51 protein-coding genes and 2 tRNA genes (1 of these 53 running past the window's edge) are annotated in these 56907 nt (G+C 65.9%); 27 read left to right on the plus strand and 26 right to left on the minus strand.

Annotated elements, in window-relative coordinates; all coding sequences use genetic code 11:
• The 5 genes from C7I55_RS10955 to C7I55_RS10975 all read right to left on the minus strand — a co-directional run.
• A protein-coding gene (locus C7I55_RS10955) for a glycine-rich domain-containing protein (protein ID WP_106512950.1) crosses the window boundary here: on the minus strand, positions 1 to 599 show its 5' portion. It extends 118 nt beyond the left edge of the window; only the first 599 of its 717 coding nucleotides appear in the window; it begins with the start codon at positions 597 to 599; the stop codon falls past the left edge of the window.
• A 75-nt stretch (positions 600 to 674) separates the two neighbouring features.
• Positions 675 to 2657 carry an AAA family ATPase gene (locus C7I55_RS10960; RefSeq protein WP_106512951.1) on the minus strand — a complete coding sequence of 661 codons (1983 nt, stop codon included), beginning with the start codon at positions 2655 to 2657 and terminating at the stop codon, positions 675 to 677.
• A 669-nt stretch (positions 2658 to 3326) separates the two neighbouring features.
• A complete protein-coding gene (locus C7I55_RS10965) occupies positions 3327 to 3623 on the minus strand; it encodes a DUF3297 family protein (RefSeq protein ID WP_106512952.1) in 297 nt (98 codons plus the stop codon).
• 5 nt (positions 3624 to 3628) lie between these two features.
• A complete protein-coding gene (locus C7I55_RS10970) occupies positions 3629 to 5476 on the minus strand; it encodes a DUF885 domain-containing protein (protein ID WP_408640597.1) in 1848 nt (615 codons plus the stop codon).
• Between the two features lie 30 nt (positions 5477 to 5506).
• Positions 5507 to 6478, minus strand: a complete 972-nt coding sequence (locus C7I55_RS10975) for a LysR family transcriptional regulator (RefSeq protein ID WP_106513216.1) — start codon at positions 6476 to 6478, stop codon at positions 5507 to 5509.
• Between the two features lie 85 nt (positions 6479 to 6563).
• Here C7I55_RS10975 and C7I55_RS10980 point away from each other — a divergent pair, with 85 nt between their 5' ends.
• Both C7I55_RS10980 and C7I55_RS10985 read left to right on the plus strand, forming a co-directional pair.
• Positions 6564 to 7178 carry an FMN-dependent NADH-azoreductase gene (locus tag C7I55_RS10980; RefSeq protein WP_106512953.1) on the plus strand — a complete coding sequence of 205 codons (615 nt, stop codon included), beginning with the start codon at positions 6564 to 6566 and terminating at the stop codon, positions 7176 to 7178.
• 142 nt (positions 7179 to 7320) lie between these two features.
• Positions 7321 to 7566 carry a DUF6894 family protein gene (locus C7I55_RS10985; RefSeq protein WP_106512954.1) on the plus strand — a complete coding sequence of 82 codons (246 nt, stop codon included), beginning with the start codon at positions 7321 to 7323 and terminating at the stop codon, positions 7564 to 7566.
• Between the two features lie 39 nt (positions 7567 to 7605).
• Here C7I55_RS10985 and C7I55_RS10990 read toward each other — a convergent pair whose 3' ends face one another.
• The 6 genes from C7I55_RS10990 to C7I55_RS11015 form a co-directional block, all read right to left on the minus strand.
• Entirely contained in the window at positions 7606 to 7959 is a 354-nt protein-coding gene (locus C7I55_RS10990; protein WP_106512955.1) for a PilZ domain-containing protein, read from the minus strand.
• 352 nt (positions 7960 to 8311) lie between these two features.
• Positions 8312 to 8686 carry a response regulator gene (locus C7I55_RS10995; RefSeq protein WP_106512956.1) on the minus strand — a complete coding sequence of 125 codons (375 nt, stop codon included), beginning with the start codon at positions 8684 to 8686 and terminating at the stop codon, positions 8312 to 8314.
• A gap of 18 nt (positions 8687 to 8704) precedes the next feature.
• Complete coding sequence (locus tag C7I55_RS11000) at positions 8705 to 9037, minus strand: hypothetical protein (RefSeq protein WP_158266381.1); 333 nt, start codon at positions 9035 to 9037, stop codon at positions 8705 to 8707.
• Positions 9038 to 9215: 178 nt separating this feature from the next.
• On the minus strand, positions 9216 to 9458 hold the full coding sequence (locus tag C7I55_RS11005; protein ID WP_106512958.1) for a hypothetical protein: 243 nt from the start codon (positions 9456 to 9458) through the stop codon (positions 9216 to 9218).
• 77 nt (positions 9459 to 9535) lie between these two features.
• A complete protein-coding gene (locus tag C7I55_RS11010; RefSeq protein WP_106512959.1) occupies positions 9536 to 11137 on the minus strand; it encodes an amidohydrolase in 1602 nt (533 codons plus the stop codon).
• Positions 11138 to 11294: 157 nt separating this feature from the next.
• Entirely contained in the window at positions 11295 to 11936 is a 642-nt protein-coding gene (locus C7I55_RS11015) for a DNA-3-methyladenine glycosylase family protein (RefSeq protein WP_106512960.1), read from the minus strand.
• A gap of 92 nt (positions 11937 to 12028) precedes the next feature.
• On the opposite strand from C7I55_RS11015, the gene C7I55_RS11020 reads away from it, so the two are divergent.
• Positions 12029 to 12346, plus strand: a complete 318-nt coding sequence (locus C7I55_RS11020; protein ID WP_106512961.1) for a 2Fe-2S iron-sulfur cluster-binding protein — start codon at positions 12029 to 12031, stop codon at positions 12344 to 12346.
• Between the two features lie 26 nt (positions 12347 to 12372).
• Here the strand turns inward: C7I55_RS11020 and C7I55_RS11025 are convergent, their stop codons facing one another.
• Complete coding sequence (locus tag C7I55_RS11025; RefSeq protein ID WP_106512962.1) at positions 12373 to 13248, minus strand: hypothetical protein; 876 nt, start codon at positions 13246 to 13248, stop codon at positions 12373 to 12375.
• A 94-nt stretch (positions 13249 to 13342) separates the two neighbouring features.
• Positions 13343 to 14080 (minus strand): 23S rRNA (guanosine(2251)-2'-O)-methyltransferase RlmB, encoded by a 738-nt coding sequence (rlmB, locus tag C7I55_RS11030; protein ID WP_106512963.1) that lies wholly within the window; start codon positions 14078 to 14080, stop codon positions 13343 to 13345.
• A 111-nt stretch (positions 14081 to 14191) separates the two neighbouring features.
• Between rlmB and C7I55_RS11035 the strand changes: the two genes are divergently transcribed.
• Positions 14192 to 14398 (plus strand): hypothetical protein, encoded by a 207-nt coding sequence (locus tag C7I55_RS11035; protein WP_106512964.1) that lies wholly within the window; start codon positions 14192 to 14194, stop codon positions 14396 to 14398.
• 83 nt (positions 14399 to 14481) lie between these two features.
• Here the strand turns inward: C7I55_RS11035 and C7I55_RS11040 are convergent, their stop codons facing one another.
• Positions 14482 to 17496, minus strand: a complete 3015-nt coding sequence (locus C7I55_RS11040) for a TonB-dependent receptor (RefSeq protein WP_106512965.1) — start codon at positions 17494 to 17496, stop codon at positions 14482 to 14484.
• 335 nt (positions 17497 to 17831) lie between these two features.
• Between C7I55_RS11040 and C7I55_RS11045 the strand changes: the two genes are divergently transcribed.
• The 4 genes from C7I55_RS11045 (at position 17832) to C7I55_RS11060 (ending at position 21234) form a co-directional block, all read left to right on the plus strand.
• A complete protein-coding gene (locus C7I55_RS11045; protein ID WP_106512966.1) occupies positions 17832 to 18260 on the plus strand; it encodes a VOC family protein in 429 nt (142 codons plus the stop codon).
• Between the two features lie 103 nt (positions 18261 to 18363).
• The gene (locus tag C7I55_RS11050; protein ID WP_106512967.1) at positions 18364 to 19047 is read left to right on the plus strand and encodes a cyclase family protein; all 684 of its coding nucleotides are present in this window, start codon (positions 18364 to 18366) and stop codon (positions 19045 to 19047) included.
• A 56-nt stretch (positions 19048 to 19103) separates the two neighbouring features.
• Positions 19104 to 20342: an esterase-like activity of phytase family protein gene (locus C7I55_RS11055; protein ID WP_158266382.1), complete on the plus strand. Its 1239-nt coding sequence runs from the start codon at positions 19104 to 19106 to the stop codon at positions 20340 to 20342.
• A gap of 79 nt (positions 20343 to 20421) precedes the next feature.
• Positions 20422 to 21234: an ABC transporter ATP-binding protein gene (locus C7I55_RS11060; RefSeq protein ID WP_106512969.1), complete on the plus strand. Its 813-nt coding sequence runs from the start codon at positions 20422 to 20424 to the stop codon at positions 21232 to 21234.
• A 24-nt stretch (positions 21235 to 21258) separates the two neighbouring features.
• Here C7I55_RS11060 and C7I55_RS11065 read toward each other — a convergent pair whose 3' ends face one another.
• The 7 genes from C7I55_RS11065 to C7I55_RS11095 form a co-directional block, all read right to left on the minus strand.
• Positions 21259 to 21609, minus strand: a complete 351-nt coding sequence (locus C7I55_RS11065; protein ID WP_106513217.1) for a GFA family protein — start codon at positions 21607 to 21609, stop codon at positions 21259 to 21261.
• 133 nt (positions 21610 to 21742) lie between these two features.
• Positions 21743 to 22765 (minus strand): acyltransferase family protein, encoded by a 1023-nt coding sequence (locus C7I55_RS11070; protein WP_106512970.1) that lies wholly within the window; start codon positions 22763 to 22765, stop codon positions 21743 to 21745.
• A 126-nt stretch (positions 22766 to 22891) separates the two neighbouring features.
• Positions 22892 to 22965, minus strand: a tRNA-Gly gene (locus tag C7I55_RS11075).
• A gap of 19 nt (positions 22966 to 22984) precedes the next feature.
• Positions 22985 to 23071, minus strand: a tRNA-Tyr gene (locus C7I55_RS11080).
• Between the two features lie 51 nt (positions 23072 to 23122).
• A complete protein-coding gene (locus tag C7I55_RS11085) occupies positions 23123 to 23977 on the minus strand; it encodes a glycoside hydrolase family 16 protein (protein ID WP_106512971.1) in 855 nt (284 codons plus the stop codon).
• Complete coding sequence (locus tag C7I55_RS11090) at positions 23974 to 24927, minus strand: hypothetical protein (RefSeq protein ID WP_106512972.1); 954 nt, start codon at positions 24925 to 24927, stop codon at positions 23974 to 23976. The genes C7I55_RS11085 and C7I55_RS11090 overlap by 4 nt, the downstream gene beginning before the upstream one ends.
• 91 nt (positions 24928 to 25018) lie before the next feature.
• A complete protein-coding gene (locus tag C7I55_RS11095; RefSeq protein WP_158266383.1) occupies positions 25019 to 25657 on the minus strand; it encodes a PilZ domain-containing protein in 639 nt (212 codons plus the stop codon).
• 200 nt (positions 25658 to 25857) lie between these two features.
• On the opposite strand from C7I55_RS11095, the gene C7I55_RS11100 reads away from it, so the two are divergent.
• On the plus strand, positions 25858 to 27180 hold the full coding sequence (locus C7I55_RS11100) for a methyltransferase family protein (RefSeq protein ID WP_106512974.1): 1323 nt from the start codon (positions 25858 to 25860) through the stop codon (positions 27178 to 27180).
• A gap of 3 nt (positions 27181 to 27183) precedes the next feature.
• Here the strand turns inward: C7I55_RS11100 and C7I55_RS11105 are convergent, their stop codons facing one another.
• The gene (locus C7I55_RS11105) at positions 27184 to 29097 is read right to left on the minus strand and encodes a hybrid sensor histidine kinase/response regulator (protein ID WP_106512975.1); all 1914 of its coding nucleotides are present in this window, start codon (positions 29095 to 29097) and stop codon (positions 27184 to 27186) included.
• Between the two features lie 90 nt (positions 29098 to 29187).
• Positions 29188 to 30363 carry an LL-diaminopimelate aminotransferase gene (locus tag C7I55_RS11110; protein ID WP_106512976.1) on the minus strand — a complete coding sequence of 392 codons (1176 nt, stop codon included), beginning with the start codon at positions 30361 to 30363 and terminating at the stop codon, positions 29188 to 29190.
• Positions 30364 to 30551: 188 nt separating this feature from the next.
• Here C7I55_RS11110 and C7I55_RS11115 point away from each other — a divergent pair, with 188 nt between their 5' ends.
• Positions 30552 to 32393: a DUF885 domain-containing protein gene (locus C7I55_RS11115; RefSeq protein WP_106512977.1), complete on the plus strand. Its 1842-nt coding sequence runs from the start codon at positions 30552 to 30554 to the stop codon at positions 32391 to 32393.
• A 4-nt stretch (positions 32394 to 32397) separates the two neighbouring features.
• Here C7I55_RS11115 and C7I55_RS11120 read toward each other — a convergent pair whose 3' ends face one another.
• The gene (locus C7I55_RS11120) at positions 32398 to 32580 is read right to left on the minus strand and encodes a DUF4169 family protein (RefSeq protein WP_408640598.1); all 183 of its coding nucleotides are present in this window, start codon (positions 32578 to 32580) and stop codon (positions 32398 to 32400) included.
• A gap of 128 nt (positions 32581 to 32708) precedes the next feature.
• Here C7I55_RS11120 and C7I55_RS11125 point away from each other — a divergent pair, with 128 nt between their 5' ends.
• Positions 32709 to 33155, plus strand: a complete 447-nt coding sequence (locus C7I55_RS11125; RefSeq protein ID WP_408640604.1) for a pyridoxamine 5'-phosphate oxidase family protein — start codon at positions 32709 to 32711, stop codon at positions 33153 to 33155.
• Positions 33156 to 33171: 16 nt separating this feature from the next.
• Positions 33172 to 33585, plus strand: a complete 414-nt coding sequence (locus C7I55_RS11130) for an NUDIX hydrolase (RefSeq protein ID WP_106512979.1) — start codon at positions 33172 to 33174, stop codon at positions 33583 to 33585.
• 125 nt (positions 33586 to 33710) lie between these two features.
• On the opposite strand, the gene C7I55_RS11135 is transcribed toward C7I55_RS11130, so the two are convergent.
• Complete coding sequence (locus C7I55_RS11135) at positions 33711 to 34139, minus strand: DUF6491 family protein (RefSeq protein WP_146150994.1); 429 nt, start codon at positions 34137 to 34139, stop codon at positions 33711 to 33713.
• A 155-nt stretch (positions 34140 to 34294) separates the two neighbouring features.
• Here C7I55_RS11135 and C7I55_RS11140 point away from each other — a divergent pair, with 155 nt between their 5' ends.
• Entirely contained in the window at positions 34295 to 36514 is a 2220-nt protein-coding gene (locus tag C7I55_RS11140) for a penicillin acylase family protein (protein ID WP_106512981.1), read from the plus strand.
• Between the two features lie 6 nt (positions 36515 to 36520).
• On the opposite strand, the gene C7I55_RS11145 is transcribed toward C7I55_RS11140, so the two are convergent.
• Positions 36521 to 37402 carry an AraC family transcriptional regulator gene (locus tag C7I55_RS11145; protein ID WP_158266384.1) on the minus strand — a complete coding sequence of 294 codons (882 nt, stop codon included), beginning with the start codon at positions 37400 to 37402 and terminating at the stop codon, positions 36521 to 36523.
• Positions 37403 to 37543: 141 nt separating this feature from the next.
• On the opposite strand from C7I55_RS11145, the gene C7I55_RS11150 reads away from it, so the two are divergent.
• The 14 genes from C7I55_RS11150 to C7I55_RS11215 all read left to right on the plus strand — a co-directional run bounded on the left by C7I55_RS11150 (position 37544) and on the right by C7I55_RS11215 (position 56762).
• Positions 37544 to 38317 carry an exodeoxyribonuclease III gene (locus C7I55_RS11150; protein WP_106513219.1) on the plus strand — a complete coding sequence of 258 codons (774 nt, stop codon included), beginning with the start codon at positions 37544 to 37546 and terminating at the stop codon, positions 38315 to 38317.
• A gap of 667 nt (positions 38318 to 38984) precedes the next feature.
• On the plus strand, positions 38985 to 39923 hold the full coding sequence (locus C7I55_RS11155; protein ID WP_106513220.1) for a sigma-54 interaction domain-containing protein: 939 nt from the start codon (positions 38985 to 38987) through the stop codon (positions 39921 to 39923).
• A gap of 146 nt (positions 39924 to 40069) precedes the next feature.
• Positions 40070 to 40483 carry a DUF3467 domain-containing protein gene (locus C7I55_RS11160; protein ID WP_106512983.1) on the plus strand — a complete coding sequence of 138 codons (414 nt, stop codon included), beginning with the start codon at positions 40070 to 40072 and terminating at the stop codon, positions 40481 to 40483.
• Positions 40484 to 40487: 4 nt separating this feature from the next.
• The gene (locus C7I55_RS11165) at positions 40488 to 44984 is read left to right on the plus strand and encodes a papain-like cysteine protease family protein (RefSeq protein ID WP_158266385.1); all 4497 of its coding nucleotides are present in this window, start codon (positions 40488 to 40490) and stop codon (positions 44982 to 44984) included.
• A 21-nt stretch (positions 44985 to 45005) separates the two neighbouring features.
• Positions 45006 to 46082 (plus strand): hypothetical protein, encoded by a 1077-nt coding sequence (locus tag C7I55_RS11170; protein ID WP_146150996.1) that lies wholly within the window; start codon positions 45006 to 45008, stop codon positions 46080 to 46082.
• The gene (locus C7I55_RS11175) at positions 46079 to 46333 is read left to right on the plus strand and encodes a hypothetical protein (protein ID WP_106512986.1); all 255 of its coding nucleotides are present in this window, start codon (positions 46079 to 46081) and stop codon (positions 46331 to 46333) included. The genes C7I55_RS11170 and C7I55_RS11175 overlap by 4 nt, the downstream gene beginning before the upstream one ends.
• Positions 46330 to 47148 (plus strand): hypothetical protein, encoded by an 819-nt coding sequence (locus C7I55_RS11180; RefSeq protein WP_106512987.1) that lies wholly within the window; start codon positions 46330 to 46332, stop codon positions 47146 to 47148. The genes C7I55_RS11175 and C7I55_RS11180 overlap by 4 nt, the downstream gene beginning before the upstream one ends.
• On the plus strand, positions 47145 to 48596 hold the full coding sequence (locus C7I55_RS11185; protein WP_106512988.1) for a S8 family peptidase: 1452 nt from the start codon (positions 47145 to 47147) through the stop codon (positions 48594 to 48596). Before C7I55_RS11180 ends, C7I55_RS11185 begins: the two co-directional genes overlap by 4 nt.
• Positions 48597 to 48651: 55 nt before the next feature.
• Complete coding sequence (locus C7I55_RS11190; RefSeq protein ID WP_106512989.1) at positions 48652 to 50502, plus strand: hypothetical protein; 1851 nt, start codon at positions 48652 to 48654, stop codon at positions 50500 to 50502.
• 39 nt (positions 50503 to 50541) lie between these two features.
• A complete protein-coding gene (locus C7I55_RS11195; RefSeq protein WP_106512990.1) occupies positions 50542 to 51591 on the plus strand; it encodes a hypothetical protein in 1050 nt (349 codons plus the stop codon).
• Positions 51592 to 51630: 39 nt separating this feature from the next.
• Positions 51631 to 52950 carry a hypothetical protein gene (locus tag C7I55_RS11200; RefSeq protein WP_106512991.1) on the plus strand — a complete coding sequence of 440 codons (1320 nt, stop codon included), beginning with the start codon at positions 51631 to 51633 and terminating at the stop codon, positions 52948 to 52950.
• A gap of 13 nt (positions 52951 to 52963) precedes the next feature.
• On the plus strand, positions 52964 to 54226 hold the full coding sequence (locus C7I55_RS11205; RefSeq protein ID WP_106512992.1) for a hypothetical protein: 1263 nt from the start codon (positions 52964 to 52966) through the stop codon (positions 54224 to 54226).
• A gap of 3 nt (positions 54227 to 54229) precedes the next feature.
• On the plus strand, positions 54230 to 55201 hold the full coding sequence (locus C7I55_RS11210; RefSeq protein ID WP_106512993.1) for a hypothetical protein: 972 nt from the start codon (positions 54230 to 54232) through the stop codon (positions 55199 to 55201).
• A gap of 58 nt (positions 55202 to 55259) precedes the next feature.
• Positions 55260 to 56762, plus strand: coding sequence for a hypothetical protein (locus C7I55_RS11215; RefSeq protein ID WP_146150997.1), 1503 nt, complete (start codon positions 55260 to 55262; stop codon positions 56760 to 56762).
• Positions 56763 to 56907: the final 145 nt, after the last annotated feature.

Raw genomic sequence — 56907 nt, forward strand, 5'->3', positions numbered from 1 at the left:
TGCTCGCCGTGCTCGGTGCGTTGCATTGCAAGGACGGCGAGAGAGACTGCAACGATGCCGCCGATGAACAGGAAGGTGGGGCCGGCGAGCAGCGCCAGGAAGGTCCCGGCCAGGGCTGCGCACAGGGCGCCAAGCCACAGGCGTATGCTCTCGGCCTCTGTGCGATCGTCTTCGATCGACGGAATGGGCCAGATATCGCTCGGCGCCGGACCGAAGATGCTTTCGTAGAGCCGCAAGGTCTCGCGATACTGCGCGCGGAACCGCTCTTCCTCAAGCGGCTCGCCGGACCCGGGCAGATGCTGGAGGAGCTTGCCGAGCACCTGCCCACACAGGACGCCCCGATAATGGTCGTCGTCTTCGAGGTGGAGGTGCCAGGCCGCATCGACCGGCTTCGACGGAGTGACTTCGAAGTCTGCGATCGCGGCGAGATAGAGGAACCGCCGATATTCGGCGATCACCCGCGCCGCATGGGCATCCGGCCAGCCATTTGCGTCCGCAAGGCGGCGTTCGAATTGGGAGGGGCTCGATCCGATCCTGAAATCGGAGAGGGTGGGCCAGAGGCCCGTCGGATCCGCAGCAGCGCGCAGGTCACCGGTCATCTGCTGAAGAGAATAAGGCTCCCGCATTACGGATTTGTGACGATGCGGGGCGAATACGCCGCCCCGCATCGTCGATCAGAAGCCGAGACGCACCGGTCGCTCGGGCTTGGCCTGAACCTCGGCGCGCAGCAGGGCCGCGATGTCTGCCGCCGAAGCCTCGGGGCGATAACGCAGCTGCCGTTTCACGACGGCGAAGTCGCCCGGGGTCAGCCCGCTGATGTCGCGGAGGGCATGCGGTGGCGAAAGTCCGAAGAAGCGATAAAAGGCTTTCTCCGCGGTCTCGTGCGACATCACTTTCAAGTCGATCTTGAAGACAAAACGCCGCAGCGCCGCCGGATCGAGCCGCTGCGCAAAGTTGGTTGCGGCAATGAACGGCAGCGGGTGCGAATCCATCCAGGTGAGCAATTCGTTGACCTGCGTCACCTCCCAGGATTGGCGGGCATCCTGGCGATCACGCAACAGCGAATCGACTTCGTCGAACAGCAGGACGGAACCTTCGTCGCGGGCAGTGGCGAACGCCTCGGCGATGTTCGCTTCGGTGCCGCCGACCCATTTGGACAGCAAATCCGATCCGCGCTTGACGGCAAGCGGCCGATCGAGCCGCTCGGCGAGATGCGCCGCAAGCGCAGTCTTGCCGGTTCCCGGCGGTCCGGTGAGGAGCAGTGAGAAATCGAACGGCGCGTCCGCGGCCGAGAGCCGGGCGACGAGCGCCCGGATCCCTTCATCCGCTTCGTAGAGATCGAGGTCCAGCGCGCTCCCCGAAAGCTGTGGCGGCAGGCAGCGTCCGCCGCGAAGGCCAAGGAGCAGCGAACCGGCCGCCGCGGCGACGCCGGTGCCCCCGGCCAGCGCGGCCGAACGCAGTGCAACGCGGGCGATTGCAGCCGTTTCCGGTTCGCGCGCGACGAGCGTGTCGAGCGATCCGGCGTCGACGCCCTCCGCCCTGGCGATCCGGGTTACGATCCGGGCCCGTGCACGGGGCCCGGGATAGTCCATTCGCAGCACGTAGCTCATCCGCCGCAAATGTGCCGGATCGACGTCGCCGATCGCGTTCGACGTCCACAGGATCGGAACCGGATTGCTCTCCAGAAGCCGGTTGACGAAGATCTTGGAGCCGAGCTTCTGGCCGGATGCGATCCCGTCGGCGAACAGATCCTCCATTTCGTCGAACAGGATCAGGCTGCCTCCACGCCGGGCGAGCAGCCGCTGCGCACGGGTGAGCGCGTGCACGCGATAGCGGCGGTTGGGCTCGTCGCCATCGGGATCGCTTTCCCCGACCGCATGGAGGGCGTGGCCTGCCTCCGCCGCAAGGGTGCGCGCGAGCTCGGTCTTGCCCGTCCCCGGCGGACCGTGGATCAGCACGTTGACGCCGGAGGCGCCGCGCGTGACCGCGCCGCGGACCAGGCGGACAAGGAATTCGAGATCCTTCGCATGCTCGGCAAAGTCGTCGGGTGAAAGCGCTGCGGGCTGACGGGCTCCGGCAAGGACGGTGACCAGCCGATCCTCATCAGTGAAGCCGCCGTCGAGGATGTCGGCGAGGCGCCAGTCGAGCGTGAGATCGACTCCGCCCGAATAGCTGTCCGCCGAAGCCTCGATCAGTCCAAGCTTGATCAGAGGAGACCGGCGCACGCGCAACGCCCCTCCGGACGGCTCGCCGCCGGCGAGCATCGCGATCAGTGCCGGGATATCCTCGCCTGCGGACACCAAGCGGTCCCGCAACACCGCCAGATGCGGCAGACGATCCAGTGCTGCGGTGACGGAGAGCACATCGCGATCGAAGCCGTGAAGATCGAGCAGGTCGGCGATCGCCGCAATGCCTGCGGACAGACCGTTATCCTCCCCGTCAACGACGATCTCGCCGGCGAGCCGGGACAGGCTGTCCCAGTCGAATCTGTCTCCCCTTGCCTTCTTCTTCCCGGGGTCGCGCCAGACGTGGCCCGGCCAAAGCCAGTCACGCTGATCATCGGCCCAATCGAGGGTTGCCGAGGCGGCCTTGCCGCCACGGCTCTTGGTGGCGCGCAGCAGGCAAAGAATGCGCTGCGCCAAAAGCTTCTCGCCCATGATTCATCCATCGCGGCGGGCAGGCGCGCATGATCTTGCGCGCGGCCGCAACCGCGTTCCAGAGATGTTGAAATCATTGATGTGCCATTCGCCGGGTCCGTACCCGGCCGGCGCGTCAGCGCTGGGGCGGGATCCGGACGGAGGCGGAGACAAGATTTCCATTGTCCATGCGATTCAGCATCGCTCGCTCCATCTGACCAGCTGCGGCACGATTGCCGCAGGGCGGTGGCGATTAGGCGTACCCGTAACGATTGTCAACCGGGCCAGCGGCGCAGGACACGCGGCCCCCGATCTCCGGATCGGGCGTGGGTTCGGCATCTCGCCCCCCGTCGCAGGCGCGGAGGGCGGCGAGCGCCGTTCGGCTCGGTCGACGATCGAGCCGCGCGCAGGGAGGATCACAAAACGATGCACGAGTGCCTACCACCCGCGCGAATCACCCGTTCCGGGTGGCCCAGTCTTCGAAGATCGCGCTCAACACCATCGTGAGCGAAAGCACGGTAACCACGGCAGCAAACATCTAATTCCCCCTGATCCACGGCAGGCCGGCACATTCCCACTCTCTTGCCGCGCCGTCCCAAAGGTCCAACGCAGCCGTGCCGGGCAAGCTTCACCAATCCTTGTGACAGTCTGACGTCGCCGCCGGTGCGAACCCGCAGCGGCCACGACGGATCAGTCTTGCTGCGTTTCGCCCGAGGCGTCGTCCGCAGTCTCTTCGCCGCCGACGCTCTGGGCATCCTGGAAGAAGGGCTCGACCTCGCCCTTGAGTTTCACCGTCATCGGCTGCCCGAAGCGATCGAGGCTGCGTCCCGCCGCGACCCGGATCCAGCCTTCGGAGACGCTATATTCCTCGACGTCGGTCCGCTCCTTGCCCTTGAAGCGTATGCCGACACCGCGGCGGAGCAGGCTGGCGTCGAAATACTGGCTCTTCGGATTGAGCGAGAGCCGATCGGGGGGCGTGTCTGCCATGATGTTCAACCTTCTTGCGTCTTGGCGGCGATGTAGGCCGCAACCTGTTGTTCGAGGATGTCGAGCGGCAGCGCTCCATTTTCGAGCACCGCCGCATGGAAATCGCGTACGTCGAACCGGGGTCCGAGTTCGCGCTCGGCGCGCTGGCGCAGTTCGACGATCTTCAGCTGGCCGATCTTGTAGCTCGTCGCTTGCCCCGGCCAATTGAAATAGCGTTCCACCTCCTTGACGATATCGCGCTCCGAGAGCAGCGAATTGTCCTGGAAATAGCGGATCGCCTGCTCGCGCGTCCAGCGTTTGCCATGAATCCCGGTGTCGGTCACAAGCCGCACGGCCCGCCACAATTCGAGCGAAAGATGGCCGAACTCGGAATAGGGATCCTGGTAGAAGCCCATTTCGCGGCCGAGCCGCTCGGCATAAAGGCCCCAGCCTTCGACATAGGCACCGTAGAAACCAAAGCGTCTGAACTTTGGAATTCCAGTCAGTTCCTGCTGGAGTGCGATCTGGAAATGGTGGCCCGGCGCGCCTTCGTGATAGCTGATGCTTTCGATCTGCGGCTTCAGAACCTGGTTCATGTCGGCCAGGTTCACGTAATAGATCCCCGGCCGTGAGCCGTCGGGGGTCGGCGGATTGTAGAAGGCCACCGACGCCGTTTCCTGCCGCCAGGTTTCGACCGCGCGCACTTCGAGCGGTGCCTTCGGCAAGCGTCGGAACAGGGTGGGCGCCTTCGCCATCACCTGCGCGATCAAGGCCTTGGCTTCGGTCAGATAGGCTTGCCGGCCGGCGTCACTGTTCGGATATTTGAACTGGCTGCCGTTCTTGATGTGCTGGAAGAATGCCTGGAGGTTGCCCCTGAAGCCGACGCGCTCCTTGATCGCCTCCATCTCCTTCTGGATCCGCGCCACCTCGGAAAGGCCGATCTCGTGAATCCGGTCGGCGGACAGGTTGGTCGTGGTCGAGGCGCGAAGCCGGGCGGCATAGTAGTCCGCGCCGTCGGGCAGGCTCCAGGCGCCCTGGTTGCCCGTCGCCTTTGGTTCGATCGTGTCGAGCGTCCGGAGCATGGTTTGGATGCCGCGGCGGAAGGGTCCCGAAAGTGCCGCGTTCGCCTCGCCGATCAGCCGAACCTTAACCTCCGCCGGCGCGTCGAGCGCATTGACCTTCTTGCGGAAATCGGCGAGCAAAGTGCTGTCGGCGCCCTGATCGAACGGCGCGCCGGTGATCACTCGCTTGGCGTCGGCCCGCACCGGCGCGAAGTTGAACTTCGGCGGCACGATGCCTTTCTCAGCCTGGCGCAGTGCCCGGTCCGAAATCTCGCGCATCACCCGCTCGCTGTCGCGGAGACGAGCGACATAGGCCTTGGCATCGGCGACGCTGTCGACCCGGTGCTGGTTGATCAGAAAGACGGGGATGTCGCCGGCCGGGCTGCCGTTGGTCGAGAAAGGAAAGCCATAGTCGCGCCAGCGATGCTGCTCGCGGCCCTGCATGACCGAATATTCGAACAATCGGTAGCTGAGCTGTGCCGCAGGGCTCAGGCGCGCGACATCGAACTTCGCCTTCATCTCGGCGAGCTTCGCCTCCGACAGGGCACGTTGCCGTTCGGCCTCCGCGTCGGTATAATCGTCGAGCCGGTCGTAATGCGTCTTGATGCCGAGGCCGGTCAGCGTTTCGGGCGACCGCGCCGCCGCCTCGTCGAAGGCCGCGTCGAGGAAGGCGAGAAATCGCGCATCGTCCGTCTCGCCGGCCGGGAGCTGGGGCGGCGGCGCCGGCAATTCGCTCACCGACGCCGGGGCGTGGGGTGCGGCCGTGCAGGCGCCAATGAGGAGCAGTGCGATGAGAGGCAGAGTGCGCGTCACAACATCCCTTTCTTGTCGGACCGGCCGTCTCTAGCGCTTGGGATTGTCCCGTCCAGCGTTTGACTGGATCTCAAGGTGCTTCCGGTCCGCTTCGAAGCAGGGATTCCAGATCGGCTCCGGCCCGAATCGCCCGACGAGGAAGTCCACGAGGGCGCGAACGCGCGCCGTGCTGGCGCGGCCGGGCGGCATCACCGCGTGAAGCCCGCTTTCCTGCAGCGCGAAATCGATCAGGAGCGGCTCGAGCGCTCTGCTTGCGAGCGCCTGAGACGCGATGAAGGTGGGTAGCAGGCAGAGGCCGAGCCCTTTTTCCGCAGCGACGCGGAGCATCTCGCCATTGTCGGCGCGCAGGCGCGGCTGAACCCGAATCGTCTCCCAGCGTGAGCCGATGCGGAAACGCCATTGTTCGTTGCCGTAGACGAGGATGTCGTGCGCGGTAAGATCGCGTGGATGGGCGGGCCGCCCGCGTCGCTCCAGATAGTCCGGGCTGCCGACCAGGATTCGATGCACCGGCGCGATCTTGCGCGCGATCAGCGCGGAATCTTCGAGCCGGCCGATGCGCACTGCAAGATCGAAACCGCCTGCGATCAGATCAACATTGCGATCGTCGAGGGAGATGTCGAGCTCGACCCGCGGATTGGCCGCGGCGAATTCGGCGAGCGCAGGCGCGAGATAGGAAATGCCGAAGGAAAGGGGAGCGGAGAGGCGGATAGCGCCGGCGACCTGGGTCATCGCGTCGGCCACGACCTCCTGCGCCGCCTCGAGTTCGGCGAGCACGTTGGATGCGCGTTCAAAATAGGCCTGGCCGGGGTCGGTCGGCTGCGCCCCGGCGGCGCTGCGGGTCAGCAGGCGCGCGCCGAGCTGATCCTCCAAGCGTGCGACACGGCGGCTCACGATCGATTTGGACATCCCCATCCGCTCTGCGGCACGCGAGAAAGCGCCGGTCTCGACCACCCGGACGAAGGCGAGGACATCCAGGAGATCGACCGCAGAGCGTTCCAGCATATGCAACACCAAGATGCGTTTGACAGGGCTACTCGCAACGCCGCTACGCCCATAGATGCTGTCGTGCAAGCAATTGGAGGCATTCATGACCAAGGTTCTCGTTCTCGACAGCGCCGCGACCGGCGATGCATCCGTCTCCCGCAAGCTGACTCGCGAGCTGGTCGACAGTCTCGGCGCCCGCGAGGGCGCGCTCACCATTGTCCAGCGTGACATCGGCGCCGATCCGATCCCGCATCTCACGGCCGAAACCGTTACGGCGATCCGCGGCGGCCCGGTCGAAAGCGATGCCGCCAGGGCAGCGCTGGCGCTCTCCGATCGATTGGTCGCCGAGTTGCGCGAGGCGGATCTCGTCGTGATCGGCGCGCCGATGTACAATTTCGGCATTCCATCGACGCTCAAGGCATGGTTCGACCACGTGCTGCGTGCCCGCGTCACTTTTCAGTATAGCGAGGCGGGCCCAGAAGGCCTGATGACCGGCAAGCGCGCCATCGTCGTCGAAAGCCGCGCCGGCCTGTACAGCGAGGGTCCTGCCGCCGCGATGGACAGCCAGGAACCGCATCTGCGCAACCTGCTCGGCTTCATGGGGATCACCGACGTGACGTTCGTGCGCGTCGAGAAGCTGGCCTTCGGTCCCGAAGCGGCCGAGGCGTCGCTCGCCCAGGCAAGCGAGCAGCTGCGCGAGCTCGCGCTCGCCGCCTGAGTGACGTCAGCCGGGCCAGGATCAAAGAAGCATGACCGCGACGGCGAGATCTGCCGCGACCGGTGCTCCCAAGAATCTATGGTTAAGAGCGACTTAACTCTCTTTATGCGGCACTGCTTACGGCCCTGTGCGTTTCCCAGGCATGCCGCTTTTCTACTTTCATTTCGAACATCAGGGCGTCCAGGTGAAGGACGAACAGGGCCTGTCCCTGCCCGATCACGAGGCCGCCTGGTATCAGGCGGTGCGCAGCGCCCGCGATCTGATCCGAGCCGAGCAGACGCTCGGCTGCGGGTGGGCAGGGCAGTGGGTGCAGATCGAGGATGAAGGGGGCATACCGGTGGACCGGATCCCCCTTGAGGAAATCGCGCGCTACGCCGGCGGGGTCTGACGCATTAGAGGGAGCGCGCCTGCCGCTCTCCTTCTCGCGTCAGTGCCGGCGAAAGATGCCTCTGACGACCTTGCGCGGCTCCGGCCGCACGACCAGCTCGAGGTCGCTTTCATGCAACGGGCTTTCGAACTCGCAGCCGGCGAGATTCTCGCGCCGCCAGACGACCCGGCTGCGCTTTGCCTCGAAACCCGACAATTTGAGCCACACTTCCGCGCCTTCGAGCACGTCGTCACCCACCTCGGCCTTGAAGCCGCCCGTCGAGATGTCGAGCAGGACCACCGGAGCGGTCTTGACGCCGGCCTCCCGCAGGGCCGCGGCGATGTTCACGATCCGCCGCACCGCCTTCCGGCCATCGCCGGTTGGAAGTTGAGACAGTTCTGCGTTGATGAACATTCGGGTCCTCCGGGGCGCACTCCAACCCGCGCTAGCGTCCGGACCGCTAAAATTCGGTTAGGAACGAAGCCCGTATCGCCCTCAATGCGGGCCGGAGCCGGGGCGCCGGCCCGCTCGAACCCGATAGGAGGGACCGCCGAGACGGCCTGCCATCTCTCGCGCCGAACCGGGCAAGAGAAGCCTGACGAACAAGGTTGACGCGTTGCCGACGCGGGTTCCCGGCGGGCGGCCTTAGATCCGTGCCGCTGGATTGCGCGACGCTCAAGGCGGAGCCGGCGGGAACTGTCTCCGCCCCTCGTTCGCGCCACGGAGTCGACGCTAATCCCGGCAGGGCACCGAAGCGTTTACGCGATCAGCCGCCGTTCCGCAGGCGCGGTGCGGCGCCGAGCGTCCGGGCAATCAACGCGTCCAGCTCGGCCAGGGTGAACGGCTTCTCGAGCACGGACGCTTCCGCACCCGCGGATTCGCGGAGTGCCCGGAGTGGCCCGTGGCCGGTCGAGAAGACGATCGGAAGATTGGCGTGGAGGTCGCCGATCTGGCGCGCCACTTCGGCTCCGTCCATGCCCGGCATGACGTAATCGAGGATCACCAGTTGGGGCGGCGCTTCACGAATGAGGGTGAGCGCCTGTTCGCCGGTCTCGGCCTCGCGCACCGGATAGCCAAGCTCCGCCAGCGCGCGGCTGATCGTTGCGCGGACCGGCGCTTCGTCGTCAACGACCAGAATCATCGCCGCAACGCCCGACGCTCACTCCGCGGCTTCGTAGAGGGCTCCGCGTCCGAGCAGACGATCGAACGCATCCGGGTAATTGCCGTATTCGGCAACGCTCCGGCGGCGATAGGTCGGCGCTGCCGGGGGCTTGCGGGCGGGAGCTTCGATGCTCGGCAGCGAGCGCGGCCGTGCGGTCGGCCGGTCGACCACCATCTGGTGAAACCATTCACCCGCATAAGAGCCGTCGAAGCGATGCACGCGCGGTCCGACGATGCGCCCGAGCGGCGCTCCGTCCATCCCGTAGATCGTCGTCTCGAAGACGAATCCGCGCGCCTCCCCATCGGTGCTGTAGACATACATCGTCATCACGCTGCCCCTCGTTCTTTGTTCCCCCGGAAACCTCCGGCACATCGCCATGACCAGCGTGTCCCGGCTGTACGGAAAATGAACATGCGCGATTTGTGCGGATGGATCAGTCGCTTAGGCGATGGGCCGTGCCGATGTGCGGGCGAGATGAAGCACGGGAACAGCCGCCCTACGATCGCCCTCAGGTGGTCATGACGGCGTAAAGCGTGGTGAAGCCGAACAGGATGATCCCGAAGGCGAGGATCATCATCCCGAAGATCAGCAGCGCATAATGAACGGGGTCCTCGTCTTCGCTGCTGGTCCTCGGCCTGGCGGCGGCTCCGCCGATCAAGCGGCGGACAAGGCGCTGGCGGAATGCCATGTGGAAGCCGACCACCGCGAAAAGCAAAGCGACCAGATCGACGGCGATAACATGCGCGGACATGAAGAATCTCCTGATGCCAGCTTCAAGCCTCAGGGACGGTGGTGGTTCCGCTCGCACGCGCCGTCGAATGAAGTCGATCAGTCGCTCGCCGGCGCGGCGCCCGGCTTTTCCAGGGTCGGGAATTTGATGCCGAGCTGATCCAGATAGGTGGGATATCGCGCAGGATCGTAGTAATATTTTCTGAGCTCGGGCTTGTAGCGGGCCATGGTCTCGCGGTTGAGGTCAATCGGCGGCGTGTCGGTGGCCGACAGCATGGGCTCGTATTTCTGGTCCTTGGTCTGGACGTTGGCGAAATAGTCCTTCGCCGCCTGCCGGAGCTTGGGCTTGGTGAGCAAATCGATGACCGTCATCGCGACGACCTTGGATCCGGCGACCACGCCCTTGTGGGCGATCGGAGTCGCCATTGCGATCGCGTTCGACCAATTGTGGCCGGGCAATTCCGGGATGTTGGAGGGATATCCGATGGTGATGGTCGGCACGACCCAGCTGACGTCGCCGATATCGTCCGAGCCGCCGCTCTTGGGCTCGGCGAGCGGCGGCTCGAACTTGTCGAGCTCCTTGGCCAGGCCCTCCTGCTTTTCCGCCGCGACGCTCTTCTGGACGGCCCTGGCGAACGCCTGCTCGTCATCGGTCCAGGCGGGCAGGCCGACCGCCTTGATGTTGGCATAGGCAGCTTCAGCCATCGGCTTGTTGAAGTGGCGCGGGGCGGCGGTGCCGAGGATGCGGCGCGTGACTTTCGTGTCGGTCATGGCGGCGGCCGCATCGGCGATCGTGTTGCCGATGGCGAAGTTCCTGGCGATGCCCTTGAAGTCTTGCTCGCGGAAATAGTACCAGACGGAGGCGCGCGACGGCACGACATTGGGCTGATCGCCGCCGTCGGTAATCACGTAGTGCGATCGCTGCTCCGCGCGGAGGTGCTCGCGCCGCATGTTCCATGCGACGTTCATCAGCTCGACCGCGTCGAGCGCCGATTTGCCGCGCCACGGGGCTCCGGCGGAATGGGCGGATTCACCGGCGAACGTATATTCTACCGAGACGAGGCCGGTTCCGGACGGGGCGCCCCAAGCGGTGCCCAGATTGTTGCTGACATGGGTGAAGATCACTTCGTCGACGTCCTTGAAGACGCCGTCGCGGACCATGAAGGCCTTGCCGCTGACCAGCTCCTCGGCAACCCCCGGCCACAGCACCAAAGTGCCCGCGATATTCTCCCGCTCCATCAGATCCTTAACTGCGAGCGCGGCGACCACGTTCACGGCCTGGCCGCTATTATGGCCCTCGCCATGCCCGGGCGCGCCTTCGACCATCGGCTCGCGCCAGGGAATTCCGGGCTTCTGCGACGCCTTCGGAATTCCGTCGATGTCGCTGCCGAGCGCAATCACCGGACCGCCGCTGCCATGGCTCCAGCGGGCCACCCACCCGGTCGGAAGGCCGGACGTGCCGCGCTCGACGGTGAAGCCGTTCTTTTCCAGCAGATCGGTGAGATAGCGCGAGGTTTCGACTTCCTGGAAGCCGAGCTCGCTGAAGCTGAAGATCGAATCGTTGATCTCCTGCGCAAGCTTGGTTCGAGCCTCGACACCGGCGATTGCCCGTCCCTTGAGCCCGCCTGGGCCCGCTGCTGCGCCCGGTGCAGCGAGGGTGAGTGCGGACCCGAGCAGAAGCGAAGCCACCATCTTGATCATCGAAAGCCCCCGAGCAGAATGTGGCCGGATCTGCCCGGTCCAAGGGCGGAGGGTGGAGGGTGCCGGGTCGCCGCGTCAATGGGCTATCGGTATGCATGCACGGTTCGACGGCCGTGGGGCAGGGAAGGCAGCGACATTCCGCCGAAAGAATTGAACCTCACACCGGCGCCTGATCCGCCTTGGATGTCATGCCGGCGCGGCGATGATGCCAGGACAGGATCGCGAACGCGCCGCGATGGGGACGCCACGCCTCGGAGAGTTCGCGCAGGCGTTTCTCGCTCGGACGTTCGGCAAGGCCGAGGATCACCCCCGCTTCGATCTGGACGGCGAGATCGCCGGCCGGCCAGACGTCGGTCCGTCCTTCGGCGAACAGAAGATAAACTTCGGCGGTCCACCGCCCGATGCCCTTGATGCGGACGAGCTCGGCAATTGCCTGCTCATCGTCCGTAGGCAGATGGTCGAAATCGATCCGGCCGGAGACCACCTCTTCGGCGAGGCTGCGGGCGTAGGCCATCTTCTGGCGGGACAGGCCGGCACCCCGCAGATCCTCGTCGCTCGCGGCTAGCAGTCGAACCGGCTCCGGCGGGTCGCCGACGACGGAGGTCAGCTTCGTCCACATCGACGTCGCCGACGCGACCGAGACCTGCTGGCCGACGATCGCGCGAAGCAGGGTATGGTAGCCGCGGTCGCTGATCCGAGGCTCGGGATAGCCGACGCGGGCGATCGCCGCCGCGATCTTCGGGTCGCGCGCTGCCAGCGCATCGAGCGCCGCTGCCAGATCCTCGGCCGATATCCCCATCCCTTACTCCCGTCTTGCCAATCCGGCGGTGGCCTAGCATAGCCCCGAGCCCGGCACTTCCCGCTTTTCCATCGAAGGACAGCAGAACAGACATGGCGCAGCTTACCATCGTCGGCCGCGACGGCACCGAGAAGACGGTCGAGGGCAAGAACGGCTGGAGCGTGATGGAGAACATCCGCGATGCCGGCTTCGACGATCTGCTCGCCCTGTGCGGCGGATGCTGCAGCTGCGCGACCTGCCACGTCCATGTCGATGCCGACTGGACCGATCAGCTTCCGAAGATGAGCGGGGACGAAGACGATCTGCTCGACAGCTCCAGCCATCGCGATGCCAGCAGCCGGCTTTCATGCCAGATCGAATTCGGTCCGGCGCTCGATGGCCTGCGGGTCACCATCGCGCCCGAAGATTGAGCTCGCGGCCGGGGTGAGTCTCCGGCTCAGAGCTGGAGCAGCGCTTCCGGTCGATTGGTGTCGAGCGGCCCCACCGTCCACTTGAGGGTCTTGCCAGTCGTCGAACGGGCCGGCCCGTCGCGCGTGTTGTTGGTCAGAATCTCGCTGTCGGTGGTGAGGGTGAATGTCCCCTCCGGCTTCTTGAGAGCCGCGTCGGCGCCGCCTGCCTGGCCCTGCATTGCCGCGCCGAGCGCCTTGAGCCCCCCGTCCGACGATTGCACGAACGCGGGCGCGACGATCCGGACGCGATTGCCGGAGGGGCGGCCGACCTTCACGAACGGGATCACCATGTCGACTTCGGGGAAGACCGGAAACACGAAGTCGTGGTCCAGCCGGCCGCTCAGCTCATATTGAACGTCGAACACGCCATTGCCCTTGTGGCGGACGCTCTTCCAGCCGGCATTGCCTTGCAGCCGGCGCGCGAACTCCTCCATCGTCTTGGGATCCGAAGGATCCATGCCGCCAAACATCTGCTTGGCGACCTCGGCTTCCTGCTTCTTCTTGGCGGCGCGCTCGGCGGCGCCGGCCTCATATTCCTTGCGCTTCTCGGCCAGCTCGGCTGGGGTGCAATCGCGCGGCTCGTCGCTTGCCGCGTCGGCCTCGGCATCGGCCTCCGCCTCCAAGCTATCATCTGCTGCGGCTCCGGTACAGATCTGGCCCTCCGGGTCGAACGGTTCCTCCTCGGTTGCCGCGGCGGCCGCCGCCGAGCCCGGCGAGACGAAGACCAGCTCGCCCGCATATTTGTAGGTGAAGCTGCCGTCCTTGCGGACATCGAGCGACGCATCGAAGCGGCCTGGAGTCAGCAGGCATGCAGCAGCGAGCAAGGCCAGCGCACCGGCCGCGACGATCCGAAACAGCTTCATGGTCTTCCCCCCTCAGTGACCGTCTGGTCGTTACCGCACCAGCTGGCGATCATCCGGCCGCCGCATTGCTCCATGCAAGCGGCACTCGCCTTCGTCAGGCCGTGCGCGCCGCGTAAAGTGCAATAGCGGCCGCGTTCGACACGTTCAGGCTCTCGATCCTGTCGCTGATCGGCAGCTTCGCCAGGGAGTCGCAATGGAGTTGCGTGTTGTGGCGCATGCCTTCGCCCTCGGCGCCAAGCACCAGCGCGACTCGCTGCGGGCCCAGAGCCTCCTTCAAGGTCGTTTCCGCTTCGCCGGTGAGGCCGATCCGCCAGAAGCCCGCTTCCGCCATTTCATCCAGCCCGCGCGCCAGGTTGACGACCCGCACCCACGGCACCGTCTCGAGCGCACCGCTCGCCGCCTTGGCGAGGGCGCCCGATTCCGGCGGAGCGTGGCGATCCTGGGTGATGACCCCGAGCGCGTCGAACGCCGCCGCGGTGCGGAGAATGGCGCCGACATTGTGCGGATCGGTGACCTGATCGAGCACGATCAGCGGCCGGCCGTCCTCTGCCTGATCGAGCAACTCGGCAAGGAGGATGTCTTCCAGACGTTCGACCTCGGCGACGATGCCCTGGTGCGGCGCATCCTTGGGCACGAGCCGGCCGAGATCGGCGGCATCGGCATAGGTGACCGGGATCGACGGATCGAAATCGAAATCGGCCGCGGCTTCGCGCGTGACCGAGATCCGCACGATCCGGCGCTCGGGATTTGCGAGCGCGGCGGCGACGGCGTGGCGTCCCCAGAAGCGGGGGCGGTTTTCGGGTTTGCTCTGCTGGCGGGCTTTACGGCGCATGTCCCCCCAATGGCGAGGCGCGCCGGTGCTGGCAAGGGCCCGGCGGAGGCGGCACCCATGGACCCGCCATGCGTTTTCTTGGTAAAAGACGAGCAAGGCGAGGAGCCCGCGATGAACAACGCAGTGGATCAGGTCGTCACCGGATTGGCCCTGCTGATGATGCCCTTCATCGGCCTCGCCGCCGCCGCGCACGAGGCGGAGGATGGATCGAGCGGCGAGTCGGCGCTGATCGCCATCGCTTCGGCCGTGATCATGATCCAGCTCGCGCGGCACTTCTGGCACGTCCACCGCGCCTGGCGCCTCCACCGAGCCCGCTGATCGATCTTGTCTCCTCGATCCTCGGCCTCTTCCCCGTGCGGGAAAGAGGCAGGAACGGCGGGCGTTCTCGGTCGTGCGCGTCGTTAGAACTGGAAGTTCGCCCCGAAGGTGAACGTCCGCCCGATCCGGGTCTCGAACAGTGTGTCGGTACGGACGCTGTCGATGAACAGGCTGTTGCGCTCGTCGGTGAGGTTCTGAGCCTCGAGGATGAGCTTGAACTTCTTGGTGATGTTGTACGAAGCGGAAGCGTCGACGAAGGTGTTTCCGCGATTGCCCTGATAATCGTTGCCGTTCGCGCCGATGATCCCACGGATATAGGGGCCGCGATAGCTCGCCGTCGCACGGATGCTGAACTTGTCGTCCTCATAATAAAGCGTGCCGCTCGCCGCGTCCTTCGACAGGCCGACGAGATCGGCATTGTAGGTGCCGCCCGACTGCAGGATATAGTCGATCTTCGAGGTGACGTGGGTGTAATTGGCCAGCAGGCCCAGATTGGAGAGGAAGCCCGGCAGAAAGTCGAGCTGCACCTGCGCATTGACCTCGAAGCCCTTGAGCGGTCCGCCGGGCGTGTTGAGCGGCTGGCGGATGGTGAAGATGTCGGTCGGAACCGAGTTGGTTCCGTTGAGCAATTCGTCGGGCAGTCCGAGCTGGTTGAACGGGATCTGGTTCGACGCCGTCTGGATGAACGATTTGATGTCCTTGTGGAAATAGGCGACGGACAGCAACGATCCCGGTCGGAAATAATATTCGAGCGCGACGTCGAACGTGGTTGCACGGATTGGATTGAGGAACGGGTTGTTTGCGGTGCCGTTGCGCGTCGTCGCGGTGATCGAAGCCGAGCTCGGAGTAAGCGGGCCATATTCCGGCCGCGACATGACATCGGCGAAGGAGAGGCGGCCGAGCAGGGTCGGCGTGAATTCGAACACCAGATTGACGGACGGCAGCCAGTCTTCATAGGAGCGGTTCACTTCGTTGGCGATCGCCGTCACGCCTGTCGGACTGCTCGCGAGAGACTGGGAGAGGTAGCCGACCGAACGCTGACCGGTATGGACGTAGCGCACGCCGAGATCGCCGCGGATCGGGAACGGCAGGAAGTCGCGCGTGTCGAAATTCACCATCACGTAGGCGCTCTTGACGCGCTCGCGGATCTGGGAGGTGCCGCTGCCGCAATCGGCCGTGGTGCAGAAATCGAAGCTGTCCGGGAATCCGAAGGTCTGGCGCCACTTGTCGGGATCGATCGCGGCCCAGCTCGCCGGCGCACCCATTCCGAACAGATTGTCGACGCCCTCGATCTGCCGGGTGAGGCTGGCGAGGGTGGTTCCCGACGGAAGCGCACGCGTGACGTTCTGGCCCAGATACAAAGCGGCCGTGCGCGCCCGGCTGTCGCCTTCCCGCCACTGCCCGCCCATCTTGATCGAGAAATTGTCAGCGATCTCGTAGGTGCCGTTCAGTTCGAACGTCTTGTTGTCGATGACGTTGCGGGACGGTTTGCCCTGGGTGCTGAAGCCGCCGAGCACGGTGCCGTCGGCAAGCGGCGGCGCGTAGGCGAAATTGCCGGGATTGGAGACGTCGAAGCCGAAGCCGATGGTCGGAACGGTCTTGCCGTCGCGATAATCGATCACGAAATTGTCGGTGTCGATCGCATCGATGAAGGTCTGGAGGCGCTCCTTGCCGTCCCAGAGCGAGCGCGAGATACCGAACATGCCGTCGATCACGAACGCGTTGGTAAAGCGGTGCTTGAAGTTCAAATTGACCTGCTTGAACGTGGAGACGAAATGGTCCTCCAGACCTTCCGAGCGGACGTCCACGCCGTCGAACAGCCCGTAGACCAAAGATCCATTCTCGTCGAATTCGATGTCGCGCACCGACACCATCGGCTGCCCGTTGTTGTTGACGTTCCGACCGAAGGACAGGCCGGCGATATAGTTGTCGCGGCGGGTGACGTCGTAGCGCGAGAACAGGCCGTCGATCGAGATGTCGGTGTCGTCGCTCGGCTGCCATTGCAGGGTCAGGGTCGCGGCATAGCGCTTGTTGTCCTGCTCGGAATTCACGAATCGCGGGATCCGGGGGAAGAAGGCACCGCTGCCCGGCGTGTTCGGAGCGGCCGCACTGCGCAGCGCCATGATCCTGTTGTAGGCGGCGACTGTGCCCGTGCGGGGATTGTTGGTGCTGCACATCGTCGCCGTTGCGCCCTTTGCCGCTTGTGCGGTCGGGGACGGGCTGATCGGCGCGACTCCGATCGGGGTACAGAATGGCTGCGCGGCGGCACCGGTACCGAGCTGATTGCCGCCCAAAGTCGAGGACAGGATGTCGACCGCGGAATAGCCGACTTCGCGGATGTTGCGGCTGGTATAGGCGACCGAGCCGAGGATGCCGAACGAGCCGAACTGCTTGGACACGAGCAGCGAGGCGCGCGGATCGACCTTCTTGCTGAGCTCGTTGTAGACGCCGCGTGCGGTCGCGCTCAGCACCAGATCCTGCTTGAAGTCGAACGGCTTGGGTGCCCGCAGGTCGACGGTCGCGCCGAGCGAGCCTTCCTCGACATCGGCGGACGTCGTCTTGCGCACGGTCAGCGACGAGAAGATCTCCGACGGAAAGACGTTGAAATCGAAGCTCCGGCCGGAATTTCCGGCGCCATAGATGTCGGACGATCCGGTCTGCGAAGTGCCTTCCATGCCGTTGATGCGGATCCGGGTGAAGCCGGCGCCGAGCCCGCGGACCGAGATGTTGCGACCCTCGCCGCCGTCGCCGCGCGACAGCGAAACGCCGGGAATGCGCTGCATCGATTCGGCGAGATTGCTGTCGGGGAACTTGCCGATATCTTCGGCAACGATCGTGTCGATCGCAGCGGTCTCGTTCCTTTTCAGATTGAGTGCGCTGTTGAGCGACGCGCGGAAGCCGGTGACGATGATGCCTTCTTCCGCAGCCGTCCCGTCGGTTGCACCGTCGGAGACCTCAGGATCCTGCGTATCGGCCACCGGCGCTGCGCTCTCTTGCGCCGCGGCGGGAGCCGCCCAGCCAGTGCTCATGATCAGCGCCAGCGCAGAAGCGCCGAGCCAGGCAGTCTTCACCGGACGTAACTCAATCCCCGTCTTCATCTGGCTTCCTCTCCTGTTGGTACCGGCCGCTTGTGCGGCTCTCGACCGTCTCATTCCTTAGTATTTCGTCCCATATTATGCACAAGGTTGATCCATCTCCAAAGGAAAATATCGGATTATTCATACAAATCTAAGTTGCCGTAGAAGACTGGTTTTTTAGTCTTGGGAACATGCAAACGTGATTGAGAGCGTAACGAAACCGGTGGATCGTTGCTCGCCGAGCGCCACTCTGCGGCTGGGCGTGTCGAGGCTGCGACTGGGCCGCTGCACAAGCCTTGCCCATCCTGCGATGAGGCGCGACGGTTGTTGCTCCGTGACCTGGTAAGGAGAGCATCATGGAAGCGCAGGAACTGCACCGCGGACGACTGATCGATCACCTCCAATTGGTCGTCAAAGACCTCGCCGCCAGCCGACGTTTCTACGAAGCTGTGTTCGATGTGCTCGGTATCCCGATCGGCGGCTCCGCCGAGGATTATTTCTGGGCCGACGAGCTGTTCGTATCGACTGCGGAAAGCGAAGCCGCGCAGGGGAAATTGACCGGGCGCCATCATCTCGCCTTTCAGGCTGCGGACCGCGCTGCGGTCGAGGCGTTCCACAAGGCCGGTCTGGCCGCCGGCGGCCGCGACAATGGTGCCCCGGGAGAGCGTCCCTATCATCCCGGCTATTACGCCGCCTTCCTGCTCGATCCCGACGGGAACAATATCGAAGCGGTTTTCCACGGCGAGGCAAACCGCAGCGCCCCCTCGGTCACGATCACCTTCTAAGGGCCGTTCCTTTCGCCGGCCGGCGCTGCAAGGGCTTTGCAGGACAGACGGCTTGCGCCAGAGCGGCGATCGGTCGTGCTGTGCGGCCGGGACGGGAGCAGGAATGCAACAGGACAGTCGGCCGGAGGAGGGTTGGTTCGTCGATCTCAGCCATGACATCGAACATGGCATGATCACCTACAAGGGGCTGCCGGCGCCCTTGATCTGCGATCACCTGTCGCGGGAAGCCTCGCGGGCGATCTATGCCGAAGGCACCGAATTCCAGATCGGCCGGATCGAGATGGTCGGCAACACCGGTACCTATCTTGATACGCCGTACCACCGCTATGCCGACGGTTTCGACCTCGCCGGCCTTTCGCTCGAGGCCGTGTCCGATGTGCCCGGCATTCTCGTGCCCGCGCTCGGACAAACGTCGGTTGGATCGGAGCCGTTCGAAAGCGTGGATGTTCGCGGCCGGGCGGTTCTGGTTCATACCGGCTGGGACCGCCACTGGCGCACCGATGCCTATTTCGAAAGCCATCCCTTCCTTACCGAGGCCGCCGCGATCTGGCTGCGCGATGCCGGCGCGGTCCTGGTCGGCATCGATTCGCACAATATCGACGACATCTCGGGATCGACACGGCCCGTTCATTCTGTGCTGCTCGCGGCCGGCATTCCGATCGTCGAGCACATGACCGGCCTCGAGCGGCTTCCCCGCGAGGGCTTTCGATTCACGGCGGTTCCGCCGAAGATCCGCGGCATGGGGACCTTTCCGGTTCGTGCCCACGCCAGGATCGAGCGCACCTGACAGATCCCACGAGAAGCTTACAGCCGGCGCCATTCTGCGCATGTGAGGAGATGTCCATGAGCGAAAAACCCTCTTTCACCTTGCAGCGGCTGGGCTGGACCGACGAGATCCTCGATGTGATCGATTGCCCGGGCGGCGCGATGACCTTGCGCGCCAGCTACGGCTCGGGCCTTGCGCGCCGGCCCGACGATCCGCCGGGGATTGTCTGGGCGGTCGGCGACCGCGGCCCCAACCTCAAGATCAAGACGCTCCTCGATCTTTACGGGCTGGAGCATCTCCGCCCGCTGGCGGCGATGTCGGGGGCGAAGATCATGCCGCGGACCGATCTCGGACCGGCGCTCGCCCGCTTGCAGGTGGTGGAGGATCGCATCAAGCTCGCCGCGGTGTTGCGCCTGCGCGACGGCAACGGCGTAGCCGTTTCAGGTCTGCCGATGCCGCACGGCGATCATGCGATCTCCGAACCGGCCCTGGACATGGATGGTCAGCCGATCTCCGCCGATCCTTCCGGCCTCGACACCGAGGGCATTGTCGCCTTGCCCGATGGGAGCTTCTTCGTCGGCGATGAATTCGGACCTTCGCTGGTCCATGTCGGTGCCGGCGGCGACGTGATCGCGCGCTTCGTTCCGGCCAACGTGCCACTCGGCGGCGCCCGATATCCCGTTCGGCCGATCCTGCCTGCGATCGCCTCGCGGCGGCAGATCAATCGGGGCTTCGAGGCGATCGCGGTCTCCGCCGACGGCGCCTTTCTGTTTCTCGCGTTCCAGAGCCCGCTCGCCCATCCCGATCCGCAGACGCATGCGGCCGCCCGGCACGTGCGCTTGTGGAAGCTCGATGCCGCGACGTTGCGTGTCCGTGCCCAATATCTCTACCCGCTCGATCCGCCCGAAAGCTTCCTGCGCGATGCGCGGGACGAGGCGATCGGATGGAGCGACCTCAAGGTGAGCGAGCTCGTCTGGCTGGGCGAGGACAGTCTGCTGGTACTCGAGCGCGCCTCCCGCACGACGAAACTATACCGTGTCGATCTGCGCGCCGCGTCCGCGCTAGGGTCGGAGCATCTCGATATCGAGACCCGGCCCACCATCGAGGAACTGAGCGCGGCCGCTGCGCCCTTGCCGGAACTGGACAAGCGGCTGTTGTTCACGAGCGACGATGTTCCGGAGCTGCCAGCGGACATCGAAGGAGTGGCCGTGCTGTCGCCACGCACGCTGCTGCTGGTCAACGACAATGATTTCGGCGTGGAAGGCGCCGAGACCAGCTTCTGGAGACTCGAGTTCGCGGACCCGGTTCTGGCGTGAGGAGTGGAGTGCCTGCCGCGGGGTCCGTCGCCGGCCTTTCCTCTCCCCTGAAGCGGAGAGCGCCCTATAGACGGCGTCGATGATCGACCGACCTGAACTGCCGCCATTGCTCGAGCTCGACCAAATCAGCGTGATGCGCGGCGAGCGGCTCGTGCTCGATCGCCTCAACCTTCGCATCGAGCAAGGCCAGCATATCGCGATCCTTGGCCCCAATGGTTCCGGCAAATCGACCCTGCTCGGGCTCCTGACTCGCGAACATTATCCGCTCGGCGGGCGGCAAATCCGGGTGCTCGGGCGCGATCGCTGGAGCGTTGCCGATCTCAGGCAGGTGATCGGCATTGTCTCGCCGTCGCTGCATGCGGATCTCGCCGGGCGCGAGACGGGCAGAGGCCCGCTCAGCGCCTTCGACGCCGTCGCTTCGGCCTTTTTCGGCGCGAGCGGCGTCTGGCAGCACCACGTCCTCACCGCCGAGATGCGAAGCCGCACCGGTCGGGCGCTCGAACGGATCGGCATCGCCCATCTCGCGGCCCGAGACATGGCGACCATGTCGACCGGCGAAGCCCGCCGCGTGCTGATCGCCCGCGCGCTCGTCCACGAACCCCGCGCCTTGTTCCTGGACGAGCCATGCGGAGGCCTCGATCCCGGAACGCGCCGATCGTTCCTGGAAACGCTCCGCGGCCTCGCGCGCGGCGGAACAACGTTGATCATGGTCACCCACCATATCGAGGAGATCCTGCCCGAAATCGACCATGTCGTGACGATCAGAAACGGCGCGGTGACCGGAGACGACAGCAAGGCCCGGTTGCTCGACGCCGCCAGCCTGAGCGCCTTGTTCGATGCCGATGTGACGCTCGACTGCGTCGACGGCTGGTATTCCGCCCGCTTCGCCTGAGACCCGGCCGCTCCGGCAGATCAATCAGAAATCTGCGCCGTTGACCTTGTTCACGGTCAGCGCGTCGAGGTCGGCGGATGGCACGCAGCGCAGGTTTACCGCCCGCGTTTCGCTTCCGTCCGGAGAGGCGCCTTCCGCGAACGGCTGAACTCCGCATGTCCGACAGAAACGATGCCGGAGCCGGTGCGTGTTGAACGTATAGGTCTGGAGGGCCTCACCGCCCGCTGTCAGCTGGAAACGGGATGCGGGCACGAAGGTCAGCAGAAAGCCCTTGCGGCGGCAATGCGAGCAATTGCAGCTCATCGCCTCGGGAGGAATGTCGCCCTCGACCTCGAACGCAACGGCTCCGCAATGGCAACTTCCCTCGTATGACATGTCCGCTCTCCCGGTTTTCGGGACGCTACAAGGCAACAGGACCGCTTTCCAGCTCAGCCGGTCGCGTTCCTGCATCGGCTTGGCCACCAAGGAAGAAGGATGGATCACGCCTTTTGCGGCGGATCGGCGCAGCTCAGCCGGCTGCCGGGGCCGCTGCGCCGTTCCGGGCTGGTCGCCGTCGCCGGAGCCGCCTGCGAAGTGGCGCGTCGATCCCATATTCGATCACCGTGGAGACGAGCAGGATCACGACTATCGTGCCGCCCCATCCGAGGCTGCCCGGCTGCCACGAGGCGGCCAATTTGAGGATCGGATAATGAACTGCGTAGAGTGGGTAGGAGACGGCCCCGAGCCAGGCGGCCAAGCCCGCCAGGCTCTTCGGCACGACGGCATTCGTCGAAAGAGCGGCCATAACTGGGAATAACAGGAAAACCGCGAACAGGACCCGCAGCGCGCCGAAGCCGCTATTGGGTGCCAACAGGAAGATGCCGAGGACAAATACCGGAAATGCCGCGGGCCATGCGGGCAGAACCAGCGTGTTCGACGAGGTCAGCCTGTAGATCAGCAGCCCGATGCCATAGCCCCAGGCGACCCGCGCAAAGCCGCCGAAGAAGCTGTCTCGCCCCCAGCCCACGCCTGGACCAGAATGAATCCAGGTTGCGGCGAGGAAGGCCAACCCGGCCAGCGCGACGGCGATGACGAGCTTCGACGTCGTCAACTTTCTCGCGCACGCCGCATGGGCACCGTTGATCACGATCTCAAAAAACAGGCTCCACAGCACCTCGTTCAGCGGGAACAGGGCCGGCGTCGAGAAATCCGGGATCAGCAGGAACTGAGCGAAGGCGGGCCACGTCGGCGAGGGGGCTGCGAGGACTGCGGCCAAGCAGCCAAGCGCGAGAACCGGGTAGAGCCGCACGATACGCAGCGTCATGAAGGCCCGCCACGACATGCCGGCGAGGATCCTGGGTTCGTAAGCGCGTCCGATGACGAAGCCGCTCATGATGAAGAACAGATCGACGGCCAGATACCCGTAGGCGCCGACCTGCGGCCGGTTTGCAATCGCCCCGATGTGGGTGAGTACGACCGCAAGAGCGGCTATCCCTCGGAGGGCGTCCAGTGTGAGAAGATGGTCGGAATGACGCTTTTCGACGATACTCAAACAAACCCCATCAACATGCGGGTGAAATCAGCATCGTCTGGAAAGACGGCAGTGGCTTTCGCTCAGCAGCGCGCGCGACGGATCGGCGACACGCCGTGTCGGGCCAAGCCCTCCGTGCAGCGGATCTGGAGCGGGTGAAGGGAATCGAACCCTCGTCGTAAGCTTGGAAGGCTTCTGCTCTACCATTGAGCTACACCCGCTCGGCCCGCTTCAGGCGTCTGGTGGACAGGGCTGGATTCGAACCAGCGTACGTCCATGACGGGCAGATTTACAGTCTGCTGCCTTTAACCACTCGGCCACCTGTCCAGGGGCGCCCGAAGCGAGCGGGGGGCTCAATGGCGGACCCGCAGGCGCCTGTCAACGCGTCGATTGCGAACTCGGTCGCTTGATGGCCGTATCGGCCGTTGCGCGCTGCCAGACGCGGACGTGATCCACCTCCATCCGCTGCGGCAAAGCGGCATCGTCGATCCCCTGGGCGCCGCCCCACGTGCCGCCGACGGCGACGTTGAGGATCAAGTAATGCGGGGCGTCGAACGGCCATTCCGCGGGATCGTCCGACGGCTTGTCGAAGGTGAACACAGCGGCGCCGTCGATGCCGATCCGGATCCGGTCCGGCTGCCAGTCGAGCTGATAATCGTGGAACGCGCCGCAGACGTCGGTGACTTTGCGGTTGGCGGTCTTATGCGTGCCCTTGACGTGATTGAAGGCGGCCGTGTGGATCGTGTGGTGAACCACGCCCGGCTCGTAACCGACATGCTCCATGATGTCGATCTCGCCGTCTGTCGGCCAACCGCGCTTGCCCTGGTCCGCGAGCGTCCAGATCGCCGGCCAACTGCCGCGCCCGCAGGGGAGCTTGGCGCGTACCTCGAAGAAGCCGTAGGTCCAGTTCGCCTTGCCGCGGGTGACGAGGCGCGCCGACGTATAGGCCTGGCCGCCCCAATCGGGTAGGGTGCGCGCCGCGTCCGGCTCGCGATGCGCCTCGATGATCAGCCGGCCATTCTCGACGCGCGAATTCTTCCGCCGGGCTTCGGCATAATATTGCTTTTCGTCATTGTACCAGCCGCGCTTGTTGGCTTCGGTGTCGTAGCTCCACTTCGCGGCATCGGCGAGGCCGTCTCTGTCGAACTCGTCCGACCAGACCAGTTGATAGGTCGGTTCCGGCGCCAGCGGGACGTCGGGCGCCACGAGCAGAAGGATCGGCAGCAAGATCATCGGGCGCTCCGTTTAAGGGCAAAGAGGGGGGACTTGCGCCAGCTTTCGTCGAGTTCGCTTGTCCACGCACCGAGAACGCCAGGACGGCTGCCCTCGATCTCTGCCGCAAGGGCGGGAATGTCGCAGGCGCTGTCGTACACGCAGTAAAGCTTGATGTGACGTTCGACGTCCGGGAGCAGATCGGCGCCGGCGAGAGCGTCCGCGGCCGAAACTCCCGGTGCTTTCGCGGCAAGCAGCGTATCGAGGCGTCCGCGCAACACGCGGATGCGTTCGGCGGCCGACGGGATCCGGCCGGTCTGCGCGATTTCGGAGCCGAACGCCGCGCGGACAAAGGCAGCGCGCGCAGTGGCGCCGTCGCGCAGGATCGCCGGGCCGCCGCCCGGCTCGGCCGATTGCATCAGCGCCCCTGCGAGGCGAAGTCCGCTCGGCGTCGCCTCGACGAAATAGGGGAACATCGGCGTGTCGGCGAAGGCGCCCGACACATAGGCCGAAGAGCTGTCCGGCACGGCCAGAACGGGTCGGGAATGTCCCGGCACGGTCTCGAAGCCGATCGGATCGCCGTCGCCTTGCTCCAGCCGCCAGGCAACCGTCGGCGAGACCGGATCGCCGGTCATCGTGCCGGAATAGACGAGGTGCGTGATGCAGCAATGCGCGCCGCCGCTCCAGAACCAGGCATGGAGATCGTCCGCGCCGTCTCCGTCGAGATCGCGGGGCGGGAACAGGCCCCAATCCTGGGCACGCGGATCGCGTTCGCGGTGGACGACCGTTCCCGCGCGGGAGAAGAGAAGAGACAGGTTGTCCGGAGTGCCGGTCGGGCGGACGGCCAGTCCATTCCAGCGGACCTCCTCGGAGTCGGTCACCGGGCGCGCGGGTATCGACAGGTCGGGTGCGGAGCAGGCGACGATCGCAACGATGAGCGGGAGCGGGAAAAGGGGAGCGGCGCGCGTCACGTGCCGAGGCTTAGAACATTTTCAACCCGGCTCGAAGCCTGTCGAGTGACAAAATGTTCGTTGATTGGCGTTGCAGCGCCTTCAATGCGGCTCAGCCCTTCGCCTTGTCGGGGATCAGCCAGGTCATCAGTTCGCCGAAGGGGATCGGCTGGTTGAAGGCGATCCCGGCGAGGCCGTCGCCGGACCAGCGCACAGCGCCCTGCAACGGCCGGAACCGTTCCATGGTGATGACGACCTGGGCGCCGGACGGCAGCGGCTCGTCGGTCTCCACCTTGACGCCGCCTTGCGAGATATCATGGGTGTTGACGCCGTACAGGCGGGCGCCGCAGCGGACGGTGGCGAGGCGATCGACCTCGACCCGTGGCATCCTCGGAGTCCAGCCATTGTCGACAAGCGCCTGGCTCGAAAGCATTTCGGCGACGTCGATCGGCGCGTGGAACTGGATGCCGATGTTCGATCCTTCGGCCCAGCGCACCACGCCCTTGATGGGCTTGTTGCCCTTGAGCTCGACCGCCACCTGCTCTCCGTTGACGTGGCGGGAGTAGACATGCGCCATCAGCCCTCCGGCGGAAATATTCCGGATGAGGCAGAGCTCGCGGCCGCGCGGCCCGATCAGGCCGCCGACGCGCAGGATCGTCATGTGCCGCCGGCTGGTACGCCGCTCCGACGGCTCGGGCGTTTCCGAGCTGAACGAGTAGGTCGTCTCCTCATGTTCTTCGTGCGACAGCATCGAACCTCTTTCCACCATCGAGTAACGACTCCGGCACCCACCCCGTCAGGATCTCCGATTAACCGGTGTTTGGTTTAAGGTTTCTTACGGATACCCGCTGGTAATCCACGAAGGCGCCGATCCGGTGCAGGTTCGTGGGTGACAGGCCGGCGATCCGTCATTCACGGTCTGCTTACGCTTTTGGTTTAGGCGGCAGGATCATGGACGCGGACACTAGGAACAGCACGCTGCCTTTTTCGGACGATCGGCCGGTTTCCGCCGTCGGTCCGATGGTCGGCCTGTGCGGGCTCGCCGGTCTGATCGGCTGGGTCGTGATCGCGCGAGCGTTCGAATATTCCGGCCCGAACGCCTCGCTGTGCGCCATGCTCGCCTGTGCTGCGCCGATGATCCTGTGGTCGGTGCTGGTCGACAAGGTTCACCTCCGGGCGTCGACCGGAATCAACTGGTCAGCTCCACCACGACCCTGGCGGGAGACGTTCCACATCAGCGTCGCCAAGCTCACCGGCCTTTGGGCGGTGTGGGCGGCGATCGCCTTCCTCTACTGCCTTGGTCGCTGGTATTGGGAGGATCCCTATCTGTTTGCGATGCGGCTGCTCGGCATGGCTGTGGGGCCGCTCGTCCTCTTCTCCGTCCCTTACGTCCTGTGGATCGACCGGCGGCTTGCCGATCCGCGTGACGGCAGCTGGCATTTCGGCCAGTTCGTCATCGGCCGGACGAGCCTGGTCGACCGCGACATCGTGCAGGATTATCTGCGCAGCTGGGCGGTCAAGGGCTTCTTTCTCGCATTCATGATTACGATCGTTCCGGGGAACTGGTTCAACGTCGTGACGCCGCGCGCTGAGGAGATCGGCACCAACATCCTCACGCTGACGCGTTGGCTGGTCAGCTGCATGTTCATGGTCGACACCGTGTTCGCCACGGTGGGTTACGCGCTCACCCTGAAGCCGCTCGATTCCCACATCCGCTCTGCCAACCCCTATGCCGCCGGCTGGATGGCGGCTCTGATCTGCTACCCGCCATTCATCATGATGGGGGAAGGGCGGCCGCTCAATTACCATCCGGGCACGATGGGCGACGATGGTTGGGTCTACTGGCTCGACGGCTATCCGCTACTCATCGCCTTGTGGGCGTTGCTTCTGGTGATGCTCACCGCAGTCTATGCATGGGCCACGGTGGCGTTCGGGATCCGCTTCTCCAACCTCACCCATCGCGGCATCCTCACCAATGGGCCGTACCGGCTGACCAAGCATCCGGCCTATGTCTCCAAGAACCTGTTCTGGTGGCTGGCGACGCTTCCCTTCTTCGCGACGACCGGCAACCTCAACGATGCGATCCGCAACACGATGCTGCTGGCGATGGTCAGCGGCGTCTATTACTGGCGCGCCCGCACCGAGGAGCGGCATCTGATGGCCGATCCCGTCTATCGCGACTATGCCGCCTGGATGGAGCGCAACGGTCCGCTCACCCGCTTGCTGCGCAGGATGTCCGGCCGGCGTGTGCCTGCGACGGTTCCTGCGGAATGAAGTTCAACGCGATGTTCCAGCTTTCTCGGAAGCCGCGTTCAGGGCCAGCCCGAGCTGCTGCGCGTCATAAGGCTTGTGCACGAAGTCGAATTCGGCACCGGCACCGGCGATGATCTCGTCACTATAGCCGCTGGCGAGCAGGACCGGCAGCTCAGGGCGATTGGCCCGCGCCCTCCGGGCCAGCTCGACACCGCTTATCCCGGGCATGACGACATCGCTGAACAGGATGTCGACAGGGTCTCGCGCCAAGATCGATAGCGCCGCCTCCGCTTCATCCGCCTGGATCACCGTGTGGCCAAGGTCTTCAAGGAGAGTGGCAGCGAACTCCCGCACATGATCATTGTCCTCGACGAGCAGGACCTTCAGCGTTCGTGACGGCTCGATTGCCTGCGGCGTGCCGTCGGCAGGCGCCGCCGAGTTGGTCGTGCGGGGCAGCAGCAGCCGGATGGTCGTGCCCTCACCGAGCCGGGAGTCGATCTCGGCGCGACCGCCGGATTGCGCGGCGAAGCCGTGGATCTGGCTCAGGCCGAGGCCGGTGCCCCTGCCGACCGGCTTGGTTGTGAAAAAGGGCTCGAACACCCGGGCCTTCACTTCGTCGCTCATTCCTTCACCGGTATCGCGAAGGGAGATGCAGACCCAGTCGCCGTCGGCATCGCTGCGGTTGGCGGTGGAAAGCACGATGCTGCCGCCATTGGGCATCGCGTCGCGCGCGTTGAAGGCGGCGTTGAGCAAGGCGGTTTCGAGCTGGGTGCTGTCGACCTCCACCGGCCAGAGCGAGGGGGCAAGATCGAGCTGTACCTGGATGCTCCCGCCGAGCGTGCGCGAGAGGACTTCGCCGAACGCGTCGAGGCGGACGTTGAGCGCGACCACTTCGGGCTTCAGCGCCTGTCGCCGGCCGAAGGCGAGCAGGTGGCTGGTCAGCATCGCCGCGCGATCGGCCGTCTCAGTGATCGCATCGAGGTAGCGGCGCCGCTTCTCGTCGCTCAGCGTCTCGCGGCGGAGCAGATCGGCCGAGCCGCGGATCACCGTCATCAGATTGTTGAAGTCGTGGGCGATGCCACCGGTCAGCTCGCCAAGCGCCTGCAGCTTCTGCGACTGCAATAAAGCCATACGTGTTTCCTCCAGCTCCTGCTGGGCAAGATAGCGCTCGGTGACGTCTCGGGTGACCTTCGCGAAGCCGATGTGACGTCCCGCATCGTCGTAGATCGGATCGATGACGACGCTGGCCATGAAGCGTGTGCCGTCCTTGCGCAGCCGCCAGGCCTCTTTTTCATATTTGCCCGCGCCGAGCGCCGTCGCAAGCGCCCGGGCAGGCTCGCCGCACGCCCGATCCTCGTCGGTGTAGAATTGGGAGAAATGCTGACCGACGATCTCGCCCGCCGAATAGCCCTTGATCGCTTCCGCGCCCGAATTCCAGTTGGTCACGCGCCCGTCGGGATCGAGCATGTAGATGGCGTAATCGCGCACGCCCTGGACGAGCAGGCGGAAGCGCCGCTCGCTTTCGCGCAAGGCCTCGTCAGCCTGTTTGCGCTCGGTGACGTCCCGGGTGATCTTGGCGAAGCCGATCAGATGGCCGTGGTCGTCACGAATGGGGTCGAGCACGACATGCGCCCAGAAGCGGGTGCCGTCCTTGCGCACGCGCCATCCCTCGGCCTCGAACTTTCCCTCCCGCGCGGCGGTCGCGAGGGCGCGCTGCGGAAGACCGGCGGCACGATCCTCGTCGGTGAAGAAGCTCGAGAAGTTGCGGCCGATAATCTCGTCGGCTTCATAACCCTTGAAGCGGCGCGCGCCGGGGTTCCAGGTGGCGATCCGGCCTTCCGGATCGAGCATGTACAAGGCATAGTCGGTAACGGCGTTGACCAGCAGCCGAAACCGCTCCTCCGTCAGGTGGGATTCGAACCGGGTGGCGTCAGCCATTATGATCCTGGACTACGGGGCGGGCACGCAAGCGCGCACCTCTAGCGCCCGCCGGAGGTGCCCGCAACGCATTACCACCAAAAGGCCGTGTCAGCCCGCAGCAAGGAATTTCTTGACGTTGCGGGCGGCCTGGCGAAGTCGTTGCTCGTTCTCGACCAAGGCGATCCGAACGAAGCCTTCGCCTTCCTCACCGAAGCCGACGCCTGGGGCGACCGCGACCTGCGCATCGGCGAGCAGCCGCTTGGAGAATTCGACCGAGCCCAAGTGACGGAACGCTTCCGGAATCGGTGCCCAGGCGAACATGCTGGCGGTCGGGGAGGGGATGTCCCAGCCGGCGCGCGCGAAGCTTGCGACGAGGCAGTCGCGCCGCGACCTGTAGAGCGCGCGATTGGCTTCGATGATGTCCTGCGGCCCATTGAGCGCCGCCGTGGCCGCCGCCTGGATGGGCGTGAAGGCGCCGTAATCCAAATAGGATTTGACGCGGGTAAGGGCGTTGATCAGCGTCCGGTTACCGACCGCGAAGCCCATCCGCCAGCCGGCCATCGAATAGGTCTTCGACATCGAGGTGAACTCGATCGCGACGTCCTTGGCGTCCGGAACCTGGAGGATCGACGGTGTCGGCGTGTCGCCGAAATAGATTTCGGCGTAAGCAAGGTCGCTGATCACCCACAATTTGTGCTCGCGGGCGAAAGCAACGACCTGCTCGTAGAACGGAAGATCGGCCACATAAGCGGTCGGATTGGACGGATAGCCGATCACCAGCACCGACGGCTTGGGCACGGTGTAGCGCATCGCCATTTCGAGGCGGGTGAAGAAATCGGGGCCGGGCGCGGCCGGGATCGACCGGATCGCGGCGCCGGCAATGATGAAGCCGAACTGGTGGATCGGGTAAGACGGGTTGGGGGCGAGAACGACGTCGCCAGGCGCGGTGATCGCCTGAGCGAGATTGGCCAAGCCTTCCTTGGAGCCGAGGGTGACGACCACCTCGCAATCCGGATCGACATCGACGTCGAAGCGGCGCTGGTAATAAGCGGCCTGGGCTTTCCGAAGCCCCGAAATGCCTTTGGAAGCCGAATAACGGTGGGCGCGCGGATTGCGGGCCACTTCGGCGAGCTTGTCGATGACATGGGCCGGCGGCGCGCCGTCGGGATTGCCCATCCCCAGATCGACAATGTCGATCCCTTGCGCCCGTGCTGCTGCCTTCATGCCGTTCACTTCGGCGAAGACGTAAGGCGGCATGCGGCGGATGCGGTAAAATTCTTCCATAGCCCAACCCGCATATCGACAGTTCGGGATGTGCGAAAGGAGGAATGGGATCCCGTTCGAAGGAAAAATGCCGGCACGGGCCGCCGGATCGTGCAGCCCGTGCGCCGCCGTCATTCATGGCTTGCCGATTGCGAAGCCCGCGTGTGCCGGGCACAAGGGCGCGGCAATAACAATAAGCAGGAGTGTTGATGCTCGACCGGCGCACCTTCCTCGCCTCCGGCAGCGCCCTCGCCGCCGTGCCTTTCCTGTCCGGCTGCGCCGGCAAGCCCACGCTCGGCGGGAACGCGCCCGATGCAGCGGCCGTCGAGGCCACGCTCGCCGACGTCGCCGAGCAATTGCTCCGCGAATATCCGGAGAATGCAACCTCGCTCGGCCTGGACAAGGACAATCGCTCGGACCTCAAGGCGCGGCTGACCGATCGTTCGCTCGAAGGCTATCATAGGCTCGCCAAGTCCGCCGCGGATCGGCTCGAGCGGTTGCGGGCGATCCGGCGCGAAACCCCGTCTGCCGCCGCCGCCAACGATCTCGACGTCGTGCGCACTGCGCACGAGATCGCCGACGAGGGCTTTCGCTTCCCATATGGCGACGTCGTCACGCTCAACCAGAATTGGTCCTACCGGAACTCGCCTTATGTGGTCGCCCAGAATACCGGCGGGTTCGTCGAGATACCCGATTTCCTCGACAGCAATCATGTCGTCACAACGGCAGCCGATGCGGACGCCTATCTGGATCGGCTCGATGCTTATTGGCGAGTGCTCGACGGCGAGACCGAGCGGCTCGCCTACAACCGCAAGCTCAGCGTCGTCGCGCCCGATTTCCTGCTCGACAAGACCTTGCGCCAAATGAAGACCGCGCGCGCTCTGCCGGTTGCGCAGTGGGGCCTTGTCACGTCACTGACCCGCCGGACCGCGGCGATCCCGGGCGACTGGGAGCGGCGCGCCATCAGCATCGTCGAACGCCGTGTCATCCCGGCGATGGACCGGCAGATCGCGGAGCTGGCACGCCACCGCGCGCTCGCCACCGGCGACGCGGGCGTGTGGAAGCTACCCGACGGCGATCGTTATTATGCCTGGGCGCTGCGCGCGGCGACGACCAGCAGCCTCAGCCCGGAGGAGGTCCATGCTCGCGGCCTGGAGGAGCTTGCCGCGCTCCAGGCACGGATGGAGCCGCTGCTCCGGGCGCAGGGCCTGACCCGCGGTACGGTGGGCGAGCGTATGACGGCGCTCGGCAAGGATCCCAAACACCTGTTCCCCAACACCGACGCCGGTCGCAAGCAGATCCTGGACTATCTGAACGAACGGGTTGCCGACATCCGAACCCGCCTGCCGCGCGCGTTCGCGACCCTGGTGCCGGGCAATCTTCTGATCAAGCGGGTGCCCGTGGAGATCGAGGCCGGCGCCCCAGGTGGCTATGCGGCGGCTGGAACGATCGACGGATCGGTGCCCGGCAATTACTATATCAACTTGCGCGAAACGTCGATGTGGCCGCGCTTCGGCCTGCCGACGCTGACCTATCACGAGGGGCTTCCTGGCCACATCTGGCAGGGCGAATATACGTACAAATTGCCGTTGGTACGGTCGCTGCTCGCCTTTAACGCCTATTCGGAAGGCTGGGCGCTCTACGCCGAGCAACTCGCGGACGAGCTTGGCGTCTATGACGAGGATCCGATCGGGCGCCTCGGCTACCTCCAGTCGCTCGCCTTCCGCGCCTGCCGGCTCGTCGTCGACAGCGGCCTCCATGCCAAACGCTGGACCCGCGCGCAGGCAATCGAATGGTTCGCCACCACCAATGGCTCCACCGTTGAGGAAGTGCAGGGCGAGGTCGATCGTTATTGCGCCTGGCCCGGGCAGGCCTGCGGCTACAAAGTCGGGCATAGCGAGATCGTCCGCCTCCGCGCCAAGGCGCAGGGTGCGCTCGGCGATCGCTTCGATCTGCGGACGTTCGACGACGCTTTGGTGCTTGGCGGCAACGTGCCGCTGACCCTGCTCGAAGCGGTTGTCGATCGCTACATAGCGGCGCGCCGCGGCTGAGAGGCTATTCGGTTTCCCGGCGCGCGCTGTCGAGCAGGCGCTGCTGACGCGCGGCCTCGGCCTTCGAAGCCTTCTTCTCGGCGCCGGTGCGTCCGTTCGCGGCACGGTTGCGCTCGGCGACCCTGTGCTTCGCCGCGCGGTCCAGGGCTTTGCGAGCCTGTCTCAGATTGATGATCTCGGCCATCATCGGGATGTAGAATCCTTTGTCTGGCGCTGACAAGCCTTGGCCACCTGCTTTGTCCCGTATCCTGAACCCCCCGCGCCAAGGCGCGTTCAGGGCGAAACGAAATCACAGGAGCAAGCGACGTGGCCGACATGGATCTGAAGAGCATCGCCGAGAAGATGCGCGACATCGATTTCGCGATCCTTTCCACCCGCACCGAAGGCGGCGAGATCGCCGGCCGGCCGATGAGCAACAATCGCGAGGTCGAATTTGACGGCGACAGCTTCTTCTTCACGCTCGAAGAGACGCGGACGGTCGACGACATCAAGCGCGATCCGAAAGTCGGCCTAGGCTATCAAGGCAAATCGGGTCTCCTTGGCGCGAAGCCATTCTTCATCACCGTCGAGGGTCGGGCCGAACTGATCCGCGACAAGGGTGCGTTCGCCGAACATTGGACCAAGGATCTCGATCGCTGGTTCGAAAAGGGCATCGACACGCCGGGCCTGCTGCTGCTCAAGATCTCCGCGGAGCGGCTCCATTATTGGGACGGCACGGACGAGGGCGAGCTCCGGCTTGGAGCACACGCAGCCGCGGATTGAGCGACAAGGGGGACGGGTGCCTGACGAACCATCATTGCCCCGGGTCGGCTGCGGCGCCGCCATCCTGCGCGATGGCGCGTTGCTCCTGGTCCGCCGCAAGCGCCCGCCCGAAGCCGCCCATTGGGGGCTGCCGGGCGGAAAGGTCGATCCGTTCGAGCCGGTCCCCGCCGCTGCGGCGCGCGAGATTCATGAGGAACTGGGCATCGTGATCGAGCCCACCCGCTTGCTGTGCGTGGTCGACCATATCGATCGCGCCGGCGGCGAGCATTGGGTCGCGCCCGTTTATCTGGTCGATAGGTTCGCCGGCGAACCGGCGGTGCTGGAGCCCGATGCGCTCGCCGAGATGGGCTGGTTCAGGCTCGATGTCCTGCCGGCGCCGCTGACCCAGGCCGCCGAGCAGGCCGTGCGGGCGCTCTCCGGATCAGCCTGAAACACATTGTAAGTACCGTCCAGACCGCGCTTGTCGAAGCCCTTCCTTCTACCTTCCAACGAGCGAGAAGGCGAGGGCTTCGACAGGCTGGGCCCGAACGGAGCCAAGTATCAATTTCAGAGCGCTCATTTTTTCCGTCTGCGGCTTTCGCGATAGGCCGCGACCTCCTGCTCGCTGAGCTGGCGGACGTTGGTCACCGGGCAGCGCTGAACGCCGGTCGGGCTCGGCACGATCAGCTCCGCATCGAGGCCCCCGCAGATCCACGATCCGCCGCCGCGCGAGCGAATGCCGATGCGCTGCGACCAGTCGACGTCGGGGCAGGTGCCGACGATGTCGAGCCGGAACACGCGCCGAGCCCCCAGCGTGACGTAGACCGTCTCGTCGTCGGCGGCGTGGAAGCCGTTCACCTGCCTCGGCAGAAAACATTGCCGGCGCGCACTGCTGCCGCTCGTCCCGGCGTCCGCATCCGTCGAGCCCGCGCAGGCCGCGACTCCCGCGGCGCCGACCGCAATGCCGAGCACGCCGACTGCGATTTTCCCGAAAGCTCTGCGCATCGTCATTGCCTCGCTTGCTTGCACTTCCCGAACCGGCCCGTGGTGCGCCGGTTCCGCGCAAATCCGCGCTGCTGATCTGGATCAGCGACTTCGTCTGTCTGGGAGGGCGGACGCGCGCGCTTCCACGCCGCGCGATCTGGCGCTAGACCTCTGCAATGCCGCTTGCCGCCACGGGACTGCCCCCAGCTTTCGCCTCCGGAGCCTTGCTCCTGCTTCTGTCTGCCTGTGCCACGCCTCAGACGATCGCAAGTAGCGCTGCCTCGTCCGACGCCCCGCGCTGGCGTGCCGCAGCGCAGCGGGTGGAGATCATCCGGGACGATTGGGGCATTGCCCACATCACCGGCAAGACCGATGCCGACACGGTGTTCGGGATGATCTACGCCCAGGCCGAAGACGATTTCAACCGGATCGAGACCAACTATCTGGTCGCGCTCGGGCGGCTCGCCGAAGCGGAGGGGGAGGGGGCGATCTGGCAGGATCTGCGGGCCCGCCTGTACATGGATCCCGCCGATCTCCAGGTGCGCTGGAACATTGCACCGGATTGGTTGAAGCAGCTGACCCGGGCTTGGGCAGACGGTCTCAATTTCTATCTCGCGAGCCATCCGGAGGTGCGGCCGCGGGCGATCACGCGGTTCGAGCCGTGGATGGCGCTGTCGTTCACCGAAGGCAGCATCGGCGGCGACATCGAACGGATCGATCTGACCGCGCTGGAAGCGTTTTACGGCGGACGGCCCCCGGCGCTCGCCGCCGCAGTGCGGGCAAACGGCACCCAGGATCGTGAACCGCGCGGTTCGAATGGCTTCGCGATCGCGCCGTCGAACACCGAGAACGGCCATGCGCTGCTGCTGATAAACCCGCACACCAGCTTCTTCTTCCGCGCCGAGCAACAGGTGACCAGCGGGGAGGGACTCAACGCTTATGGCGCGGCGACCTGGGGCCAGTTTTTCATCTATCAGGGCTTCAATGCGCACGCCGGATGGATGCACACCTCGTCGGGAGTCGATGCCGTCGACGAATTTCTCGAGACGATCGAGCAGCGGCCGGATGGCCTGCGATACCGTTACGGAACCAAGTCGAAACCGGTTGCAATGGTGCCGGTGACACTCCGCTACCGGACCGTCGACGGCAGCATCACGTCGCGGCGCTTCGAGACGTACCGCACCGAGCATGGGCCGATCGTCCGCGAGCAGGACGGTAAATGGGTCGCCTTCGCGATGATGCACAAGCCGGTGGCGGCACTGGAGCAATCCTATCTGCGGACCAAGGCGAAGGATTATGCGAGCTTCCTCGAGGTCGCGAAGCGGAAGGCGAATTCGTCGAACAACACCATCTACGCGGATTCGAAGGGCGCGATCGCCTATCTCCACCCGCAATTCATTCCGGTCCGTGACGTCCGCTTCGATTACTCGAAGCCGGTGGACGGATCGGACCCACGGACGAACTGGCGCGGTTTACATAAGTTGGACGAGGCGCCGCATCTGCTCAATCCTGCCAATGGCTGGATCCAGAACACCAACAACTGGCCTTATTCGTCGGCCGGGCCGAACAGCCCGCGCCCTGAGGATTTTCCGGCTTATATGGATGAGTTCGGCGAAAATGCGCGCGGGGTGCATGCCGTGAAACTGCTCGGCGCACGCAAGGACTTCACGCTCGATCGGCTGCGCGATGCGGCGTTCGATCGCTGGCAGCCTGGCTTTGCGACCCTCGTGCCAACCCTGGTCGCTGCCTTCGATGCGCTGCCACCTTCTGCGCGCAAGAGTCGTCTTGCCGAACCGATCGCGATGCTCCGCGCGTGGGACCATCGCTGGGCCGCGGAGTCGGTCCCGACCGCGCTGGCGATATTCTGGGCAGACCGGCTGATGCAGGATCTCGCGCCGGAGGTTCGCGCGCGGCGCAACCAGCTCCCCGCCAGTCTCGCCGAGCGCACCTCCGCCGCACAGAAGCTGGCGGCGCTCGAGGAGGCGCTCGCGCGTCTCCAGCGTGAGTTCGGCCGCTGGCAGACGCCCTGGGGCGAGATCAACCGCTTCCAGCGCCTGACCGGCGACATCGTCCAGCCGTTCACGGATGCGGGGCCGAGCATCGCCGTTCCGTTCCCGTCGGCGATCTGGGGCTCGCTCGCGTCGTTCGGCGCCAAGCCCTATCCGGGCACCAAGAGATGGTATGGAACGAGCGGCAACAGCTTCGTTGCGATGGTCGAGTTCGGCCCGCGGATCCGCGCCCGGGCGGTCAGCGCCGGCGGGGAGAGTGGTGATCCCAAATCGCCGCACTTCAACGATCAGGCGCAGCGTTACGCCGACGGTAATTTCCGCACGGTCTATTTCCACCCCGACGAACTCGCCGGCCATGTCGCGCGGCGTTACCGCCCCGGCGAATAAGTGCGGTCAGGCGAGGTCGCGCGCCTTGCTTGGCGGCACCCCGAAGGTGCCGCGAAACGCTCGGGTAAAGGCGCTGAGGCTCGCATAGCCGAGCTGCTCTGCAATCTCCGTTGCGGTCACGGCATGGCTCTTGAGCAGCCGCGCCGCGCCTTCAAGACGGAGGCGCCGGTGATAGGTCAGCGGCGGCAGTCCGAACACTTCCGAAAAACTGCGGGTCAGGTGGAAGCGCGACAGTGCCGCATGGGCGGACACCTCCTCCAGCGTCACCGGCCGCCCGGCATGATCGTGGAGGAAGCATCGCGCGCGCTCGACGCGCTGCAGGGTTTCGATCCTGGTCGAAGCCTTGAGGCAATTGAGCCGCTCCAGCCGATTGGCGAATGCGGCGAGATAATCCTCGACCCCGATCGTCGCTTCCTGAACGATGCGGCGGGCAAGCCCCGGCCCCGCGCCCGGGCGGTCGGCGAGCAGGCGAGCGTAATTGCCGAGCGTCGCGGCGAGCGGATCGATCCGGCTTCCCGCGAGCGCGCGCCCGAGCCCGAGCGTCGGATCGCCGGCGACCGCGGCGCCATCACCGGTGCCGAGATAGATGCACAGGCCGGTCGTCCGGCCGGGGCCGGCGGTCCGTGCCTCGAACTCGACTCCGGCCTCGACCAGCATGAACTCGCCGGCCCGCAGCCGCTTCGTGCGGCCTTCGATCTCGTAAAGCTCCTCGCCTTCGAGCACATACTTGACCGAGGGTGCGAAGGATCGCATCCGGCTGCGACCGCCGTGAAGACGCGACAGCACGACGGTGCCGCTGCGCAACGGCAGGCGCGTTCCCTCGCCATGGCTTTCCATGAGCAAGAAAGGCGGCGGGGCGGAGGCGGATCGAGACGAGCCGCCGATCATTGTCGTGTCCATATGAGCAAGAGAAGCAAATAGAATGCCACAAGCAGTCGACTGGAAATCTACGGACGACAGGGTGCAATCGACGAAATGCAGGAGCTGGAGCGTCCGCGCGCGGGCACGCTCTGTCCGGGATCGAACGCGATGAGGATCGCGACGTTCAACGTCAACGGCGTCAACGGCCGTCTGCCGCTGTTGCTCGAATGGCTGGAAGAGACGGCGCCGGATGTCGCCTGCTTGCAGGAATTGAAGGCGCCCGACGAGAAGTTCCCGGTCCGAGCGATCGAGAAAGCGGGTTATGGCGTGATCTGGCACGGTCAGCCGCGCTGGAACGGAGTGGCCATCCTTGCCAGGGGTTGCGAGCCGGTGGAGACCCGGCGCGGCCTTCCGGGTGACCCTGCGGACACCCAGTCGCGCTACCTCGAGGCAGCGATTTCGGGCGTGCTCGTCGGTTGCCTGTATCTGCCCAACGGCAATCCGCAGCCCGGCCCCAAGTTCGACTATAAGCTTGCCTGGATGGAGCGGCTTCACGCCCATGCAGAGAGTTTGATCGGGCTCGATTGTCCGGTCGTGCTCGCCGGCGACTACAATGTCATCCCGACCGATGCCGACGTCTACAAGCCCGAACGCTGGGCCGACGACGCGCTGATGCAGCCGGAATCGCGAGACGCCTTCTTCCGCTTGCTTTCGCAAGGCTGGACGGACGCAGTCCGCGCCCTCCATCCCGACGAGACGATCTATACCTTCTGGGATTATTGGCGGAATGCCTGGGCGCGCAATGCAGGGCTGCGCATCGATCATCTGCTGCTTAATCCGGATGCCGCCCCGCGCTTGCGCGCCGCCGGCGTCGATCGCGACACCCGCGCCAAGCAAGGCGCCAGCGATCACGGCCCGACCTGGATCGAGATAGAGGTTTGAGCGAGCCGAAATAGGAGGTGTCCGCAGACGGGAGGAAGCGCACCGGCAATCAAGGAGGGCGAAATGGAACAGCGCAAGCTCGGCGACCTTCAGGTCTCGGCGATCAGGCTCGGGTGCATGGGCTTCCAAGCGCGTCTTCAGGGACAGCAGGCTCCGGCGCGTGCCAAAAAAGAATTGTCCGGATTGGATCAACCTGTGCAGCGGCCGCGCAACCCTCCTGCGGGCGCTGGGCGCGCAGATGGGACGGAACTTGCAACCGGCAAGTGCCGGGAAGCACGCGCTAAAAGCCGACATCCGTGCGCTCGCGCAATAGCATCGCCGGACTACATCGATGCAGGCCGATTTTCTGCCCTCCGCGCCGGATGTTGAGACTGAGTCTAGAACTTTGTCTTAAGGGAATGACTAAGACACAATAATTGCAGCAACCGATTGGAGCCTCTGGTCGGCTGCTGGCGGGATTGCCGACTCTCTTCATTGGGAGTAGCGTCTCATGTCGTTCAGCGGTTCCGTCGACTCATCCTCGCGATGGGACCGGGCTAGAAGTCTGCAAAGAACTCGAAAGTTCGTGATGTTTGTCGCGTGCCCGGGCGCCGCGATGTGCGCATTTGCGCGTCCCGGAGGCTAGCGACCAGTAGAGCGAGGTTCCGTTTTGGGCCAGGCCTTGGACATGGCTGGGGGAGACGGCCTGTTCGGCTCCAGCATCGAAATCCGCGAGCTGCGCCGCTATCTCGGCAAGCTGGCGGAGAGCGATGCCACCGTTCTCGTCACCGGCGAAACAGGAACGGGGAAGGAGCGTGTCGCGTCCGCTGTGCACCGGCTCGGTCGGCGTGCCACGGGACCGTTCGTGGCGGTGAATTGCGCCGCAATTCCGGAGACGATGATCGAATCCGAGCTGTTCGGCCACGAGCGTGGTGCCTTTACCGGCGCACATGCGGCTTATGCCGGGCGGTTCGCCCAGGCCGATCGCGGCACCCTCTTCCTCGACGAGATCAGCGAGATGACGCTTTCCGGTCAGGCGAAGCTTCTGCGCGTGCTCGAAGATCGGTGCGTTCACCCGATCGGCGGCGTGCGGCCGAAGCCGGTCGACGTCCGCGTGGTCGCCGCAAGCAACGAGTGCCTCGAGGATCTGGTCGAGCGCCGCGCCTTTCGCGCCGATCTCTTTTACCGCCTCAACGTCGCACGGATCGAGCTACCGCCATTGCGCGACCGCCCGGAAGACATCGGCCCGATCGTTGCACACTTCATCGATGATCAGAACCGCCGGCAGGCATTGCGGGTCGGCCGCCCGGATCCCGTGTTGCTCGACATGATGCGGCGCTACCGCTGGCCCGGCAACGTCCGCGAGCTTCGCAACATGGTCGAAGCCGTGTTCGTCGACCCGCCTTGCGGCGGTGCGCTGCGCCTGGACGACCTGCCGCCGGCCTATCGGCGGCTGTTCGCCGGCAAGCGGGAGCCCCAAGAGCCGGAGCGGGAGCGCCTGATCGCCGTCCTGCGCGACACCAATTGGAACAAGGTTGAGGCTGCCCGCCAGATGAACTGGTCTCGCATGACTCTCTATCGTCGGCTCGCCAAATACGAGCTGACCGAACACGAGCCTGCCTGCTGATCTGTCACATGTAACGGCGCAGCCTGTACCATGTGACAGCAGCGAGCGCCGCCCGCTCCTCTCTTTACCCGTGATTACAGTCGCTTGGCAGATTGGCCCGGCTCTTGCTCCGGATCGGTGACAGCGTCGAGCAACGAGGCAGGCACGTGGTGACAAGCCGTGGGGACCCTATCGACATCTGCGATGATGAAGGCCTTGCGGTGCGCATCCGCCCGCCATTGGCATGCTATGCCAATTACTTCGAAGTGGGGCACAACGCCTTCGAGTTCCTGCTCGATGCCGGCCAGATCACGCCGGAAAGCGGCGAGATCCGGCTGATGAGTCGGATCGCGGTCAGCCCGGTCCATGCCAAGCTGCTCGCCCGCTTGCTTGCCCGCTCCGTCGACCAGTTCGAACATGCCTTCGAGCCGATCCCCGACCTTACCGAGGAAGGCGATGATGGCGCGGATTTCGAGCTTACCAGCCCAGGCGAATTCGAACGCCGTGCGATCGATGCACGGCGGCGCACAATCGCCGATCCCGCCCGCGCTCCGGGCAAACCCGTTTCCAACGAGAGGTAGACCCATGGTTGCGCAGCTCCGCCCCACCCGTCTGGACGTCACGGACCGCTTCCCGATGTTGGGCTTCACGATCCGCACCGACAGTCCGCCACGCGCAGCCGAGGTGGTGCTTGCGACCGATCCGGCCTTGTTCACCAGCCGAGAGGGACGCAGTCCCGCAACCTTTTATTCTAGTCGCGAGCATGGCTTGCTGTCGGTCTCCCGCGGCGAAGCCGTCTATGTCGTGCCGCCTGACGTGCTGGCGCGGTTCGTGAACGCCAGCCAGCTCTGGTTCGGTCTCGCCACCGCGACTCCGCCGGCGGCCAGCGACTGGACGGTCGACGTCCTGCCGACGGCAAGCAGTCCCTACGTCTCGCTGAGCGGCCTCAGCGATCGCTCGTTGCGCCGCGTTCGCATGTACCCCGCACGTCGCGGCGGCGACAGCTACGGCGGGGCGAATGCCGTGCTCGAATGGGCCGGCGACCGCGCGCAGCCGGGGATGCGCCCGGCCCAGCAGCCGGGTCAGGCCGGCCGCAGCGCCCCGCCGGCTCCCGCTGCTGCGGATTCCGCCCCAGCGCCGGCTGACGTGCAGTATGACGATGGCTTCGGCCCGCTGCCGCCGCTCTCCAGTAAGTCGCCTGCCGCCGCACCGCCGTCCCAAGCCGGTGCGTCCGTCCCGGCGGCCCAGAGCTATTCCCGTGGTCTCGAGGTGGATCCGGAGTCGATGGGAATAGAGGGGCCGGCCTATAGCGAGGAAGAGGTTCCCGCGGCGGCCGCCGCCGGCACGCTCGCGCTCAATGCCGCCGATTATTCCGGGACCAGCCGGATCGCACCGTCACCCGCGTTCAACCCCGGCCGTGCCGGCCAGAGCGTCGACCGGATCGTCATCCACATCACCGATGCGAACACCACCGGCAGCACGGTCAGCCACTTCACCCGCCCCAAGGCCAACAGCAGCGCCCATTATCTGGTTGCTCAGAATGGCGAGGTCATCCAGTTCGTGGCGGAGGCGGACACCGCCTGGCATGCGATGGGTGCCAATCGGCGCAGCATCGGGATCGAGCATGTCGCGGTGAAGCAGGGCGGCGCCACCTACGGATCCGTCACCTTGGCCCATCTGCCCCCCAGCGACGCCGAATATCAGGCTTCGGCGGCGCTCGTCGCCGATCTGTGCCGGCGTTACGCCCTTGTTCCGGATCGGCAGACGATCATCGGCCACAGCGAGGCGCATCCCGGCACCAGTCACACCGCCTGCCCGAACGGCGCCTGGGATTGGGACCGATACATGCAGCTGGTCGCGGCCTGCTACGCCGCGTCTCTACCTGTTCCCGCGAGCGGGCAGGGCCTCGGCTTCCGCGAACCGCGCCTGCGCGCCGTGTCGCTCGATGCCGGAACGATCAGCGTGTCCAGCACCCAGCAGCCGATCACCGCGCCGCCGGTCGATACGGTCTCGCAGCTGCGCAGCATCGCCATCCAGGCGATGCTTGCCGCCAATCCCGTGATGATGCCTTTCGTGCTGATGGCACGCGCCGCGGCCGAAGCCGGCGGGCTCGCGATCGGCATCGGGCCGTCGGTCGGCGCCGGACTGCTCGGCGGTGCCGGGCTGGGCTGCGGCCTGATCTTCGCACCCGGTAACGTGATGGGCGTCTACGGCCAGTTCGAAGTCACCGCGGGCTGGATCGCCTCGATCGGGCTTAACCTGCAGGTCACCATCCTCCGGGGGGGCGTCAGTGCCTTCAGCGGAGTCAGCTATGCGGCAGGCATTTCGGGTGGCGAGGGCATCACGGGGGGCGCAGCGGCGCTGTTCGACGGCAATCGTGCCTTCCAAGGCGTCACCCTGCAGGTCGGCGTCGGTGCCGGTCTGTCCCCGGTCGACGTCTTCACCAGCGTGCAGCACGCCGTCGCCGGCCAGCTCGGCTTCGCCATGGCAGCGCTCGATCCCGCCGCCGCGGCCGCACTCGACGCGGGCGGAGACACGGTCGAGATCAAGTATCGCGCCTTCATCCCCTCGCCGATCATCAAGGGCCCGGCGTCCGACTACGATCCCGGCCGGATCGGCCTGCCGAGTCTGATCGGCGGCGAGGATTTCGGCGGCGACGGTCGCGGCTTCAGCTACGACCGCGGCAGCAGCCGGGCGGAAATCACCGCCACGCTCACGCTCGACGCAGCCGGGGGCATCTCCAACCTGCGCACCGTCAATCGTCATTGGGGTGAATCGACCGCCTACGATTCCAGCTACACCTATCATGTCGAAGGCAAGCCGGACTGGTGGCTGGACAAGCAGGCTGGGCTCACCCCCAGCCGCCGCAGCACGCTTCAGGTCAGCGACGACAATCTGCGCATCTACCAGGGTGCCGGCACCACCCAGCGAAGCATCCTGGCGATGACCAGCAACAGCGCAGTCGTCACCATTCGCATGGCCGGCGCGCTGCCTCTGGTCTGGCCTTCGCCCGACATCGACGCCGACGTCTCGATCTACCTCAAGCGCGGCGCCAACGGCGTCGAGGTCATGGTGGTCGGCGATCACGACGGCTTCCCCGCGCACGAACTCTACGTCAACGGGCGTCAGATCTACACCTACGATCCGGTGGCGGCCGGCAACAGTCCGGACAGCCTGGTCGCGCCGACCGACCGTGAGATCAGCACCAGCTGGATCGCTGTGCCGAGCCGTGCCGGCGCCGCCGCCCAGGGCCTGGCCGCTGCGGGCACGGCACGGCCGGCCGCACGCGGGCTCGATGCCGACGATTGGTCGATCAACTGGGACGAGGTCTATCTGGTCCCGCAGCCCACCAACATGAGCTGCTGGGCAACCGCTGCCGCGATGATCGACGGTTGGAAGCGTCGCCAGTCGGTCTCGATCGACAGCATCGCCGAGTTCGACAACCTGTCGGTCGAGAACGGCCTTCCGCCATCGAGCGCGGCGCGCTTCGCGCAGGCGATCGGATTCCGCGTTCACCCCAATGCCTGCTACACCCCGGACGGCTTCCGCGCCATCATCGAGGCCAACGGCCCGGTCTGGGTCGCCGCCAAGGTGCCCTTCCTTCACGCCATCGTCGTCACCGGCATGTACCGGGAGAATGGCCAGCATTATGTGCGGATCACCGATCCGTGGGATCGTGTCGTCGATCCTGCCGGACGTCGCGGCAACGCAAACCCCACCCATGTCACCGGCAGCCAGTATATCATGCCCTACGAGGCATTCGCGCTCGAGTTTGAGGCGGCGGGCGATACCGATTTCGCGCAATTGCTCCACACCGGCGGCACCCACGGACACACGATCAATCGCGGCAACGCCGCCGCAGCAGGCTATGCCCAGGGTCTCTCCGAACGCAGCGAATGGACCCGTGCCGATCGCTACCGCTCCGGCGCCAGCGTCCGCGCCCTCGAGGCCGACGACTGGACGATCAATTGGGACGATGTCGAGCAGATCGCCCAGCCGACCGGCAAAGGCTGCTGGGCAACCGCCGCGGCGATGGTTACCGGCTGGCGCGACCGTCAGTCGGTCGATCCGACATTGATCGCCCGCTTCACCGGCTTCGATTCTTCGCTGACCGGAGGGCTCGCCCCCGAGGACAAACGACGCTTCGCGGACGCGGTTGGCCTCGTGATCCACCCCAACGCCTGTTACACGCCCGAGGGCTTCTGCCAGATCCTTGAAGCGAATGGCCCGATCTGGGTCACCGCGAAGGTACCTGGGGTGCACGCGATCGTCGCCACCGGAATGTATCGCGAGAACGGGCAATTCTATGTCCGGATCACCGATCCGTGGGATCGCGTCGTCGGCACGCCCGGGGCGCCCGGCCCGCACGGCGCCGGCCACAGCACCGGAAGCCGCTACATCATGACCTATGACGCGTTCGCCGCCGAGTTCGAGGCAGCGGGCGATATCGACCGCATTCAATTGCTGCACAGTGGCGGCACCTTCGGCCACGTGCCCAATCGCGGCAGCGCCGCGTCTGCCGGCTACGCCCAGGGACTCGACGCGGGCCGCAACGGGCATGCCGGCGGTGACGATCGCCTCGGCTTCGGCACCATGCTCACACGGTCGGTCGAGGACAAGGTGGGGGTCCGTTACGATCTTCCCGCGCTCTCCGGAATTGTCCATCCAGCCAACGCCTTGGCGGGCGGCGCCGGGTCGCCGGTCATCGGGCAGCGTGTCGTGGTAGACGACTGGCCCTACATCGCCGGGCCGAGCGGCACCACCAAGGCGGGGATCGCGATCGACTGGCAATATGAAGGCGCGGGCGTCGGCAACATCACGCTGTCGCCGGTGGAGCCGCAGATGCTCGACGGCTGGACTGCGACCATCCGTGCCGACATCGAGCCGGGCAATCCGGACCCCAACCGCACCGTCCTGGTGGTGCGGATCACCACCACCTTCTCTCGACCAGGCGACGAGAACCAGGTCGCGGTCAGCACCGTCACGCTGGCCGGCGATCGGCGCCCCCTGGTGCAACACGAAGATGCCCCGCCCGCGGGAGCACCGGCGGAGGCGCAGGCCCGCCGGCCTGCCTTCGTCTGATCGCCGAACAGGATCCGGACGATGACTCGCTACATCCCGCCGCCACCAACCCCGAGGAGTAACGGCCACGCGCCGGCGATGGCGCTCGCACGTGATGCGTTCGGACGCGAGATCGTTGCGCCGGGGCAACCGCAGGAGCCGTCGCCGTTCGCCGCGAATGGCGCCCAGCAATCGACCGCACCGAAGGAGAAGGCGACGGATGCGCTCGGCCGCCGCGCTGGCGCGTTGTCGGACGAGATCGACTTTCCGGCCTTTGTCGCCTCGCTCGTTCACGGCACGTTCGACGCGATCGTGGATTCCTCGATCAAGCAGATGGAAGCCTATGCGGATCTGGTCGCAGCGGTGTCGAAGCCGCTCGATCAGTTCGCGCAGGAAAATGTCACCGCCGGCCAGGCGCGGGGGTGGCTGGTGGAGCAATATCCGCGCGACGTCACCTTGATCGACGATGGCGGCGAATTCCGGCTGGCGCCACTGGTTCAGCCGGGCAGCGAGGAGCCGGCGATGCCCGGCTGGCTTTCCGATTTCGGCGAGGACGGTAACGAGCTCACCGCCGAATTGCTGGAGGAGTCGATCCTGCCGCAGGCGCGCGAGCGGCTCGCCCAGCAGCGCCTGTCCACCTTGTCGACGATGGTGCTGATGGGCATGCAGCGCGTCGTCATCAAGGACGGCTCGATCGGAGCGCGGCTGCGCTTCCGGGCCGCCGCGGCGGATCGCGCCGCCGTCCAATATGCCACCTCGAACGATCCGACCAGCGGCGGCTCGACCTGGGGCGCCCGCGCCAGTGAAGGTGCGATCACCAAAGTCTCGACGGTCGGCGTCAACGCGCAATCGGACAGCGAGCTCAAGGCCGAATTGTTCGGCGACGTGAAGATCAACTTCGCCTCCGACTTCCTGCCGCTGGACCGTTTCGTCGACGAGGCCCAGCGCAGCCTGCTGGAGCGGCACAGTCGGACTCCCCGTCGCGCGACCGCGGCGCCGCCGCCCGCCGCCGTGGCGTCACCGCCAGTGGCACTGCCCCCCGCAGCGCCGTCACCGGTCGCCGCGCCCGCACCAATCGGGTTTGCGCCCGCACCGATCCTACCCGGAGCGACGTCGTGAACGGGCGACGCACCCTTGGCGAACTGCTCGGCGAACTCGCCGGCGGCGTCACCGGCTTCGTCGACAGCCCGTTCGTGCGCGCACGTTCGCTGTTGATCGACCTGCCGATCGACCTTCGCCTCGTCCTCGCTCCCGATGGGCCGATCGTGATCGGCGACGTCCCCCTGTTCCTGACCCGCACCGCGTTCGATCCCGATCCGGCGCGGCTGCAGATCGAATGGCAGGCCGTGCCGACGGAGGCGCAGCCATGACTCGCGACGCCACCCTGCGCCTGGAAGACTTCATCCAGGCGGTGCAGAGTCAGCTCGATAATGCCCAGGCGGCGATGGCGATCAAGGCGCGCAACCTCAATCTGCCGCTGACCTTCGCGATCAAGGACATCAACCTCGATCTTCGCGCACATGTCGAGTTTGCCGACAGCGAGATCCGGATTCGTCCGGCCGGCGCCGGCGAAAAGGAAGCCAGCGTCTTCCACCTCGTCTTCACCGCGATCACCCGCCCAGCGATCGAGGAGAATGCGATCGCGCTCTCCGAAGGCCCGGATGAGGACAGCCTCGACGAGCTCGCCGACGAGCTCACCCCCGAAGAGCGCAAGCGCCTGGAATGGGCCGGCGTTCGCACCGTCCGCCAGTTCCAGGAGGCCGAGGAGAAAGGCACCGTGCGCAGCATCGGCCGGGTCACGAACCTGCCTGTCGAGCGGTTGCGCAAGGCGCTCGAGCGGGCCTCGGCGCCGCTGGTACAGCGGGTCGAGCCGGTACGGGTCGCGCCCGGCAATGGCGATACGCCACCGCTGATCCGGGTCACCGGGCGCAACCTGATCCGGCGCGGGGCGCCGCCGCAGGTGCGGATCGGGGACCGGCCGGTCTCGATCCTGTCGTCGGCGCCCGGCGAGCTGCTGCTCGCGCCTGGCGACGATCAATGGGCGGGCGAATTGTCGGTCGAGCCGGCACCGGCGCTGGCCAGCGCGATGAGCTTCGATCTGACCGCCTTCGCGCCGCCGTCGATCCCCGCTCCTGCCGCCGACAGAGTCGCACCGCCCACCCCCCGGCAGGAGACGTGGCAATGACCATCCGTGCTCTTGCGACGCCGTGGGCGGCACCCGGTGAACGGCAGTACAGCCTACCGACCAGCCTGGTTGTGAAACTCGCGCTTGGCGAAGCGCCGGAGCAGATCCCGGCCGTGCGCGACGTCGCCCGCAATCTCCTTCCCGCCGCAACCTCGATCGACGGCGGCGCGATCGATCGGATCATCTCCGAGCGCGCGGGTGGATTCCGGGCCGCGCGCTTGTTCGCCTCCGCCCGCGCACCGGTCGCCGCCGGTCGATCGCATACCGGCTATGACGCGGTCGAGCAGACCACGGGCATGGCCCGCACCCTGGTCCTGCGGGTGCCCGCCGGTACTCCGATCGGCACGGTTTGCGAGGCGCTGTCGCAGATCAGCATCGTCGAGAGCGCCAGCCCCAATTACGTGTCGGTCACTCCCTTCGAAATCGCCGCGCCGGTCGCCCGCGCCGATGATCGCGGGGAGGGGCTGCGGCGCATGGTGCGGATGGCGGAGGCGCATGCGATCGAACCCGGCGACGACGGCGTTGTCGTCGGCCTGGTCGACAGCGGCATCGGCAAGGATCACGCCGAGTTCGCCCGCACCTTCCGCGCCGGATACGACACCGTCCGGCTCGAGAGCAGCGACATCGCGGCCGGCGTGGAATTGCTGGGCGATCACCGCCGCAACGACGGCGACCCCGAGGATCGCTTCGTCGGCCACGGCATGGGGTGCGCCGGGATCATCGCCGCCGACGGACGCGCGATGCCGGCCGGTCTCGGCGGCTGCTGCCGCATCGTTCCGCTTCGTGCCCTCGCGGCCGCCCGGCTGCCCGGACGCACCAGCGCCGTCGGTCTCGGCGCGATCAGCGATCTCGACATGGCGATGAAGCTCGCCGTCGATCTCGGCGCCAAGGTGATCAACATGAGTTTCGGCACCGACGATGCCGCGCTGAGCCCGCGCAGCCCCAAGCCGCATGCCGATGTCATCGACTATGCGCTCGCCCGCGGCTGTATCTTGGTCGCCGCCAGCGGCAATAACGGCAAGCAGGCCCGCTTCTGGCCGGCCGCCTATCCTGGCGTGCTTGCAGTCGGTGCGGTCGATGCGGAGCGGCACCCGGCAAGCTTCAGCACACGTGGCGACCATGTCGCGCTCTGTGCACCGGGCGAGCAGGTCTACACCACCGCGCTCGATGGATATCAGCATGCCACCGGCACCAGCTTCGCCGCGCCGTTCGTTGCCGGCGCCGCGGCGCTTCTCGTCGCCCGAAGCCATCGCCGCGCCCGCCCGATCGACGCGCTGACCGTGCGTGACATCCTGATGCGGACCGCCCAACCGTTCGCGGCCGGGCGCGCGGAGGGCTGCGGCGCCGGCATCCTTGACGCCGCCGCAGCGCTGGCGGCGCTCGACGAAGAGATGGATCGCGCCCTGGGAGACGGGGCGGAAGCCCATGGAGGCGCCGATGACGGCTGACCCCACAATCTGTCGCTGATTCAACCGGACCAAGGAATTCCAAGGAGATACCATCATGGCAAGCATCGATAGCCGGATCCACTTTCGAGATGTCGCACGGCGCGAGGCCGCGGCCTTCGACGAGTTGGTCAACACCGTTGCCCGATTGACCGCGGTCGAGAAGAAGCGCCCGCTCAGCAAGGCGGAAGCGGCGGAGAAAGCGCGCGCCGAAACGATCATCGAGGAAATCGGCAAGAGCGAGCGCAACAACAACAAGGCGGTCGAAGTCTGCGACCCCCTGTTCGTCGCGACGCGGACCCTGCTCAACGAACAGGCGATGCTGGTTCCCGAACTGCGCTCGCACAAGAACGGACGACTGCTCTTCGATCAACCAAGCCATGCCGACGCGCAAAGCGGCCAGACCAAGGGCTCCTCCGGCGGCGAAAGCCCGTATTCCGACGACGCCGACATCACCCTCGTCGGACTGAGCATCGGCCTCCTGATGCTCGAGGCGGCCGAAGCGCCGCCGGTCCGGATCGTGCCGCAGGCCACCACCCGGACCGGCGCCACGGTTGCTGCCGGCACCAAGGGCAACGGATCGACCCTTTATCCCGACACGAGGCACCCCAATGCGCGGACGTTCACGCGCGAATTCTTCCGCGCCTTGGGCGAAGCGCGCAGCTACTTCCCGTTAGCCGAAAAGGTGCTCACCATCCTTGCCATAGAAGGCGATCCCGACGGCCGCCGTGGCGCCGACCCGCAATGCGGTGCGGAGGAGTTTGCCCGGGTGATGAGAGGCCTTGCCGACGCCAACGTCTCGGACGAGGAGCCGCAGCTCCGCCGAAAGGTGAACGAGGCGCTCGATCGGGTCCAGAATGTCGGCGGCGACGATGAGATCGGCGACAGCATCATCGATCTCCCCGATCTGGAGGAGATCGTCGACGAGAACATCATCGCAGAGAATGTGCGGGCGATGGGGCCAATGATCGTCTCGGCGATGTTCGACGAGCTGAAGGTGTTCCAGGTCGTCGACCGGATCGTCGAGCAGTTCCAGCAGGGCATGCTGCCGATCGGCCCGGGGCGCGCCGGCAAGGCGCTGTACCGTTACTGGCGCGAGGCCCCGAACCGGATGAGCGAGCAGGAACGGCGCAACTTCGCTTCGATTACGCTGGGAATCCCCGGCGGCAATCCCAACGGGATGATCAACAGCGAGTTCAACGATCTGTGGCTGCGCTTCGTCTCGTCGGTCTCGTCCTTCATCCGCCAGAACGAGGTCGACACCCTACTACGCTCGGCGACGCCGAGCCCGATCAGCCATCAGCAGGTGCGCAAGGCGGCGCGCGATCTCGCCGCCAATCTTTCCCTGCACGGCTACGGAATGGCCCATTTCGCGGCACGCGAAGTGCAGTCACAGATAAAATTCATGATCGATTTGCTCCAGGATCCGGAGATCCGCGGATCCTATGGGGCCCGCGACATGTGGCAGGTGGTCGATCAGGTCGCCACCTACGAGCTTGGCGGCGCCAAGACGAGCTCGCGCTATCGCACCCTGGCGACCTGCGGCACGATCATCACCGCGTGGCTGGCCAACAACGTCGCCCGGATCAACCGGACGACCGGCCCGCTGATCGACATCGATCAGGTGCGTAACCCCGACGTCGCCGAAAACCACAAGGCCACCCGCAACCCGACCGATTACGATCTGGTCAATGCCTGTGAACTCTGGCTTGCCGACACCGCCACCAGCGATACGCGGGTCGAGGAAATGGCACAGCCAAGAGAGGCTCCGCAGATGACCTCCAAGCCGATCCCGATCCCGGCACTCGCCCGCGACATGCTCGACGGCATCGGCGACATCGGGTTCGGCCTCGGCGGCGAGTCCCGATCGGCGTTCGCTCGGAACGGTGCCAAGGCGGGGGCCTATTGAACCGGCGTCCGTCCCCTCCAGCTTTTCAGGAGAAACCCAATGCGGTTTCAGACACAGAGTGAGCCAATGGTGGCGCGGGTCGAGCGGCGGCTGCGGTCGGCAGCCCAGTCGCTCGGTACCGCCGATCCGTTCGCACCGTCGCGCGACCTGTTCATGCGCACCTTCCAATATCCGGCCGATGATCCGCGCTATCGCAACAATGCGCTGATGCCGATGGCGGCGCCGTTCGAACCGAGCTTCTCGGAGACCCAGCCGAACAACCTTCGCTTCACCATCGAACCGCTGCCCCCGGAGGCGGGATCGATCGATCGGCGCGATGCCTCGACCCACGAGATGCGGCGCCTGATCGGGAATTTTCTCGGCAATGGTCCGCTCCACTGGTTCGACCGAGCAAGCGAGCCGTTCCGCGGCTTCGCCAGCGGCGGCAATCTCGATTACGGCGCCTTCTTCGGTTCGAGCTTCGACCGAAACGGCCTTTATGCGTCCAAAGTCTATTACGAGCTGCCCGGCGGCGCGGGGCGGATCGACAATCTGCCGGTCGGCCTGCACCGCATCGTGATGCCCGCTCTGCAGCTGGTTCCCGGTCTGAAGCCGTTGTTCACCACCCTGTCCGCGCAGCGCGACATGGGTGGCCAGCGCCTCACCTTCGCGTGCACCGAAGCGCTGAAGCTCGCCGATCTTCAGCCGGTTCTCGATGTCCTCGGTCTGGGCCATCGCCTGCCTGGCATCATGCAGCTGATCGGGCTTGTGCTCGGCGGGCGCTTCGAGCTTCCCGAACATGGCGCCTTGCTCGCCTTCGGAGACACGCCTCACGGCCCCGATTTCGAGATCTACGTGCTCCTCTCCGCCATCCCCGACGTCCCGCCGAGCTTCCTCAGCCTGCTCACCATGGGCCTCGCCGAGCGCCCGCGCGGGCTCGCCGCGCTGGAGCGTTGGATGAGCGCGTTCACGCCCGAAGACGCACACTGGCCGGGACGCTTCTCGATCGTAAGTCTCAGGACCGATGCCCACTCGCCGCCGCGGGTAAGTCTGTATCTGCGCCCGATCGAGTTCGAGCTTCCGCCGGAGGCCGTCGCCAGGGCCGCCTGAACCGCGCCGATGCCAACCTCGAGCCGAAGGGCCTCAAACATGTACCCCGCAGCACCCATCCGTCAGCCGCCCGCAAGCTCCTTGCCGCCGCAGCCGGCGCCGGAGGTCCGGCAGAGCGTCGCCAACCTCCTCACCCAGTCGGAGGCGTTTCGCAGAATGTCGCCGGCCGACCAGCAGGACATCGCGCGCAACACCGCGTTGATCGCCGACTACCTCGCCCGTCCGGAGGGAATCGAAGGCAATCGCATCCCCGGTGGCCTCGGCACGCCTGCGCAGAGCCTGGCCGACAAATCGGCGAGCGAGGCGAGTTGGGGCGAACGCCGGGATGCAGTCGACGCGATCGGCGACGCCGGCTTCAAGGCCAATGCCGCGCGCGAGGGGGCCAAGGTCGCCGGCGAGCTGCTCAACCAGGTCAAGTTCCCGACCTTCGTCTCCGGCCTGATCCAGGGGGTGTTTCAATCGATCACCGACAGCTCGATCCAGCAGATGGAGGCCTATCAAAAGATGGTGGCGGCGGTGGCGACGTCGCTCAAGCAGTTCATGGACGACAACGTTTCCGAGAACCAGGGCCGCGACCATATGGTCGAGCAATTCCCCGATTTGTTCGAGATCGGCTTCGACGACATGTCGGACGAGCCGGGGCCGCGCCTGCAACTGCGCGAGGGTGTCGACGAGTCGGAGGCGCTGAAGAAGGTCAACAACAAGCTCGAATTCGCCGACGGGCAGATCAAGAGCCTCGATCTCAGCGATGCCAATGCCGAGCGCGCGATCATCGAGCAGGCGCGGATGCAGCTGGCCCGACAGCGCCAGCAGCTGATGGCGAGCATTGTCCTGATGGGCATCAACCGGATCGTCGTCACCGACGGCAAGATCAGCGCCAAGATCATCTACGACGTCAAGGCGCAGGACAGCTATGCGATGCGCCGCAGCGCCAGCGCCGTCGATCTCGCCCGCGACAAATATGGCAATGTCCAAACCACCTATGCCGGCGAGGGCAAATATGATTCCGGCGCCGACGTGACCTCGAGCCGCAGCAAGGACAGCCGCGATTACGATGCGAGCTATTACGCGAAGGGCGAGTACAAGTACGAGAACAAGCCGATCATCACGGCCCAGACCGCGGCGTCCGAGGCCTCCAATGCGGCGATGCAAACCAAAATCCAGCTGTCCGGCGCCGTCGATGTGAATTTCAAGAGCGACTATCTGCCGCTCGAGAAGATGGCGACCCCGCAGATGATCGCTGCGATCCAGGGCAATGCGACGCCGGCCGATCCCAATGTCGTGCCGAGTGCGAGAACCGCGCCAAGCGCGCCTGCCGCGGCGCCGGCAACCACGCCCGCCCCTGCTCCAGCGGCTTGAGGGAAGACTCGACATGGCCTCCCTGCATCAATCTGCCCGCGCCAATCCGCCGCCGACGACCAGCGCCGAAGCGCTGGATGCAACCCGGCCGGAGGTACGCCGGCTGCTCACTGCGATCCCCGCCTTCCTCGGCTTGCCCGACGACGAGCGGAAGCGGATCGCTGCCGACACCGTCCACGTCTTGTCCTACATGGCCGATCCCGGCGGCGTGCAGGCGGAAATTGCCGAGCGTGAGGCCAAAGGCGATCTGCCGCGCTCCGGCGCTCTCGCTGCGGCGCCTGCCGCGCGGGCGCTGGACGAAAGCGCGACGGAGGCGACCAAGCGGCAACTCTCCAAGAGCCCGGGCTTCGCCGGCAAGGATTTCCAGGCGGGTGCGGTCCGCCAGGGGGTCGAGCAATTCGGCGAGATGGTCCAGAAGGTCGACTTTCCCAAGTTCGTTGGCGGCCTGATCAAGAACGTCTTTCAGGCGATCGTCGAAAGCTCGATCGAGCAGATGCGCGCGTACGGCGAGTTGATCGCCAATGTCGCCAAGACCACCGACCAGTTCATGCGCGACAATATCGGCGAAGCGGCCGGGCGCGTTTACCTGGCCGACGCCTATCCCGACGTGCTCTCCGTCGACATCGGCGCCACGTCGGACAGCTTTGCCGAGGGCGACGGCGCGGAGCAGCCGCCGCCACGGCTGCAGGCGACCGGCGACGACGCTGCGGTGCGGCTCGCCGAGATCAGCCGCGAAATGAACGTCAATCCGCCGGTCACCGACCTCAGTGACGCCAATGCCGAACTCCGCCTGGTCACGGCGGCGCGCCTGCAGATGGCGAAATCGCGCCAGCAACTGCTCTCGTCGATGGTGATGCTCGGCATCAACCGGATCGTGGTCACCGACGGTTCGATCACCGCCAAAGTCGTCTTCGACATGCGCGCAAGTGACAAGGCCAAGCGTCACTACACCGCGTCGATGCACGACCGGGAGTCGCAAAAGTATAAGGAGAAGCTCAACGCCGAATATGGCAGCTGGTACACGCCCTACAGCGCCTCCGCCTCGTTCGAGGGCGAACAGGAACATGTCGCCACCGTCGGCTCCGCGGTCGACGAGAACAGCGAGTCCAAGGCCGAGGTCAAAGCCAAGCTGTCGGGCGAAGTGCGCGTCAATTTCAAGAGCGACTATCTGCCGATGGAAAAGATGGCGACGCCGCAGATGATGTCGGTGATCCAGGGCAACAGCACGCCGTACAATCCGAACACGCCGCCGCCCGCCGCCGCTGGGGCGGGCTGACCGATGGGCGGGGCCCTCATCGCGCCGGTCGCGGACGCACTCGTCGCTTCCGCGCTCGGGCTCGGCGCGCAACTGGTTGCTGAGGCCACGGTCCCCGGACTCGCCTTCGCGCTCGACGAGCTCGGCGACATCGACATTCCCGATCCGGTCGCCGCCCGCATCGACAAGGCCCAGCTGCGCGCGCTCGCCACCCTGTATCTCGCTGCGGATCTCGAGCCCGCGGGGATCATTCCTGCCGTCGAGACTCTGGCCGCACTGGCCGCGACGGGCGCGCTCCAGGTCGATCTCGGCGCCGCCGAGAGCCTGGTTGCCTCCTGGTGGCGCGCCCGCAACGACCGTATTTCCGAGGTCGAGCGCAACGCCTTCTTCTCGCGCCTGTTCGGCACCTCCTCGGGCCCGGTCGCGGCCGACGCGGACCGTAATTTCCAGTTCGAGGACGGCATGCTGGAGCTGTGCGAGTCGCTCTACAAATTGGACGAGCTGGGTTCAGACGATCCTTATGGAGGCCTCGCGCAACAGGCACGCGTTCGCGCCGGCGCGCGTGCGCTGATCGCGAACCTCGGCGAGGCAAGCAGCGGCAGCACCGCTTTCATCGCTCAGGAAGTGGTCGCGACCCTGAAGGATGCCTTTGCAATCGTCGGTCACGCGAGCCTTCGCGGCGCCTTTGCGGCGCGCGACCTTTGGGGCGTGGTCGACGGCATCGCCCGCATCGCGCACAAGAGCTTCAGGCGCGCCGCACCCTATATCCGGCGCGGCAAGGCCGGCATGATCGTGATCTCCTGGCTCGCCGAGGTTTCGGAGCAGATTGGCGAATCCGGTCCTTTGGTCGAGATCGGCCATCCGGTGGTCGGCTCGGCAATCGACTGGATCGAAGCAACGCTCGACATCGGGGAGGCGCAGAGCAGCGCCCCGGCCGCTCCGCGTGCGCGCGGACCTGCCCCCGCAGCTTCGCCCTGGTCGGCCCTGGGCGCCTGACATGGCCACGGCGGCGCCTCTTCCGCCTCCTCGCCCGAGGCGCGCGGCGGCGTCCGCCGTGCGGGACGAGGTGCGGCACGGCGTCCGATCGCTGCTCGCCGCGCAACAGGGCTTCAGCGCGCTCGATCCCGAGACCCGGCGCGATCTCGCCGGCTCGCTGGTCAAGATCGGCTCGGCCGCACTCGCCAACGATGAGTTAGCTCGCAGGCCGGTGCCACGGCGCCCGATGGGGACGGCGCTCAACGCAGGTTCCGAATTCTCCGGAGTCGCCACCGATCGCGTCGCCGGCACCACCCAGGCTGTGCTCAACGCCGTTTCCTTCCCGCGCTTCGTGACCGAGCTGATTACCGGCGTGTTCAAGGCGATGAACGACTCCAACCAGCAGCAGATGACCGCGTTCGTCGATCTGATCCGCAACGTCGCCCAGACGACCGAAGGCTTTGCCGATGCGAATGTCGGCATTGCCGGCGCCCGCGCCTGGATCGCTGAACGCTTCCCGACCGCTTACGCGATCGAAGGAGCCGAAGACGAGGAGCCAGAGGATCTCTCCGGGCTCGATCCCGAGGAACGGCGGCAGCGTCAGGCCGAGATCCAGGCCGAGCGCGACGCCGCGACCCGCCTCGTCCTCCGTCCCGGGGCGAGCCCGCCGAGCGAAGCGGCGTTGCGTGCGGCGTTCGAGCTTCCGGAGGAAGAGAGCATCTCCGGCGGCAATCCCGAGGCGCTGGTGCCGCTCGCCCGCCAGGTGATGGCGCGCGGCCGCCAGCAGCTCCTCGCCACCATGATCCAGATGGGTTTGCAGAGGATCGTCATCGAGAGCGGCCGGCTGAACGCCTCGATGCGGTTCCACATCGATGCGAGCAGCGCTGCCGCGCAGGATCGCGGCTCGCAATTCGACATGCGCAACACCACCGAAGTGGGAGTCAACGGCAAGGTCGGCATCTGGGGCGCCGAGGCCAAGATGCAGAACACGATCGGCTATGTCAGTACCGATCGCGTCCAGACCAACGAGGAGATGAACACTTCGGTCGATCTCGACAGCGCCGTCGAGCTGATCTTCCGCACCGATTACGTCGCACTTGATCGCCTCGCGGGCGGGCCCGCCCAGGAGCGGATCCGAGTCAATTCCCTCAATCCGGAGGCGGAAGCGGCCCGTGCGAGCCAGGAACGCACCGCTGCCGCGGCGGCGCGCCGTGCCGATCGCATCGCCCGCTCCGGCGACCTCAACACGGCCCTCCGCACCCCGCCTGCACCGCCTGCAATGGCGCCGCTCCCGGCGCGATCTGGCGGCGCGGGGTCGGGCACCGGCACCGGGACGGGCACGACGGACACGAGCAGCCCTGGGGCAGGGGGCACCACGGGCGCAGGCGCAGGCACAGGTACAGCGGGATCGGGGACCGGCGCGGGCAGTACGGGTTCTGGAGCGGGCGCCGGCACGGGGAACACGGGGACGGGCACCGGGGGCGCTTCGACCGGTACGGGCGCCGCGGGAAGCGGGGCCGGGGGAGCCCCGACAGGGACGGGAGCCGGTGCGGCCACGGGGGGCGCCCCGGTGCGGCCCTAGCCCAAGCCTCTTCGCCGCGGCGCACGGAAGGAGGCGGGACCGTCGCGCAGTGTTGCGGTTCGAATGCAGACTTAAGTCTGGCGTCACCAGGCCGGGAGCAGCGTGCTACACGGTCGATCGCAACTCGATCGCGGCGCGGGCATTC

The organism is Allosphingosinicella deserti, assembly GCF_003012735.1.
In the GTDB taxonomy this organism is placed as follows: Bacteria; Pseudomonadota; Alphaproteobacteria; order Sphingomonadales; family Sphingomonadaceae; genus Allosphingosinicella; species Allosphingosinicella deserti.

Bases quoted from the DNA above. Each gene is read 5' to 3' on its own strand.
- C7I55_RS10960 (WP_106512951.1), bottom strand. From the start codon at position 2,657: ATGGGCGAGAAGCTTTTGGCGCAGCGCATTCTTTGCCTGCTGCGCGCC.
- C7I55_RS10965 (WP_106512952.1), bottom strand. From the start codon at position 3,623: ATGGCAGACACGCCCCCCGATCGGCTCTCGCTCAATCCGAAGAGCCAG.
- C7I55_RS10975 (WP_106513216.1), bottom strand. From the start codon at position 6,478: ATGCTGGAACGCTCTGCGGTCGATCTCCTGGATGTCCTCGCCTTCGTC.
- C7I55_RS10980 (WP_106512953.1), top strand. From the start codon at position 6,564: ATGACCAAGGTTCTCGTTCTCGACAGCGCCGCGACCGGCGATGCATCC.
- C7I55_RS10985 (WP_106512954.1), top strand. From the start codon at position 7,321: ATGCCGCTTTTCTACTTTCATTTCGAACATCAGGGCGTCCAGGTGAAG.
- C7I55_RS10990 (WP_106512955.1), bottom strand. From the start codon at position 7,959: ATGTTCATCAACGCAGAACTGTCTCAACTTCCAACCGGCGATGGCCGG.
- C7I55_RS10995 (WP_106512956.1), bottom strand. From the start codon at position 8,686: ATGATTCTGGTCGTTGACGACGAAGCGCCGGTCCGCGCAACGATCAGC.
- C7I55_RS11005 (WP_106512958.1), bottom strand. From the start codon at position 9,458: ATGTCCGCGCATGTTATCGCCGTCGATCTGGTCGCTTTGCTTTTCGCG.
- C7I55_RS11010 (WP_106512959.1), bottom strand. From the start codon at position 11,137: ATGATCAAGATGGTGGCTTCGCTTCTGCTCGGGTCCGCACTCACCCTC.
- C7I55_RS11015 (WP_106512960.1), bottom strand. From the start codon at position 11,936: ATGGGGATATCGGCCGAGGATCTGGCAGCGGCGCTCGATGCGCTGGCA.
- C7I55_RS11020 (WP_106512961.1), top strand. From the start codon at position 12,029: ATGGCGCAGCTTACCATCGTCGGCCGCGACGGCACCGAGAAGACGGTC.
- C7I55_RS11025 (WP_106512962.1), bottom strand. From the start codon at position 13,248: ATGAAGCTGTTTCGGATCGTCGCGGCCGGTGCGCTGGCCTTGCTCGCT.
- rlmB (WP_106512963.1), bottom strand. From the start codon at position 14,080: ATGCGCCGTAAAGCCCGCCAGCAGAGCAAACCCGAAAACCGCCCCCGC.
- C7I55_RS11035 (WP_106512964.1), top strand. From the start codon at position 14,192: ATGAACAACGCAGTGGATCAGGTCGTCACCGGATTGGCCCTGCTGATG.
- C7I55_RS11040 (WP_106512965.1), bottom strand. From the start codon at position 17,496: ATGAAGACGGGGATTGAGTTACGTCCGGTGAAGACTGCCTGGCTCGGC.
- C7I55_RS11045 (WP_106512966.1), top strand. From the start codon at position 17,832: ATGGAAGCGCAGGAACTGCACCGCGGACGACTGATCGATCACCTCCAA.
- C7I55_RS11050 (WP_106512967.1), top strand. From the start codon at position 18,364: ATGCAACAGGACAGTCGGCCGGAGGAGGGTTGGTTCGTCGATCTCAGC.
- C7I55_RS11055 (WP_158266382.1), top strand. From the start codon at position 19,104: ATGAGCGAAAAACCCTCTTTCACCTTGCAGCGGCTGGGCTGGACCGAC.
- C7I55_RS11060 (WP_106512969.1), top strand. From the start codon at position 20,422: ATGATCGACCGACCTGAACTGCCGCCATTGCTCGAGCTCGACCAAATC.
- C7I55_RS11065 (WP_106513217.1), bottom strand. From the start codon at position 21,609: ATGTCATACGAGGGAAGTTGCCATTGCGGAGCCGTTGCGTTCGAGGTC.
- C7I55_RS11085 (WP_106512971.1), bottom strand. From the start codon at position 23,977: ATGATCTTGCTGCCGATCCTTCTGCTCGTGGCGCCCGACGTCCCGCTG.
- C7I55_RS11095 (WP_158266383.1), bottom strand. From the start codon at position 25,657: ATGCTGTCGCACGAAGAACATGAGGAGACGACCTACTCGTTCAGCTCG.
- C7I55_RS11100 (WP_106512974.1), top strand. From the start codon at position 25,858: ATGGACGCGGACACTAGGAACAGCACGCTGCCTTTTTCGGACGATCGG.
- C7I55_RS11105 (WP_106512975.1), bottom strand. From the start codon at position 29,097: ATGGCTGACGCCACCCGGTTCGAATCCCACCTGACGGAGGAGCGGTTT.
- C7I55_RS11110 (WP_106512976.1), bottom strand. From the start codon at position 30,363: ATGGAAGAATTTTACCGCATCCGCCGCATGCCGCCTTACGTCTTCGCC.
- C7I55_RS11115 (WP_106512977.1), top strand. From the start codon at position 30,552: ATGCTCGACCGGCGCACCTTCCTCGCCTCCGGCAGCGCCCTCGCCGCC.
- C7I55_RS11120 (WP_408640598.1), bottom strand. From the start codon at position 32,580: ATGATGGCCGAGATCATCAATCTGAGACAGGCTCGCAAAGCCCTGGAC.
- C7I55_RS11125 (WP_408640604.1), top strand. From the start codon at position 32,709: ATGGATCTGAAGAGCATCGCCGAGAAGATGCGCGACATCGATTTCGCG.
- C7I55_RS11135 (WP_146150994.1), bottom strand. From the start codon at position 34,139: ATGCGCAGAGCTTTCGGGAAAATCGCAGTCGGCGTGCTCGGCATTGCG.
- C7I55_RS11140 (WP_106512981.1), top strand. From the start codon at position 34,295: ATGCCGCTTGCCGCCACGGGACTGCCCCCAGCTTTCGCCTCCGGAGCC.
- C7I55_RS11145 (WP_158266384.1), bottom strand. From the start codon at position 37,402: ATGATCGGCGGCTCGTCTCGATCCGCCTCCGCCCCGCCGCCTTTCTTG.
- C7I55_RS11150 (WP_106513219.1), top strand. From the start codon at position 37,544: ATGAGGATCGCGACGTTCAACGTCAACGGCGTCAACGGCCGTCTGCCG.
- C7I55_RS11155 (WP_106513220.1), top strand. From the start codon at position 38,985: ATGGCTGGGGGAGACGGCCTGTTCGGCTCCAGCATCGAAATCCGCGAG.
- C7I55_RS11165 (WP_158266385.1), top strand. From the start codon at position 40,488: ATGGTTGCGCAGCTCCGCCCCACCCGTCTGGACGTCACGGACCGCTTC.
- C7I55_RS11170 (WP_146150996.1), top strand. From the start codon at position 45,006: ATGACTCGCTACATCCCGCCGCCACCAACCCCGAGGAGTAACGGCCAC.
- C7I55_RS11180 (WP_106512987.1), top strand. From the start codon at position 46,330: ATGACTCGCGACGCCACCCTGCGCCTGGAAGACTTCATCCAGGCGGTG.
- C7I55_RS11185 (WP_106512988.1), top strand. From the start codon at position 47,145: ATGACCATCCGTGCTCTTGCGACGCCGTGGGCGGCACCCGGTGAACGG.
- C7I55_RS11190 (WP_106512989.1), top strand. From the start codon at position 48,652: ATGGCAAGCATCGATAGCCGGATCCACTTTCGAGATGTCGCACGGCGC.
- C7I55_RS11195 (WP_106512990.1), top strand. From the start codon at position 50,542: ATGCGGTTTCAGACACAGAGTGAGCCAATGGTGGCGCGGGTCGAGCGG.
- C7I55_RS11200 (WP_106512991.1), top strand. From the start codon at position 51,631: ATGTACCCCGCAGCACCCATCCGTCAGCCGCCCGCAAGCTCCTTGCCG.
- C7I55_RS11205 (WP_106512992.1), top strand. From the start codon at position 52,964: ATGGCCTCCCTGCATCAATCTGCCCGCGCCAATCCGCCGCCGACGACC.
- C7I55_RS11210 (WP_106512993.1), top strand. From the start codon at position 54,230: ATGGGCGGGGCCCTCATCGCGCCGGTCGCGGACGCACTCGTCGCTTCC.